We start from the raw sequence: 57,671 nt of genomic DNA, 5'->3' as shown, positions 1-57,671 counted from the left end.
AACCTTAATTCTTCCCATTCCCTATCAACTTCATGTGAGTTTTAGCACCAGAATCTATCAACATATCACCTAAACAATCATTTCTAGAGCAATAAGTAAGCACCTCATCGTACTTTTCCAATAAACCTACTCCCTTTTCATATACTTCGTAGCGTATATCCCTGTAGGTGATCAAATCGTCGCTATTCTCTTGATTTACACGTACAGTATTCCTTGAATTGATCAATTCAAAATCATCTTGTACTTGATTTCTATACGCATTACTATTCCAAATGACCCCATCTTTGGGGGGGAAAACCAAGGCAACGACCGCTTGATTTTCTATGGTTCTCACCAATGAAAAACCCCGTTGAATCAGTGTATAGGGTAGTTCAATAGTCCAATCGATTCTGTCTTTTGATTTTGTACGCAATACGAGAAAAACCTGCTCTCCCTCTTCATTAGTATAGTAGCTGCTAATACGATCGCGATAGTAAAAATGCTCCTCTTCAGAATCATTTTCACCAAAATAGGTCGTTTGGTCTACTTCATAAAGCCAGAATAAGCCCACTTCCAGAGGTTGGAAATCATACTCTAAATCAACTTGTGCCTCTTCTATTTCTCGATCACAAGAAGTAAAAAGTACAAATGCAAAAAACACAAGTATGGGTAGCCGTCTATTCATATTGCCTTTCAATGACTAAAAATACAAGTATTTTCCAAATTATATGACTAGGGTAAGTTGATACAGTTTCGAAATACTTTTTTGAAGCCGATCATCCTGATTATCTTAGCCGATTCAAAATTTGAATCATGGCTTTAAGCACTTTTGTAAAAATAAGCGGCATTACCAATCTCTCAGATGCCAGGTACTGCGCCGGGATGTACGTGGACTTGTTAGGTTTTTCCATAGAAGAGGAATCCGAAAAATTCATCACTCCTACTCAGTTTAATGAAATCACAGGGTGGGTCTCAGGGCTGGAATTTGTAGGGGAATTTTTGACTTATACAGGATATCAAGTGCAAGAGACTCTGGAGAGTTACCCAAGCATAAAATGGATTGAGCATGACAGAATTGAACCTCTGGCCGATTTGGAGGGTAAAGGGTATGGGTTGATTTATAGAATGGATCTAGAGGAAGTTCGGCACATTGAATTGGAAGTGGCAGAGAAACTCAATGAATCAGGCATCATATTCCATGCCATCTCCTCTCATGAAGTGCTGGATCAAAAGGATAAGCAAGCTATAAAACTATTGAGCGAAAATTGCAGGGTAATTTTGGGAGTAGGAATTACAGCCGCAAACGTACGAGGCCTGATTGAGGATCTGAACCTATACGGCATTTCTCTTGTCGGTGGAGAAGAGATTAAGCCTGGGTTGAAAGACTTTGATGAACTGGCGGATATATTGGAGGCATTGGAAGTAGAAGATTAGACTAAGAAAATATGGGAAAACAGATTCCCTTACGTTTTCTGAAATACTAATTTTGACCAGGTGACATTTTCTTTGCCCCTAAGTAAACTTGGCTGGTTATCCATTCTCAAGCATAAGTCTAGACCACATGACTTAGCATTCTTAATTGTAGAAAAACTATCTGTAGGAAAAACCCACGTGCCAACTCCTGGAGGCCCATTGCGAAGGCTGAGGGCAAAAACACCTTTGGTTTTTAAAAGTTGTGATACTCTCATTATAGCTGTTTTTTGATCGCTGCTGTCAAGATGATGAAAGACTCCCGATGCCAAAATAAAATCAAAATGATTACACATGGTAAGCAATGCTAGATTTGGTAATGAATCGTCGATCCACTTTATCTCCGGCATGTCAAACAATCGTTTTCCCTCCTCAAGGTACTCTTTAGTTGGCTCCACAGCGACTACAGAATGCCCCATTTTTGACAATTCCCAAGCATCTCTGCCTATTCCTGCCCCTATATCCAATAGTTGAGATAGCTTCTTCTTGGGTATAAATTCTATAAAGTCCCGATGCAGATCCCAAAAGTCAATTGATAATGTAGCCTCAATAAATTTTTGAGTGGCATTAGCATATCCTCGAATCCCATTTACCCATTGGTTTTCCAAACTCATGAGGTCTAATTCCCATCAAACAGATCAGATGATTCATAGGGACTGTTTTCTCCAGTGAAAAATGATCCATCTATAAATCTGTGGCTTATTCCAATATCCCGCAGTTCCATCATATCATGGTCATCCAAATTGATATTTCCGGCAGTCAAATTTTCTATAATCCGTTCCTTGTTAACTGATTTTGGAATAACGGCAATTTCCCTGAGAATAGACCAAGCGATAAGAATCTGGCCTGTTCCTACTTTATGTTTGTCAGCGATCTCTTTCACCACCGGATCCACCAACAATTTGGGGTCATTTTTATGCCTATCCGCTCTGGAATCAGGAGAACCCAAAGGTGAATAGGCAGTCATCAAAATTCCATGCTCTTCACAAAAACTCACCAACCCTTCTTGCGGTAGATAGGGCTGCATTTCTACTTGATTCATTTCCGGCAATTGCCCTCCCACTTTCAGCAACTCCTTTAATTTATTCTGATTGAAGTTGGATACCCCAATATGCTTGACTAGTCCTTTTTCTTTTAATTCTTGCATAGCTTTCCAAGTTTCTGAGAGCGACACTTCATCGTAAGTATAGTAGTCGTCTCTGCTTTTGGGAAAGCCAACTCCCGCTTTGAAAGCAATGGGCCAATGTATCAAATATAAATCCACATAATCCAGCTTCAGGTCAGCCAATGATTTCTCTAAAGCCGGAAGTACCTGCTCCTTTTTATGGGAATTGTTCCAGAGTTTGGAAGTCACAAAAAGCTCATCCCGCTTCACCAATCCTTCTCCAATTGCTTTGGCTATTCCTTCTCCTACTTCATTTTCGTTCTGGTACACTGCTGCACAATCGATGTGCCTATACCCTGCCTCAATTGCCCAATATACAGCCTGGCTCACTTCTCCGGGTTTACTTTTCCATGTCCCCAGTCCAATGATGGGAAGTTTATCACCGTTTTTAAAACTTAAGTAATTCATAGTTTTTAATATTTGAAATTATGGTAAGAGCCTCCTTAAAAATAACTATCCTAAAATTTAATTATGCCGGTTTTCCAAATATTTCTTAAACCTATTCATTACCCAAAGGTGGATTTTTGCCTGGGTATTTACATAGATAAGCCATGGTAGCCTTGGCACAAACTCATGGATGGCGGTAATAATATACCGGTTGTCCAGCACCCCCCGAAATTCTAGCCAACCATGATCAATTTTTTTTACCAGCCAGCCCCCGGATATGTAGAATAACTGCCTGTTCTCCTCACTTCGGTCCGGTATCAACGTCAATTGAAGCATAGGTTTTTTGCTCCAAAGCAGGTAAAAAACTATTTCACCGCTATCCAACATTTCGCCATTGATCCAAAACTTGAAAAAGAACGGAAGCCAAATATTATAACGCTGGGCGACCCAAGTCGCAGAATCACCCTGTGGATTTGCCATTCGTTGAATACTTCTAACCGTATTCTTTACTTTATCCAAGGAATAGAAACTTGGCATCTTTGGCTGAATGTCTGAATCCAATGCTACTCTGACGGATTCTTCATAGGTCAGGTAATCAATGTGCTTTTCCCGAAACTTTAGTTCCTCAGATACTGTCAAGGTATGCTTTAGACTTTCCACCAGAGGTGAAACCAATTGAGGGGGAGATTCACCAAAAAAGCCCACCCAGAGCTTTGAAAGCCCTAGGGAAAATACAGGAACTGAAAACACCAATCGCTTTTTCCCCAATTGTTTGGCTGTCAACTCAAGCATATTTCTGTAGGAAATCACTTCTGGACTACCTATTTCAATTGCCTGTCCATAGACGTTCTCATTTCCCACACAGGTGTCAATAATATCGAGCGTATCCCTAAGTGATATCGGCTGAGTCAAAGACTCCGTCCATTGAGGACACATCAGCACGGGTAGATTTCTCACCAAATTCTTAATCATATCAAAAGAAGAACCTCCGGGACCAACAATGATAGATGCCCGGATGGCTGTAAGTTGCGCTGATCTGACACCCAGCGTATCCTCTACTTCCAGCCGGCTCTTTAGATGTCTGGAAAGACTATCGCTGATTTCTTTTGGGAGCAATCCACCCAAATAAATAATCTGTTTCACCTTATTTATGTGTGCTGCCCGACTGAAATTATCCGCAAGCAGTAAGTCCGTATCTTCAAAACTACCCTGGTTCAAACGGGTGGAAGCATTCATCGAATGGACTAAGTAGATTGCGACATCTACATCCTTAAGCACTTCTATTGTACTGGAAACAGAATACAATTCTACCTGCTTCCACGTTACTTCAGGATAGGGATTGTCCTTTACTTTTTTGCGACTCAGTGCTATGATGTTATACTTATGCCGGAAGTGATAGATAAACCATCGCCCCACATATCCCCCTGCACCGGCAATTGCTACAGTAGGTTTGGAAACAGGAATAGGCTGATCAGTTAATCCCATAAATTAAGAATTTAACTAACCAACCTATTTTTTGGTATTCCTGTTTATAATTCCCCTATTTTTCTTTTGCTTTTTTCAACGCTTCGGTAGTCGTGTAATACTTCACGATCATATTAGGTATTTCCCAAGCCGGCATATTCTTATTGGTAAAATACTCCAAATACTTCTCGGTAACCTGAGCAAAATGGGCTTCGTGCCCATTATGGTATTTTTCAGGAATAAGAATCTTATATTTTCCATCAGCTGTTTTTTCCAAATCAAGCCCCGGAAAACGCTCCTGTAAGCCATTCTTTACCATAGAAATCAACGCTTCATCCTGACCGTCCAGCAGCTCAACATATAGCGTAGCCACATAATTTTCATCCTGTCCCTGCTGAATAATTAAATTAGCCTTGGTACCACGCATCATGCTATAATGTGTATCAGCAGTGCCTTCGGGTGCCTGAAAATTCCATATCACGCTTACTTTGGAATGCACGCCCTTCAGGGTGTAGTTCATTTCTCCGTTGCTGTCAACACTCAGCTTATTGTCAGATACATTCTTCAACAAGAAGCCAGGAAATTCCGTTTTGCCGGTCACTAATCTAAATTGAGCTGAATCCAACACGGTAGGCCAAAGTTTTGCTGTCAGCATTTTTACGTCGGTGGTATCCAAGGTTTCATTTGGAAAAGCTTCCCATTGAACTAAATCCACCAAATGGGTGGTCACATCCACGATACCGGTACCTTCGATGTCTGTGTCGAAAAACCAATCCGGTCGGATCAGAGGATTTCCCGATACATATTTGAAGAAATGATGCACTGACTCCTTGGTGATCGCAGGATTTTCAAGTGTGCCTTTTTCCAATTTGCCGAAAACTGCCGGTACCATGGAGAGCTCTTTTTGCAAAATTGTGCTGATTTCAAACCGCTCTGTCATGATGTCATAAAGCAGAAGATCCTTTTGGCCTGCTTCATCAAAAACCTTTACAAGCTTATCAAACCCACTTTTATCAATCACCAAAGGCTTGTCAGCATATACATTGATCCCATTAGCTATGGCTGCAGAGATGTAATCAATCTTACGGTCGTTTTTCCCAGCTACCATCATTACGTTACCCGGTGTGGTCGCGATCATTTTCTCCAAATAATCTTCCCCTGTACTCACCTGTAGATTCCAGGCAGTAGGTTCTTCCTCGCGGTTGTTATATCCTGCCAGGCGGCCCATATAGTCTTTCAGTTCAGCACCTTCCGGAGCAAATACATATACCGTGGAATCCACCTGAGGATACATGGATTTATGGATGAGCCCGGCATGAAAATGTCCGGGATCTAAGGACATTATTGTAATCTCAGCGTTCGATTCAGGAAGTTCACTCACATGTTCTTTATTTTCGCAGGAGAGTAATATCCCTGCCGCAATGGCTACAAGAGCTGTATTTTTCAAAATATTCTTTAATTAGGCTTTAACATAATTAGTACCATAAGGTGCTCGCTGTGGTCTTTCCAACATGGTGTTGGCTTCCGGATCGTTAATGAATTGCTCAGCTTTGGCATCCCATTCCAGCTTTCTTCCCAGCTTCATGGAAATATGTGTCACTAAACAAACAGAGCAAGATCGATGGCCGATTTCAACCGGAGAAAGCAATTCATTATTTCCTTGAATAGCTCCCAGCCAGTTGCCATGGTGTTCATCACTTTTGATCAATTGAATTTCATCAGGGCCGATCACCGATTGCAAGATCTTAGGATCTGAAGCATCCAGAGCTTTGGCACTATTGCTTTGGTCCACCGGATCAGATGCAGAAGCCACGTAACTACCACGGGATACCCAAATCCATCCTTCCGTACCTTCATAGCGTATTCCATTCGGATAGCCACCACTCGTGTACATAGTGATTCCATTGTCATATTCAGCTTTTGCCATGAAATCTCCATGTACATCCCAAAGTCCTGACTGAGGAAACTCAGCTACTGCCTGAATATATCGGGGACCCGTCAACTCAGTATCCATGCCCCAGGCCGCAGAATCGTAGTGGTGCTGTCCCCAGCCCGTGATCATTCCTGCACCAAACTGCTCCAGTCTCAACCAACCCGGCCTATCATAGCCTCTCGCCGGATGGACCCCTATCTCAGTATATGGAACCTCTGGGGTAGATCCGAGCCACATATCATAATTTAAATTTGCAGGAACAGGCATTGGAGCAGCTTCAGGGCCGGCAGGATCACCCGGTAAGCCGACCCTTACGGTGTGAAGCTTGCCTATCCTGCCATTTCTTACCAGTTCAGCTGCAATTCTAAATTGCTCGCTGGATCTCTGCTGTGTACCGAGTTGAAGTACAGTCCCTGATTTTTTCACCGCATCCACTAACTGTCTTCCCTCCCGAATTGTCAAAGAGGTTGGCTTTTGTACGTAGACATGTTTTCCTGCCAATGAAGCTTCCATCGCTGGCTGGGAATGCCAGTGATCAGGGGTGCTGATTACGATCGCATCTATATCCTTATTCTGAAGCATCTCCTTATAATCCCCGTATTGGATTACGTCCAGATAGGTTTTCCCCATTTTCTTGGTATAGTAATCCTCAACCAGTTTTTTGCCATCCGCCATTCGATTGCTATCCAAATCAGACACTGCAATTACACGTGCTATATCATGACGCATTACCCCCGGTAAATCATGATCCCTCGCTATTCTCCCACAGCCTATTTGCCCTATATTTATTTTATTGCTCGGTGCATTTTTCCCAAAAACCGAGGCAGGCACAATCGTAGGAAAGCCAATCGCCGCACTTGCCAAAGCACTATTTTTGATAAATTCTCTTCTTTTCATATTCATAATGGGTTATCTAACTTTGGGTTTCCATTTATTAATTATTCAACCGTTAAGTCCTCTATTCAAACGGAGACTGTTTACTTAGCTACTCATTTCACAAACGCCTTCCAATAGCCTTCTGCTTCTTCAGCTGTCATCTTACCGTCAAAAACAATCATTCGGTATTTCAGCGTATAGCGCTGATTGGGCAGAATTTCCCAAGAATCATGTCGGATCGGTGTGAACTCCACAAAGACATTCCCTATTCGATTGTAATTATTCTCAGGCCAGACACGTAGAGGTTCAGGGTGGGACTTGTTGGTATTATGGCTTAAAAACAGAATTCCACTTTCTCCCGAGACATCCTCAGTTTCTCCCTGTACAAGAACCCATTTTGCATTTGTGCTGTCTGCGGTCTTTCTGGCATCTCCTTCAGAGGTTAGAATGGTACTGTTGTCAGAACCCCATTTCTCGGTGGCCCGAAAGCCAATTCCACCTCCATAGCGGTAATCATCAAGAAGAATTCCGCCGGGAATAGTCGTTTCAATTGTAGTGGTATAATCCACCATGTAACGGCCTTTGTCCGCAGGCTTCACCTTGATGCGAAGATCCTCGGCTATGGCAATACGCTCAGCTTCTGGAGCTTTGAGGTCCAGATGATTCTGTCTCACATTGAGCTCAGCTGCTCCACCTGCCTCTTTTTTGGACAGCACATGTGAAAAATCCACTCTTCCTTTTTGATCTCCCAGATTCCAAAAATCCACCTCCCTACCACTGATGGTAGCACGGGTCCAAGGTCCCCATACCCCATAGTGGTGATAATGGTCCTTTGGCTGAATTCTGGTAAGAACTTGACCCGATGGGGACTTTAGGGGATGAATAAATCCGGATTTTGCAAAATCTTTTTTTATGCCTTCCGGCACGTCAGCTACAGCCGTTTGGTAAGTGAGAACAGGCTGATTATCAATCACGAAATCAATTCCGCTCTCGGTCTCCTTCAATGCTACTTTTTGCGCATTAGCCACTACCATTAAACATTGAGTAACAGCCAGTACGCAGAAAATTCTTTTGAATATCATATAAAATTCAGGTTATTGGGATAGAGTTTTAAAGATATAGAATTCTAAATTATCAACTAAACTGTTTATCCAATTACCTCATGAAGAAGATTATTATCTACGGAATCGTTTTCCTAACCGGTGTCAATTTCGCTCTTGCACAAAACCCAAAAGAGATTCCGTTGGATCAGGACTGGAAAGACAAAATCACCGATTTAGCCCCAGAAAAGGCAAGATTTCCTTTTAAAAGTAAAAAGAAGGTGCTCGTGTTTTCTTTGCACACCGGATTTGTGCACTGGGTAAATCCCCATACTGAAGCCATGTTTGAAATCTTGGGAGAAAAAAGCGGCGCATTTGAGGTGACTTCCAGCAGTGACATTGAAATGATTGAAAAAGACCGGCTAAAAGAATTTGATCTGCTGATCCTCAACAACACCAACTCGAAGCCTGAGTATAGAAATCTGTTTGTAGACAAACTCAGTGAGGATTCAAATTTGGATAGTGTGGAAGTCTGGAAAAAAGCTGAGACACTCGAGCAAAATATCATTAATCATGTGAAAAAAGGAGGTGGATTATTTGTGATCCACGGCGGAAATACCACGCTCAATAACTCCATGGATTTTTCTAAATTAATCGGTGGATCCTTTGATTACCATCCCAAGCAACAGGCGATCAATGTTCGCTTGGTTGATCCCAATCATCCTTTGGTCAAGGCCTTCCCGTCAGGAGGCTTTACTCACATCGATGAACCTTACTTTTACAAAGGAGCATATAGCTCTCTGGATTTCAAACCCTTACTATATTTCAACAATGCTGAGATTGAAGGTCAGCGAAAAGAAACTGAGCAATTGGAAGGCGTAACCTATGTGGCTTGGATTAGAAAAGAAGGTAAAGGTCATGTGCTTTATTGTTCCCCTTCGCATAATGGGCAAAGTTTTGAAAACCCTGGCCTATTGCAGTTCTATTTGGACGGAATGCAGTATCTGGTCGGAGATGTAGAAGTGGATGAAACACCTATTGGAAAGTAAACAGTGATCAATTTTCAATAAGCGGTGGGAAGCTTGTAATAATTTCAAACTTCCCACCGCTTATTTTTTTAATTTTATGCTAAAAAGACTTTTTGCAATCAAAAATCTGTTTTAATCTGCGTAGTTATCAGCGTAAATCTGCGGGAAACAAGAAAATCCAAAATCCCTAAGCTTTCCTCACAAATTCACTTTTCAGTGCCATAGAGCCAAAACCATCGATCTTGCAGTCGATATTATGATCTCCTTCTACCAGTCTGATGCTTTTCACTTTAGTCCCTGCCTTGATTGGTTTGGGAGCTCCTTTCACAGGAAGATCTTTCACAATTGTCACGGAATCACCATCAGCCAATACAGTTCCGTTGGCATCTTTGACGACTAATGTTTCTAGTACTTCTTCCTGAATTTCATCCAGTTTCCATTCATAACTGCACTCTGGACACACCAATTTATCATCCAATTCATAGCCATAAGGCGAGTTACATGCGGGGCAAGGAGGTATATTTTCCATGGCGCAAAGGTAATGCAAATATTCGTAGCCATAGAAAAGGTCAGTTGCAATTTGCCCTACAAAGGCAAAAATCTACTACTCTGTATGGGATTTTCAATGAACAGTCATATAGCTACGAACCACAGCTTCAGCAGCAAGTCTTCCCGAGGCCATAGCGGCGTTTATTGATCCGTTCAGAAGGTAATCTCCCGCCAAGAATACATGATCTGTCATTTTGCACTCAGTAAAAGTTATTCTATCTTTTACATCCTCTACTTGGGGAAGTGCATAAGGTATCAAGTATAATTTTAGAAATTTAAAATACTCCGCTTTGATTTGTGATATTGACTCTAACTCTTTTTGTACAGCTCTTATTAATGCTTTTTCAGGCAAATCTGTATCTAGGATGGAAACGGACAGCAGTGCCTTTTCATTTTGGGAATATGCTTCGGAGACATCTGTCATAAACACCAAATTATTGATTAGATGGTTATTTCCGGGTATCAAACCCAGCATGGGACGGGCTATAAATGATTTGTAAAGAGAAAAATAAAGGGTTATTACTGATTGTGACTTGACAAATTGTCCTTTCAACTGCTTCATAAATTTATCAGGTTGCGTGGCGATAATGATCTTGTCTGCTTGGATACTTTCACCATTTTCTAAGTGAATCTCAGTTCCTTGCACATTAATTACTTTGCTATTGAATAATATTTTTGTGGTAGCCAACTGATTTCTAAGCATGTTGGGAATCTCAATTATACCTTTTGCAGGTACAGCCCCCATTCCTTCAGAAAACATTTTGAAGACGAATTCAAACATTCTGGAAGAAGTTTTCAGGTCTTTCTCCAAAAAGATCCCTCGAAAAAACGGTATGAAAAAATTAGTGATTATCTGCTCAGTGAAACCATAATCCCTCAAATACCTGTGTGTGGGAACAGAAAGCTCATTGAAAATCTCATCTATTGTTTTTTTCTTTAGCCTTTGGGTCAGGTTAAACATCTTGACTTTATCATAAAAACTTCCCACATGCGAAAAAGCCATATTGACTATTTTAAGTGGATTACGGAGAGGATCCGAAACAATGAAAGTTTTCTTTCTTCCAAAAATCACTGCTCCAGGCTCGAAATATTTAAGATTCAAAGCAGAAAAATCCAAGTATTTCTTTGCTTCAGGATAAGCAGTTAAAATTACCTGAAAGCCGTGATCCAGCAAAAAACCATCCAATTCATCAGTTTTCATTCGACCGCCTATTCCTTCACTACCTTCCAAAATTACGGGGGAATAGCCGGATTTCTCGAGCTCTAATGCCGCGACCAAACCGGCGACACCTGCTCCTATAATCACTGTTTTATGATCTCTCATGAGTTTAGTTTTTTTATAAAAATCATTCTGTACACTTATATGTGAATGGAATTTAACTTAGAGTAGTGAAAATTGTTTTCACCGAAAACACCGGCAATTGCAACACTTTCCCGGAACAACATAAGCTATTATATTAGTTTTATAAACTGACCTAATCTTCATCAGAACTAGGTTACAAATTTCCCTCTACCCAAGGAATTCCTAATAAAAAGTACTTGTTTAACACCTTTTCCATTGCTACTGAATCTTCTTCCAATAATTCCAAAATAAGTGATGCAATGGTTCTTTTCCCTTTTTTCACCGCACAGGATACCCAACGCCTTGATAGAAATACATTTGCTTTAGTATTGATTTTATATGGACTTGCCAAGAGGCATTTTGTAGCACCGCTCTGATACCAGGCTAAGGCAATATTTTCAGGAAAATCTCTGTCCAAGGTAGAGCAGGTAAACCAAAGCGTAGAATTAAGTGGGTAACGGCATTTGTTAGAAAGCAAATCCACTGTGTCCAGCTGACTGTACCCCCGCAATTTATCCCCTTCCCCATGTCCCCAATAAAGCCAATTGCCCTCCATTAGGGAGATTGCGTGTAAAATGTCAGGTTTAAAATAATCCCCCGGATGATATGGCTGTCCTATTTGATGTTCGTAAAGTGCCAGCATTTCGGTATAGTCCGGTTGATATTGGCATGTCAAATGTGTTTTATTGGATGTGTTTTTATCCATTGAGAGGTCTTCTAGTGCTTGCGCCACGCACTGCCAGCAGTCAGCAAAAAACACTGAACATATCCAGTTACCACCAGTTTTTTTTTGAATTATAGATGGCCAAAAATCAATTTTATCTCCACAGGCGAAACTCGCCGGAAGCACAATCATAGCAGATTCCGCTTGATTTAGAATCATTTTCTCTTCCACAAAAGGAAGGTAGGACCTTGGGTCAGGCCCAAAAGATTCACACAGCGGAATAATAAAATAGCGGGATTGAGGTGTATTCAATCCCGCTAAAAAATCAGAAGCTTCCCCATACCAGCAAGTAGGCAAAATAATAGCTCTCTTCATCTAAAAAAATCAGTTATTCACAAATATCAAGTTGCTTTCCAGCCGTAAGTCTTTCAAACTAAAAGGACTTATTACAAATCTCCCTTTATAAACCTGTTTGGCAAAAGGGCGAAGAAGATCTACAGGAATTTTGGTACGCTGACCATCAAACTCAGCTTTCCAATATTCCTCCACCAGTACCGCTTGCTGTTCCCGCTCCAAACTGAGTAGTCTTCCGTTTGCTCTCTGCAGATCAGCTTCGGAAAGATTGTAGGCTTTGCCGAAAAACTGAGAATGCAAGGCCTCTATCATGTAAACTCCTCCGGAAGTGACAGCCTGCCACACATGGGCCAGTTCATGTATCAAGGTATCCATTCGCAAAGTAGAACCTGATTTGTAGTTGATTACATACATCGTGGTAAACGGACGATTTTTATTCATCCACATGATCAGGTCAGCCGCAAGGCTTGCGTCAGTCAATTTCACTCGGTCAAGATCAATGGAAACACCAAATACTTTTTCAGCTTCGGCCCGTTCAGCAGCTGTAAGGCCACGGTGGGAACCAAATACATCCATCAGGATAGCAAACACCAGCGCAGCAATAGATGCTCCAAGCTTAGTTGCTTCTATCATCAGGGAAACTGCCGATTTACCTATTTGAATCAATCCTTTGATCAACCCTTCTCTAAAGGCAACTCTCACATTCGTTACTATTTCTTTCAGAACCTCTCTCCAGTGATTCAGTGTGCCGATCAATGCCGTGATAAGTGTACGGATTACAGAAATTGATTTTTGCGCTATGGTTTCCAGTATATCTTTTATTACAGTCCATATTATGCGTAATGCCTGCATTAATTTCCTAGCCAAAGCAGCGGTAAATCTAGCAATATCGTTAAGAATTGATGCCAGGGAAATTGCCAAATCCTTAATGGCTCCTAAAATCACCGCCAGCTGCTGAATTGTTCTATTTACCACAGCGTTTAGCATATTGTAGATAGAATTTCCCAAATCTTTCAAGGCGGATATCACTACCCTTGCTATTAGTCTGGATTGGTTGATTACGGCCTGCATTATTTCGTGCAAGGTTCTTCCGATTTTTTTCAATTCCTGAACCAATCTTTTTGCAAAATCAAAAGCAAAACGATCTAATCTTGATATAAAATCAATCACTCTTTTTCCTACACTGATCAGAGCTTTCACAATGGCATTCAGTCTGGAAGCTGCCATTTTAGCTACTTCTATCAAAAGAGAAGTAAATGAACCCAAAAGACTTTCCAATTTTCTCAAAACAGTTTTCAAAACACTTTCCGCCTGAGCTATTGCCCAATTGAGAACTTCCAATCCCTTTTTCCCAGCTTCGATTACAGCCTGTACAAACTTGTTTATTGCTGCCGTTCCTTTTTTTACCGCTTCAGACAGCACTTGTGCCACAGATTTCCCTGCAGCCAATATAGCTTCCACGAAGTCCGAGATTTTATCCTGAGTCCAAGTCGCTACTTTTGTGATAGCCTCTGCAAGGTTCTTTCCAGCAGCTTTAATTGCATCCGCCACTGTATTTATCGCTCCGACGACTGTGTCGACTACAGTGCCTACCGCATCTTTGACCCATCCCCACAGTCCGTCTGTTTCATCAGGAACTACTCCTGTTTTAAGAATTTTGCCAGCGGCACTTAGCCATTCTGCTACATCCTTGATGTCTCCCCCTTCACCAAAGTAATCTGCCATCATGTCGCCGGCCTCGCTTCTTTTCATTCGGGCAATTTGATGGACTAAAAGTGGCGCCTGTCTATTCTTCAAAAAACTCTTCACCACTGTTTTTCTAGAAGCTGGCTTTGCTTTGGCGGACCAAGTTGCAAGTTCAAATGCTTCTTCAAAATCGCCTGTTTGACTGCGAAGAAGTATGGTCTTGGATGTTAGATCCAATTCTTTGATACTTGTATCTTCACTGTTTTTCAAGACTTGATGGATGCTTTTCCGATCCACTTTAAAAAGCTGCATGCTTTCAAATTTTGTTTTCAAGCTTTTGCTTGACTGAATTTTTTTCAATTGTGTTTCATTGAGATTTCCCATGAGGACAAAAGTTTAAGTAGTAAAAATTGATTTCAAGAAAGACTAAAAGTACTGGGACTACAGCAATTTATCAGGGCAATAATTACTAGAAAAAAATCTAAAAAAACGGATAAGCAATAATCAAGAACATTGGAATGAAATAGTATCTCTTATTTGGAACCACTGACATCAACCCTAATCCCAGGGGGATATTTTTTTCATTACTAATTTTTGATTACAGCTAGGTTATTCTAACTTAAATAAACTCCAAAAAATCCAAATCGATTTGATTTACGTATGAATTACAACATAATATTCTGCAAGCATATGAAAATCTACATCAATACACTACTGTTTTTACTCTTGTCATTCACTACCGCATGTTCACAGGAAAACTCCACGGATCCACCAGAAGCTACAGGGAATTTGAGAGTGGCGGAAGCTTTTCCCAATCTTTCATTTACGAGACCCGTTGATCTTCAGCATTCGGGAGACAATTCGGATAGACTATTTGTCGTGGAGCAGAGAGGCGTTATTTCAGTTGTTCAAAATGATCCAAGTACTACAGAAAAAACTGAATTTCTAGCTATTGAGAGCAAAGTGGATGATAGTGGAAATGAGGAAGGCTTATTAGGACTTGCATTTCACCCTAACTATGAGAGCAACGGGTATTTCTATGTGAACTATACAGCCGCAAATCCGGATAGGACGGTGATCTCACGTTTTAGTGTTTCTTCCTCTAATCCAAATCAGGCAGATGCTGACAGCGAACTTGTCCTATTACAGTTCGATCAACCCTATTCCAATCATAATGGAGGGCAAGTTTCATTTGGACCGGACGGATACCTCTACATTGCCGTAGGAGATGGGGGAAGCGGTGGAGACCCGCAAGAAAATGGACAAAATCGAAGTACTTTGTTGGGAAGTATTCTTAGAATAGATGTAGACCAGCAGAATGAAGCAGTGAGCTATTCCATTCCTGACGATAACCCATTTGTCGGCAATACAGAAGGCTTCCGTGAGGAAATTTATGCTTACGGCCTACGTAACCCCTGGAGATTTAGCTTCGACTCTTCCAATGGTCAACTATGGACAGGAGATGTAGGACAAAACAAGTACGAGGAGATAGATATAATCGTAAAAGGGGGTAATTACGGTTGGAATGCCATGGAAGGTTTTCATTGTTTCAACTCGTCAGATTGTGATGAAGAAGCACTGGAAATGCCGGTTTGGGAATATGACAGGTCACAGGGAGATGTATCCGTAACAGGAGGTTTTGTATACCATGGGGAAGAATTACCGGAATTGGAAGGATTGTATGTTTATGCAGACTTTGCCTCAGGCAGAATCTGGAGCTTGGATAGTAATGATCCCGAAAACCCCATAAATACAGAACTACTAAAAGCTCCATTTCCAATTTCATCGTTTGGAATTGACCAAAATCAGGAATTGTATATCTGCGGTTTTGATGATAAGATTTATAAGCTAAGTAATGAATAACTCACCACTCAATCCATAATTACAGGAACTAAATCATTTTATAGCAATCTGCCACATTGCTCTCAGTGCTACAAAATCCAATAGTGACACCAAACACCCTCAAACAGTCAAAATACTAAAAGCCAAAATCTGTCAAATCTAAGCTAATCTCCAATGGATTCACTATCTCAATCAGGGTAAACAATATTGTACTTCCTGCACATTATGAGGACTTACTTCCATCACGGTCAAACTGATCTTACGAAAAGTTGGCCCAATCCCATCTTAAATGCCTCAGACTACTCAGTAAAAATCAAGGGATCGAGGTCACTGGATTTGAGTGGCTTTACCATATAGGAAACCACATTCACATTACTTTTCGCTCTCATTTTGTCAGAAGGATCCAAAGAAGATGTCACAATATGAATCTGTAAATTCGTTTCTTTTTCCTCTGAAGAGATTGCGTCCAAAAAGGCCCATCCATCCATAATTGGCATATTCAAGTCTAGGAAAATCAGATAGCAATAAGTCGGGTGATTTCTTATATGTTCTAAAGCCTGGAGTCCATTAGTAAACAATTTCACGGAAATGCCGGGAAAATTATGCTGAACTACTTTAGTATGTATAAAATTAACTATGGGATCATCATCAATTAATAATATTTGCTTTATCATCTTCTTTGATAGCTTCTGTTTTGTGAATAATATCATGAATCACACTGTCCAATTCCTCTGCTGAAGCAGAAATCATATCAAAGATTTCCTCATGTGATTTACCTCCGTAATTATGCTCTTTGGCAAGGTATATCAAACCCATTATTTTGGAAAGTGGAGCTCTGATCACATGCGATTGCAACCATGCAATTTCACGAAGCTTGTTATTTTGTTGCTTGATTTTTTCCAACTGCTGTCTAGATACTGTCACATCTAAAGCTGAACCTACAGATCTCAAAGGATCGCCCTTTTCATCTCTCAATATATAACATCGATCCACAAAATAAGCAATGGAACCATTCTCAGCCAACACCTTGTATTCCTTAGACCAAGAGTTTTTGTGTCTATTTTTGAGGGCAGCCTGAAGTGAGTTCCAGACTGCCTCTAAATCGTCCGTATGAATTTTCCTAAACCAAGAATTCCCTTCTTCAAATGACTCGCTAGCCTCATAGTTGATCAGTTTTTCATAACCGCTACTGCGACTTATCATCTGGTTTTGATGATCTATTTCCCAAATCATTTCGTTGCTTGCCTGAATAGCTAAACGAAACCTCTCATTGCTCAGTGCCAGCTGCAATTCATATTCTTTACGCTCTGTAATATCCTGGATAGTCCCTTCTATTCTGAAAGGAATTTGCTTCTCATCAGTTAAAATTCTTATTTCCTGATGTACCCATTTGATTTTATTCGAAGCCGTCAAAATCCTATGCTCAAAACTTTGGACCGTACCCGGTTCAATCTTGTCATTGGGGTTGGATTCGATTAGGTGCCTATCATCGGGATGAAAGGTTTTTGCCACATTGGCCATAGAAGGCACAAAGTTCTCAGGAGTGTAGCCATGTATTGCATAGGTCTCTTCACTCCATTCAGAAATATCTGAGTCAAAATCCCGAAGCCAATAACCCAGTTTTGCGATTTTATGGGCACTTTTAAGTTTTTCATAGGCTGTGCTCAGTTCTATTTCTGCTATTTTTTGACCTGTGACATCCTTAGCCACTGCAATAATAATTTTCGATTCAGGTATAACTTTCCCTTTCCATACCAACCATTTTACTTCTCCTGTTTTTGTTAAAAACCTAGTCTCAAATGAATTAGAATTATCTCCTGAAATGAAAGAATTTAATCGCTCTTCAGATTTGGCTTTGTCATCTTTATGAATAAACTGAAACACAGGCTTACTACTCAACTCTAACCTACTGAACCCCAATAGTTCTTCAAAAGAATTATTGAATTTTTTCAAATAACCATCAAACCCCAAAAGACAGTGTAGATCGGGCGAAATATTATAAAAATTGCGAAAATGCTCCTCTGTAACTTTTTGTTTGACTGCAGATCCTATTTGTGATCCAACCTCGGTAAGCAGTTTAATCTGACCGGAAAGATCTTGTTTCTCAAAAGATGAGAAGCAGATTATAGCCCCCAAAAATTCGTCATTGTAAAAAAGAGGAATCCCTATAGCTGTCTTTAAATTAACCTTTTCAGTTCCTCTCAATCGATTAAAACAATCACTTTCGGCAAGATTATCAATAACAAATGGTTGTTGAATATTCCAAATATGGCCCGGAAGCCCTTGGTTCTTCTCAAAACTATCCACAGTTAAGAAATTTAGATAAAAGTCCCTAAAAACTTCATTTTGGTATGATTTAGAAATTAAATCAATCCTAGATTTATCTTCCGAGACTAACCATATCTCTCCTATGTTTATTTTGGAGAGCATGACCAATTTTTTCAACGCCTTGGTTAAGGAAAATGCCAGAGAACTTGGCTGACTAATAATTCTCGTCAAAGAAGATAATAACCTCTCTCCCTTCATTTTTTCCACTTCTGCCGTTACATCTTTAGTATTGGCTACTATTCCATCTATAGCGGGATCTGAACTATGATTGCTAAGATTGGTCTGAATCCATCGCCAGTTGTGTTGCGAATCAAGAAAGCGATAGGGCTCAATTACTATTTCATTTTGTGAAGTCAATTGCTCCAAGCATTTTCTTATCCGAGGTGCATCATCAACATTGATAAAATCAAAGGCGCTTTTTCCAATAAATTCCTCCGGAGGAATTCCAAGGACTTTTGTTGAGGTAGGTGCTACGTATTTATAATAACCCTGAGCGTCCACAATAGCTATCAGATCAGATCCATTTTGTACGAGTGACCTGAATTTAGCCTCACTGTTCACAAGGTCTTGATGTTTTTGGGCTTTCTTAATTACATGACCAAGATATGAGGTTAGAGTTTTTAGTAGCTGCAGTTTATCTTCTTGCCATTTTCTTTCTTTTACACAATCATCAACTCTGATGAAACCTGAAAATTCGGTATTGACCATCACTGGGACTGCAAGAATGGTTCTGGTATCCTGTTTTTGCAAAAAACGCTTGACTAGAGAAGGTGCTAAATCCGAAACAATGGCTTCGAAATGCTCTCCATCAATTAAGGATTGAGTATATAGGGATAGTATTGGAAATGGGATATTTTGAAAGTCCAAGTTATCTACTTGAGTCTCTCCCATGTTCTTCACCCATTTTAGTCTTTGGGAAGTAGCTTGCTCCAATGCATTATTTTGATAGAAATAAATCCTTTCCACATTCAAAAACTTTCCTAAAAGTTGAAAACATTGTATCAACGCCTCTGTCCAATTCTCAGCCTTTAGAATAATGTCGTTTAATTCCCTTGTAGTTTTAAGTTGACGCTTTAATCTTTTGACACTTACTTCCTGCTGATATCTCTCAGTGAAGTCTATAGCGGTCACTAGTACCGCTTGTTTACCTTCAAAAATCACAGGGTTATTTTTTATTTGTACATAAATGATACTTCCATCTTTTTTCTGATGACAGAATAGACTTTGATTAAAACCATCAGTCATGGGAAGCACTACGTCAGTCATTCTCTCAAATTCCGGAATATCAACCTGGGCACTGATGTCATTGATCATCATTGAAAGGAACTCTTCCCTAGAGTATCCATAATGATGCATAGCCTCCCGGTTTACTGCCAGAAACCCATAGTTTTCCCGGTCATAGACCCACATAGGAAAAGGAGCCAGATCAAAAATGCCGTTACTAGAGCTAAGGTGTTCTTCAGAAATATAGACGCTGGTCATTATCCGATGATTTTCATTCGATTATTTGGGTATTAATTAAGTTAAGCATTTCATCATTCTCATTACAATTGATTTGAAAAAGCAGGCGAATCTTTTTTTATCCCTAACTATTACATAAATCACCGTAAAATGATGTTTTCAAGCCGAAGAAAATCTCTGGAAAGTTTAACTACGAACTATTGTAAGAATCATGAAGTTTCAACTCTTATTTCCTGTCCTTATATCAAATACAACTCAGACCTAATCTAAGATTGGATAACTGATGCATAAACTCCAAGAAATTCTATTTTTTTGCTGCCTCCCATGTAGTTTTGAGCTTGCTTTAAATTAATCTTTTTTTCGCATTGGTAAACCTTGGGGTCGAATAAAATATAATCCAGCCTTTTAATTAACCTGAAAATTTAAGACCTTCATACTAAAATGAAAAGTTTAAAGTTTTTCATACAAATTGATTTTTAGAACATAAATTCATTCATTATCTCTTAAAATTTGCATGAAACAAGCTGCTAAATTACTGCTTATACTATTTACAACAATGTTTTTTTCCTGTTCTGACAAAGAGGATGATGAACACTATATCTCAGAATTCCAAGGAACTTGGTCAGGGGAGTATACCGGAGACAGCGACAATGGAACATGGATACTAGAGGTTCATCCCAGCGGAGAAATAAGCGGAATTATATCTTCAGAGTTTCTCAATTCTGAATTTGAAGTCCTGGGAGAGGTGAAAAAAGATGGTAATGTAAGCGTTGCTTCAGGTTCAGTATCAACCGGAGCGGTTTTTACAGGGGATATGTCTGAAAATATTGCGAATGGGGAATGGACCTTTTCTTTGTACAACTTAAGCGGAGAATGGACAGGGGTCAAGAATTAATAGTTGTTTTCTAATAATGGATCTAAATCGTTTCTCCCAAAGCCCAATGCTAACATAAGCTCTAAATTTTGAATGCATCCTGTCCATTTGACATTGCATATAGCCCCATTTGACTTTCTTTCAACTGACTGATCAAAGTAAAAGTGAAAACTGGGAGCAATTCCAGAATTTTCTATGGCAAAGCTTCGACAACATCTAGCTTTCGAATATATTACTTGATTTCCTGTGTTTATAATTTGATTTTTATAGGCCATAACCCGTCCCGGATTCGATTCGGGAGAATCTCGCAGGATTATAATCATCCCCTCCCGAAGCAAGTTCGGAACAAATTGTGTGTCTCTTGTGTCATGCCTGCCTGTCTCAGGCTGACTCTATTTCATCATAGCTTACTTCCGATACCATAACGTACTTATTAAAAGGATTCCGAAAAAAGGCTTCTTTTTAAATCAGCATGCGAAGTCACTTAAATTTAATCTTATCAGCAAAGGCACAAATCTGATTTAATATTTAACAAATCGCTTTAATTTATACACATACACTTTTCCAACAATCCTTATCAGATATGTACCTGCACTATAATCTTTTACATCCAAGGCAATTGATTCTGCAGATGTGTTTGTTTCAATCACCTTTTGTATAGCTCCATTCATATCGTAAATCGTGATTTCAATATCTTCATTTTGGTACATTTTCTCAAAATAGATATTCAATATATCTGAGGTAGGAACAGGCCCTATTTCATAGGTATATGCCACTTCTCCTGATGTATTTATGGAATTATTCGGAGGGTTCGAATTGATATTCACAATTTTCACAGAAACCCAATCAGAAGATTGGGCAACACCATTCAGATAAGCAATGACTGCAATTATATTTTCACCGACAGGCATGACGTTTGCCGGCAACTCAAATGTTAACTCTTCGGATTTTGCAACTCTATTTTCATTAATCAATACTTGAAGACTATCAAACTCTAGGTCTTTTGCTTCAATTTCTACCTTAATAACCTCAGAAGAGGTAAAACGTTGCCCCATAGTTGGGCTTACTAATTTCAATTCATTAACATCAGATGCTATAGTTTTGTTAACAGTAATATTAACTCTTGAAGATTCAGCTGATTCCCCACTATGATCAAACACCTTGGTTTTTAGAATATGTACTCCAATAGGAGCATTCTTCCAAATTACTTGGTATGGCTTCTGAGTTATGAGCGCAACCATCTCATCTCCGTAGTAAAATTCCACCCAGGCTATTTCATCCTCAGGATCGGAAGCTTCGGCAGAGAACACGATATCCTGACCCTCAATAAAAGTCTGGTTATTAAACGGTGCCGTAATCGAAACCGAAGGAGCTTGATTCTCTGCAGGAGCAGGCACTACAGCCACTGTAATCCGTGAAGACTCGGCAGTCAACCCGCCTTTATCAAAGACCTTGGCCATCAATTCATGTGAGCCAAACGGAGCATTGTTCCAGACCAGTTCGTAAGGCGATGAAGAAACCTCTCCGATCAGTTCTTCTCCGGAATAAAACTCGACTTTTGAAATTTCATCTTCAGGATCGGAGGCATCCGCTTTGATCACCACTTCCTCGCCTTCTGTATAGCTTTGGTTGTTGGATGGAGCCGTGATCGAAACCGACGGAGCTCGATTCTCTACCGGAGCAGCTTCTACAGTCACTGTAATCCGTGAAGACTCGGCAGTCAACCCGCCTTTATCAAAGACCTTCGTTTTCAATTCATGCGATCCTAAAGGCGCATTCTTCCAGATCACTTGGTAGGGAGCCTTGGGCACCAGAGCGATCATCTCATCGCCATAGTAAAATTCAACCCAGGCTATTTCGTTCTCAGGATCGGAAGCTTCGGCAGAGAACACGATATCCTGACCCTCAATAAAAGTCTGGTTATCAAACGGTGCCGTAATCGAAACCGATGGAGCTTGATTTTCTATTGGTTCAGGCACTACAGCCACTGTAATCCGTGAAGACTCGGCAGTCAACCCACCCTCATCAAATACCTTGGCCATCAACTCATAAGAACCAAGTGGAGCATTGTTCCAGACCAATTCATATGGAGCAGCAGAAACCTCTCCGATCAGCTCTTCTCCAGAATAAAACTCAACTTTTGAAATCTCGCCTTCAGGATCCGAGGCATCGGCTTTGATCACCACTTCCTCGCCTTCCGTATAGCTTTGGTTGTTGGCTGGAGAAACTAGTGAAACCGATGGGACTTGGTTTTCAACTGGGGTGGATTCCACTGTCACTGTAACCTTTTCCGACTCGGCAGTCAAGCCGCCTTTATCAACTACTTTGGCCATTACTTCATGTGAGCCAAGCGGAGCATTGTTCCAGACAAGTTCGTAAGGCGATGAAGAAACTTCTACGATCAGTTCATTACCATAGTAGAACTCAACTTTGGCGATCTCGCCTTCAGGATCCGAGGCATCGGCTTTGATCACAACTTCCTCGCCTTCCGTATAGCTTTGGTTGTTGGATGGAGCCGTGATCGAGATAGAAGGCGCTTGATTCTCCACAGGAGCTGCTTCCACTGTCACTGTAATCCTTGACGACTCGGCAGTCAACCCGCCCTCATCGAATACCTTGGTCTTCAATTCATGCGATCCTACAGGCGCATTGTTCCAGATCACTTGGTAGGGAACCTTGGACACCAGACCGATCATCTCATCGCCATAGTAAAATTCAACCCAGGCTATTTCATCCTCAGGATCGGAAGCTTCGGCAGAGAACACGATATCCTGACCCTCAATAAAAGTCTGGTTATCAAACGGTGCCGTAATCGAAACCGAAGGAGCTTGATTCTCTGCAGGAGCAGGCACTACAGCCACTGTAATCCGTGAAGACTCGGCAGTCAACCCACCCTCATCGAATACCTTGGTCTTCAATTCATGCGATCCTAAAGGCGCATTCTTCCAGATCACTTGGTAGGGAGCCTTGGGCACCAGACCGATCATCTGCTCGCCATAGTAAAACTCCACCCAGGCTATTTCATCCTCAGGATCGGAAGCTTCGGCAGAGAACACGATATCCTGACCCTCAATAAAAGTCTGGTTATCAAACGGTGCCGTAATCGAAACCGATGGAGCTTGATTTTCTATTGGTTCAGGCACTACAGCCACTGTAATCCGTGAAGACTCGGCAGTCAACCCGCCTTTATCAAAGACCTTTGTTTTCAATTCATGCGATCCTACCGGAGCATTCTTCCAGATCACTTGGTAGGGAGCCTTGGGCACCAGACCGATCATCTGCTCGCCATAGTAAAACTCCACCCAGGCTATTTCATCCTCAGGATCGGAAGCTTCGGCAGAGAACACGATATCCTGACCCTCAATAAAAGTCTGGTTATCAAACGGTGCCGTAATCGAAACCGATGGAGCTTGATTTTCTATTGGTTCAGGCACTACAGCCACTGTAATCCGTGAAGACTCGGCAGTCAACCCGCCTTTATCAAAGACCTTTGTTTTCAATTCATGCGATCCTACCGGAGCATTCTTCCAGATCACTTGGTAGGGAACCTTGGACACCAGACCGATCATCTCATCGCCATAGTAAAATTCAACCCAGGCTATTTCATCCTCAGGATCGGAAGCTTCGGCAGAGAACACGATATCCTGACCCTCAATAAAAGTCTGGTTATCAAACGGTGCCGTAATCGAAACCGATGGAGCTTGATTTTCTATTGGTTCAGGCACTACAGCCACTGTAATCCGTGAAGACTCGGCAGTCAACCCGCCTTTATCAAAGACCTTTGTTTTCAATTCATGCGATCCTACCGGAGCATTCTTCCAGATCACTTGGTAGGGAGCCTTGGGCACCAGACCGATCATCTGCTCGCCATAGTAAAACTCCACCCAGGCTATTTCATCCTCAGGATCGGAAGCTTCGGCAGAGAACACGATATCCTGACCCTCAATAAAAGTCTGGTTATCAAACGGTGCCGTAATCGAAACCGATGGAGCTTGATTTTCTACCGGTGCACGCACTACCGCCACTGTAATCCGTGAAGACTCGGCAGTCAACCCACCCTCATCAAATACCTTGGCCATCAACTCATAAGAACCAAGTGGAGCATTGTTCCAGACCAATTCATATGGAGCAGCAGAAACCTCTCCGATCAGCTCTTCTCCGGAATAAAACTCAACTTTTGAAATCTCGCCTTCAGGATCCGAGGCATCGGCTTTGATCACCACTTCCTCGCCTTCCGTATAGCTTTGGTTGTTGGCTGGAGAAACTAGTGAAACCGATGGGACTTGGTTTTCAACTGGGGTGGCTTCCACTGTCACTGTAACCTTTTCCGACTCGGCAGTCAACCCGCCCTCATCAACTACTTTGGCCATCAACGCATAAGAACCAAGTGGAGCATTGTTCCAAACCAGTTCGTAAGGCGATGAAGAAACTTCTCCGATCAGCTCTTCTCCATAATAAAACTCAACCTTTGAAATTTCATCTTCAGGATCCGAGGCATCGGCTTTGATCACCACTTCCTCGCCTTCCGTATAGCTTTGGTTGTTGGATGGAGCCGTGATCGAGATAGAAGGAGCCTGGTTCTCCAAAGGAGCTGCTTCTACTATAACCGTTACCTTGGACGATTCGGCAGTCAACCCGCCTTCATCGAAGACCGTGGCCATTACTTCATGTGAGCCAAGCGGAGCATTGTTCCATACCAATTCATATGGAGCAGCAGAAACCTCTCCGATCAGCTCTTCTCCGGAATAAAACTCAACTTTTGAAATTTCATCTTCAGGATCGGAGGCATCCGCTTTGATCACAACTTCCTCGCCTTCCGTATAGCTTTGGTTTTTGGATGGAGCCGTGATCGAGATAGAAGGAGCTTGATTTCCTGCTCCAGGTCTATCCAAAAGTTCTATTACCTCAATTAAAACCTTTTCCGATTCGGCAGTCAACCCACCCTCATCAACTACTTTGGCCATCAGTTCATGTGAACCAATTGGGGCATTGTTCCAAACCAATTCATATGGAGCAGCAGAAACCTCTCCGATCAGCTCTTCTCCATAATAAAACTCAACCTTTGAAATTTCATCTTCAGGATCGGAGGCATCCGCTTTGATCACCACTTCCTCGCCTTCTGTATAGCTTTGGTTGTTGGCCGGAGCGGTGATCGAGATAGAAGGGGTTTGATTCTCCACAGGAGCTGCTTCCACTGTCAGCGTAACCTTGGACGATTCGGCAGTCAATCCATCTTCATCGAAGACCTTGGCCATTACTTCATGTGAGCCAAGCGGAGCATTGTTCCAGACCAGTTCGTAAGGCGATGAAGAAACTTCTCCGATCAGTTCCTCTCCGGAATAGAACTCGACTTTGGAGATCGCTCCTTCCGGATCGGAAGCATTGGCTTTGATCACCACTTCCTCGCCTTCTGTATAGCTTTGGTTGTTGGATGGAGCCGTGATCGAAACCGACGGAGCTCGATTCTCTACCGGAGCAGCTTCTACAGCCACTGTAATCCGTGAAGACTCGGCAGTCAATCCATCTTCATCGAAGACCTTGGCCATCAATTCATGTGAGCCAAGCGGAGCATTGTTCCATACCAATTCATATGGAGCAGCAGAAACCTCTCCGATCAGCTCTTCTCCGGAATAAAACTCAACCTTTGAAATTTCATCTTCAGGATCGGAGGCATCCGCTTTGATCACAACTTCCTCGCCTTCCGTATAGCTTTGGTTGTTGGATGGAGCCGTGATCGAAATAGAAGGAGCTTGATTCTCCACAGGAGCTGCTTCCACTGTCACTGTAATCCTTGACGACTCGGCAGTCAATCCATCTTCATCAAAGACCTTGGCCATTACTTCATGTGAGCCAAGCGGAGCATTGTTCCAGATCACTTGGTAGGGAGCCTTGGACACCAGACCGATCATCTGCTCGCCATAGTAAAATTCAACCCAGGCTATTTCGTTCTCAGGATCGGAAGCTTCGGCAGAGAACACGATATCCTGACCCTCAATAAAAGTCTGGTTATTAAACGGTGCCGTAATCGAAACCGATGGAGCTTGATTTTCTACCGGTGCACGCACTACCGCCACTGTAATCCGTGAAGACTCGGCAGTCAACCCACCCTCATCAAATACCCTGACCATCAACTCATAAGAACCAAGTGGAGCATTGTTCCAGACCAATTCATATGGAGCAGCAGAAACCTCTCCGATCAGCTCTTCTCCGGAATAAAACTCAACTTTTGAAATTCCATCTTCAGGGTCAGAAGCATTGGCTTTGATCACCACTTCCTCGCCTTCCGTATAGCTTTGGTTGTTGGATGGAGCCGTGATCGAGATAGAAGGCGCTTGATTCTCCACAGGAGCTGCTTCCACTGTCACTGTAACCTTGGACGACTCGGCAGTCAACCCGCCCTCATCGAAGACCTTGGCCATCAATTCATGTGAGCCAAGCGGAGCATTGTTCCAGACCAGTTCGTAAGGCGATGAAGAAACTTCTCCGATCAGTTCATTACCATAGTAGAACTCAACTTTGGCGATCTCGCCTTCAGGATCGGAGGCATCGGCTTTGATCACCACTTCCTCACCTTCTGTATAGCTTTGGTTGTTGGATGGAGCCGTGATCGAGATAGAAGGGGCTTGGTTCTCCAAAGGAGCTGCTTCTACTATAACCGTTACCTTGGACGACTCGGCAGTCAATCCATCTTCATCGAAGACCTTGGCCATCAATTCATGTGAGCCAAGCGGAGCATTGTTCCAGACCAGTTCGTAAGGCGATGAAGAAACTTCTCCGATCAGTTCCTCTCCGGAATAGAACTCGACTTTGGAGATCGCTCCTTCCGGATCGGAAGCATTGGCTTTGATCACCACTTCCTCGCCTTCTGTATAGCTTTGGTTGTTGGATGGAGCCGTGATCGAAACCGACGGAGCTCGATTCTCTACCGGAGCAGCTTCTACAGCCACTGTAATCCGTGAAGACTCGGCAGTCAATCCATCTTCATCGAAGACCTTGGCCATCAATTCATGTGAGCCAAGCGGAGCATTGTTCCATACCAATTCATATGGAGCAGCAGAAACCTCTCCGATCAGCTCTTCTCCATAATAAAACTCAACCTTTGAAATTTCATCTTCAGGATCGGAGGCATCCGCTTTGATCACAACTTCCTCGCCTTCCGTATAGCTTTGGTTGTTGGATGGAGCCGTGATCGAAATAGAAGGAGCTTGATTCTCCACAGGAGCTGCTTCCACTGTCACTGTAATCCTTGACGACTCGGCAGTCAATCCATCTTCATCAAAGACCTTGGCCATTACTTCATGTGAGCCAAGCGGAGCATTGTTCCATACCAATTCATATGGAGCAGCAGAAACCTCTCCGATCAGCTCTTCTCCGGAATAAAACTCAACTTTTGAAATTCCATCTTCAGGGTCAGAAGCATTGGCTTTGATCACCACTTCCTCGCCTTCCGTATAGCTTTGGTTGTTGGATGGAGCCGTGATCGAAATAGAAGGAGCTTGATTCTCCACAGGAGCTGCTTCTACTATAACCGTTACCTTGGACGACTCGGCAGTCAATCCATCTTCATCGAAGACCTTGGCCATCAATTCATGTGAGCCAAGCGGAGCATTGTTCCATACCAATTCATATGGAGCAGCAGAAACCTCTCCGATCAGCTCTTCTCCGGAATAAAACTCAACTTTTGAAATTCCATCTTCAGGGTCAGAAGCATTGGCTTTGATCACCACTTCCTCGCCTTCCGTATAGCTTTGGTTGTTGGATGGAGCCGTGATCGAGATAGAAGGCGCTTGATTCTCCACAGGAGCTGCTTCCACTGTCACTGTAATCCTTGACGACTCGGCAGTCAACCCGCCCTCATCGAAGACCTTGGCCATCAATTCATGTGAGCCAAGCGGAGCATTGTTCCAGACCAGTTCGTAAGGCGATGAAGAAACTTCTCCGATCAGTTCATTACCATAGTAGAACTCAACTTTGGCGATCTCGCCTGCCGGGTCGGAGGCATCTGCTTTTATCAATATCTCTTCGCCTTCTATGAACACTTGTTTATCAGCAGGTTCCAAAATCGAAACTGTAGGAGGAAGATTAATTTCCTCCGGCTCTATTTCAGTCTTAGCCAACAACACGGAACCGTATGCAGGAATACTTACTGATCCCTTAAATACTTCACCCTTTCCATTTTTATAAGTACCTGAAAGCGGGTATGAAACAGCATTATTTGAAAAGTTATATTGAAAAAAAACATAATCTTCAATTCTAACTGCTTCAGTCTCTACCTTCGAAATTTTAAGGTTATCTATAAGTAAACCTTGAACAGCTTGGGGAAATCTAAAAACAACACTTTCTCCAGTAGCATTAATCTGAGCTTTCAAAAGGAGTTTAACTTTCCTTACCTCACTAGAAGTAACAAAATTATAAATGTTCCCTTCCTGATTTTGATTAAAAGTCTTCTCTAGCAGAAGTTCAACAGCTTGATTTGCAGAAGTGCTTTTTGTATCAAATTCTATCAAAATTTCATCCCCAGCTGTAACAGATCCAATCTGAATAAATGCAGATCCGTTAGCGGATTGACCTGCATCGATTTTCCAAACACTACCATCAATTCCGGTCGACAGTTCAGAGGTTACATTATAGGTTCCGGCTATAATATTCAAATTTGAGCTAAAGTCGCTTTCCTTAATGATAGTTGAGCTTTTAACTATAAATTTTTCATGGTTAAATTCAGGTTTTGAGGAGTTTTGCTCAAAGCCATATTTTGAAGTCCAGTTCGGTAGATTGCTTTTTGTTCCCAAAGGCCTATCTTCAGGGCTTTGACTTCTGAACATAAGCTCAGCACCAAAAGGATCTAAAAAATAATTGTTATTTGAGATTCCTATGTCCTTGATGTCATTTTTTATAGATGCCACAGCATAAGGTATTTCATTGTCATATACGCTGGAAAATTGATTTCCTTCGATATGCAAACTTCTCACTACATCACCGGTAACATCATGGGTTACATTTAACTGGACAGGTATTTTATGGAAAGTATTATTATAAATATCTATACCTCTATTGTTATGAATATATAGGCCTTTACCACTAACATCCGACACTGTATTGTCAAAAATTTTAATCCCCATGGAATTATCATCTATATAAATACCTTCTGCCAGCCTATAATTCACATTGGACCCTCCCACAGCCCCTATTCCCCGCAAAACTATATTACCAACTATCTCTCTCCCTATATTATTACTAGTGGTCAGACCATCCGAATTAGTATAAATCCCTCCTCCATCTTGTTTGTGAAGGCAATAGGTATCTACAAGATTGTTCTTGATAACTGTATAATTTCCACCAAAATGAATTCCGTTAAAGCCTGTATTATAAATCTTATTTCTGCTTACTCTAGAATTATTTGCATTTGACGAAATGTATATCCCAACCCCTTTAAGATCACTACTATTAGCCATTCCCTGAAAAGGCATAGTATGATCGATGGTATTGTCTTCTATTACAGCCCTCTCCGTTCCAAACGGAAAAAACAATCCACCACTCAGTGAGTAGTTTATCTCATTATTTTTTATCGATACATCTGGAGATGTATGCGCATAGATTCCGTTTTGCCCTGCGAACATCAGCTGACAATTAACGATCTGTACATTTCCGGAATTTTCTACATTCAGAATGTTCACATTGGCTCCCTTTAAGCTCAGGTTACTAAAAGACAAGTTCTGTACATATTTGCTAACTTTAATTAAATACGTTCTAGTAGCTACCTGCACATCTATGCTATTAGGATCCTGTCCTCCAAAAAAGCCATACAGCTTTTTATCGTTCTTCGAATATGCCCATTCTCCATATTGATCGAGTGTATTGATATGGTTTTGAACAAAATATCCAAAGCCCCCCTGTGGACTGTAACCAGAATTAGGGTTTGCTAAGAAACTTATTGTGCTACCTGAATTATAAGAAATTTCATGCCTATCTATGATCCAGTTATTTTTCCTGATCACGATCTCCCCCCCAACATAATTACCGGGCATATTTTCACCTTGAATACTTAAATTGTTGTTGACCCCGGAAATCGTCAAATATCCATCGTTGGCCGCATCTCCATTAGGATATCTACCGAACTCCTTTAGTTGACCATTGAGCGATAAAATCTGAACCTGCCCTTCATCTATATTTGGTAGACTTGCTTCATAGATCCCTCCACCTCTGGAAACCCAGCTTGAAACCTGCAACATCGAGGTAATAATAGGTTTATCTCCTACACCATAGGACGAATAGGTAATAGGATTACCAGAACTGCCCCCTTTAGTTATTAGAATTGATCCATAAAAGGTATCTCCGCTTTTAAAAAGTACCCTATCACCGGGCTGGAGCTGGTTCGCTATCGAATTAAGTTTATCTATACTTTTCCATGGAGTAGAAGAATTTTGGGCTTCTCCTGCTGATCGGGTATCGTCACCCGATGAACTAGAAAAGTAGTAATCAGTCGCCCATGAAGATGCCTTAAAACCAACTAAAAACATAAAAACAAGGAGCCATTTACTCAAAAGATTTAGCTTTCCATCGCGCCTGTTCTTAGACTGGCTTTGTACGGATGTTTTCATGAATAGGTTAAGAATTGAAGAAGTATTAATTGAACCATTCCCAATTTTCCAGCCAGTTGACATTAGAAATCTCCTCAGGCATGTTTCAAAGAAATAATTTTTTTTCAATAAAACATGCTCTTAATAATTAAATAGAAATCACTTAGAAAAATCTATATAAAAACTTTTTCATTAGTTAAAATCAACTAAACATCAAAAATTTGACCTTCACTACTTGCGTCAACACTAAAAAAATCTGACATGAACAATTATCAATCAACTCATACGTACATGGTCAAAAAAATAAAAATGAATTTATCATCAAATAAATAGAATTTTAAACATATAATTATGTATTTCATAAAACACATCGTAATAAATCCTAAAGATTCTCCAGGCTAGATTCAAACCTGAACTTCACCTATTGGTCAGATTATTATTGACCTGCTTTAATAGTTACATATATCTTACACTCAAGAACCTTCAGGACAAATAAAATATTGAGTGGATTAATTTCAATAAAAAACATATCTTTAAAACCCTATAAATCAATTACTAATAAAAAAAACAATGAACCCTCAGACATCATTCCTACCTCCATAAGAGAAAAATGACGGTGTCAAAAAAAAAATCAAAAAAACTAAGGAAATTATATTCAAACCATTATATCTTAAAAACTTGGTTAATTACTTAAATGATTAAGTAAATCAAGGCTTCTCCACATCCAAGCTCCCCATTTAAAAAAGTACCCCGGATAGGATCGTAATCAATCACACCCAATTCCCTAAGCTTTAACTCTCATCTGTCATCAATCCTGCGATGATTATCATTCTTCACAGTTCAAGGGGGCGTTTACCTTTCGAAGAATTACGAAAAGTAGAGTCTAACTCTCATCGAACGTAAAGCTATAACTTATTCGTTCGTTTGAAAAAATCAATAGTAAATCTCAATGCGCTTCTTATAACAATCGATTCCTTCTCCTTTTTCAAACAGGATAAAATTACCCTCACTTTTCACCCGGCGGCTAGAATAATTCTAGTTCTCAGAAGCCAAGGGAATAAAGACCACATCCATAGTCGAATTCCCTCTTTCTATCTATAAATAATTAATCTAATTCTAAGAAACCTATGTTGTTGAATGTATAAGAACAACAAAATTTACTTTAAAAATTCGATAATTTCCCCCGAAATGGAAGCAAGAACCCTACACAATCCGAAATATTTAGGTTGTAAATGGACTACGATCATGCAATATTAGTTGAAGTGAATCCGGCATATAAACTGAACATTTCACATTAAATCAATCCTTATTAACTCACTATTATGTCAATAGGCAGTATCAAATGAAATGGGTAGAGTCACATCATATTCAGTTCAACTATTTCATTAAGTTTTCTCTCCTTTTGTCTGCTCATGCTAAAGCTATTTTTTATTATAATACAGTACATAATCTTTATTTATACTCCTCCTTTCATATTTACGGATTTTTAGAAAAATTTAACCTGTAGATGCTTCCCTCACTTTGTGGAAAGATTACTTAAAAATGTAACGGTCAAAAATCAAAAACCTCCCACATGCATTTCCTAAATAATAGTATTTACGCCAATGAACCGTTAAAGTTTCAGTATTGGGTTCAATACCGAAATTGACATGATCTTTACACCGGATCAAAGGAAAAACATGACGTTTCTCCCTTCATCAGAATTTCAGCCCCCCCACTCATTCACCTTCTTTTACAAGGAGTATTGACCTGTAGGGTGCGATGGATACAGATCCACTATAAACACGCCCCTTCCCATCTTTGTAAGATCCTTTTAATGGGAAAGAAACTGATTTATCAGAATAATTATATTTAAAGAAAAGTTGGTCTGACTCCTCTTTCGTGGTTACCTTTGAAATCTTTAAATTGTCAATAAAAAGTGAACCAACTTCAGTTGGAATACGCAATACTAAGCTTTCATTCCCTTCGCTCACGAGCGCATCCAAAAAAACTTTAACTCTTTTCCTTCCTAAAGAAGAGCTAAAATAAGAAATTGCCTGCTGTTGATTATGGTCAAACGATCTCTCCAGAAAAAGCTCTACTCCCAGATTTTCACTAGTACTTTTAACCTCCATAACCACCAATATTTTATCTCCTTCCGTTATGGTGCCAATTGGCACATAGCAAAGAGTCGATTCCTGAGAATCAGGATAGATACTCCAGCTTCCCCGATCCAAACCGGAATCAATCCATTTAGACTGCCCTTTATACGTCCCGGTCACCAAGCTAATATCCCTACTAAAATTGCTTTCCTTCAACACTACTTCCTTGATTATACTTACCCTGTTTAGGTTAAAGTTCAGCAGCGTAGAAGACTCATCATACCCGAATGCATCTTTCCAATTAGAAAAATTCCTCAGTACACTATGCGAATGATCGGGATCCTTGGATTCAAAAACAAATTCAGTTGTGTAAGGATCCAAAAAGTAATTATCCAGACTAACCCCAATTTGGTCAATGTCCTTTTTAATAGAAGATATAGAATAGATAATCTCCCTTTCTCCGGTGCTGGAAAGAAAATTATGCCCGACTTTAATCCCCCTAACCGGCTTACCTAAGCTATCATGGACAATTTTTAACTGTACCTGACAGTCATACACGAGATTATCTACGATCTCTATATCACTTGCATTATGCAGAAAAATTCCTTTCCCGTTGATATGTGCCACCGTATTTTGTGTTACCAAAACTCCCCGGGTGTTATCGTCCAAATAAATCCCCTCTGCTAGGTCTGCATCAGAATCAGTCCCTCCTTTCGCACCCAATCCATCTAAAACAACATTGCCAATGATTACCCGTCCCTTGTTGTTTTGCCTCGTCATTCCATCCGAATTCATGTAAATCCCCGCTCCATCCTGTTTGAAAAGACAATAATCCTTTACAAAATTATTTTTAACCACAGACCCATTGCCTCCAAAGTGAATCCCATTATAACCTGTATGGATCACCCTGTTCTTCTCAATCAACGAGCTGTCGGCATCACTTGAAATATAAATCCCAATTCCATTTAAGTCACTGTTCTTTCCCATTCCCTGAAAGGGCATCGTATGTTCAATAAAATTATCAGCAATCACTGCTCTTGGTGAACTATGCCAAAGAAATATTGAACTGCTTAGCGCATTCCGTATCGTATTATTCTTAAGGGTTAAATTGGGTGTGCCAAAGCTGAAAACAGCATTTTCACCGGCAAATTCCAAGAGACAGTTTTCTATAGAGACTGTTGAAGATTTTTCTATATTGATCAGATTTTTATTACTTCCCCTGAAATGCATGTTTCTGAAAGACAGGTTCCTTCCTATAAAACCCACAACCAACAAGTAATCACTTGTAGCGACTTCTACCTTTACTTCAGAAGGATTTATCTCCCCCAGATAGACCGAAAGTTTCTTGTTTTTATCTGAGAAAGCCCATTCTCCGAATTGATCAAGGGCAGCTAGATGATTTTGGATAAAATAGCCATAGCCACTTAACGGCTTATAGCCCGATGTACCCCGATTGGTAAAATCAATAATGCCGGAATTTGTGCTTTTAATACGATAACTATCAATAATCCAGTTGTTTTTGCGGATTACCACTTCCCCCCCGGCAGGATTAAAAGGAAGCTCACTTCCACCTATACTAAAATCATTATTGACCGACTGAATGGTTAGATATCCGTCATTTCCATCGTCAGCATTAGGATATCTTCCCATGGCTCTAACCTGATCATCGATCAGTACTACCTTGAGCTGAGAAACTTCGCTATCCAAAGTTTGATACTGGTATACTCCATGACCAACATGTTCTGCATTGGCCAACTCCACCAGTGAAGTAATGACAGGCAAATCACCTGATCCGTATGCATCGAAAATAATTGGATTCTCAGCAGCTCCACCTTTAATAGGCCGAATCGTCCCGTGAAACACATCTCCTCTTTTAAAGAACACCCTATCACCGGGCTTTAAAGAATAAGCCAAGTCATTAAATTTTTCTATACTTTTCCAAGGAGTAGCTGAAAATTGTGCCTCAGCTAATGAAAAGCTATCGCTCCCCATGGAAGAAGAAAAATAATAATCTGTCGCAAAACTGTTCGATACTGAGCTTAGCAAAAGATACAAACAAAAATAACAGTTCAAGCAGCTTAATTTGGCAGGAAGTCTCATCGTCGTATTGGATCATTTCAAAAGCATGAATATAGCACAATTAATAAATTTTAAATAATATATTTTGCTTTTTAAATAATATTTTATGTGCTTTGTTCCAATATTTAATTAAAATTAAAGCCAGCGAAGGTTTGATTTTTAAGAAAGCAACGAAAACAAAGAATTGCAAGAATGGACAACTACCTTCTTTCACGAATGTCCTCATAAATCCACCTCACAAATTATGAAGATACTTTTCATTCTGCATTATCCGCCTCCGACCCACGGAGCCTCTATGATTGGAGAATATATTAGAACAAGTACCAGTATAAATTCGACTTTTGAAGCCAAATACCTAAACTTAAGCACCTCTTATTCTGTACATGAAGTAGGTAAAGGCGGATTGATCAAATGGTGGAGATACCTAGGTATTCTTTATAAGACCTTGACGAAAAGCCTAAATTTCCGACCTGATCTCATTTACATTACCCTGAGCACCACCGCACCTGGATTTTACAAGGATGCTTTGATTGCTATCATTTGCAAAACGCTTAGATTTCCAGTAGTCTTCCACCTTCACAACAAAGGTGTGGAAAAGAACAGCCATAAGCCACTAGAGCGCCTGTTGTACCCTTGGGTTTTCAAAAACTCGAATGTAATTTTATTGTCAGCTTACCTCTATCCTGACATTGCGAAATTTGTTCCTATACACCGCGTAAGCTACTGCAGCAACGGAATTACTTGCATCGACAGATCAATAGTTTCTTTGCCCAGATCTACAACAGGCAGATTGAAGCTCCTCTTTTTGTCCAACTTACATAGATCCAAGGGTATCATAGATCTGCTGCAGGCCTGTAAGATACTAAAAGACAAAGGTATATATTTTCATTGTACAGTCGCAGGTGCAGAAGGAGACGTGACTGCAGAAGATTTACAGTCATACATTGATCAAAACAACCTTGTGAAAGAGATAACTTATATAGGAAAGGTTACCGGAAATAGTAAAGTGCAAGCTTTCGAAGAAGCTGATCTATTTATCCATCCCACGCTAGAAGACTGCTTTCCTCTAGTATTGCTAGAGGCTATGCAGTTTAAGTTACCGACAATTTCTACCATCGAAGGGGCAATTCCCGAAATTATCGAAGATCAGTCCACTGGCTTGTTAATTGAAAAAGGTAGCCCTCATGCGATTGCAGATGCAATTATCCAAATTGGCCAAAATAAGGATAAGAGAATGCATCTTGGAGAAAATGCGTACAATAGATTTCTCGAAAACTACACCTTACCTATTTTTGAGAAAAGGCTTGCCAGTATACTTACCAACCTACTCAAATCCAACAGATCCCAATCTAAATCAGGAAAACGGCAATAGCAGTTAATAATACTTTTGTTTTTTAGACTCAATGATCTAAATCTATAGTCGTAATGGTTCAGTATGATGGTTAACTATAAAACCTAATTTAGGGCATGCTGAAAAACGCCCGTAAAAGATCAAAAGCTACCATTTTGAATGATTAGCCCATTTTTTGACGCGAACGGTTTTTCAGCAAGTGCAAAGGTATTGATCACAATAGGTCTTTATCCCTGCATCAGAAAATCCCAGAATCGGGATTTTCAAGCTAGTCTCAGCCATACCATCTTCTACGTTGGACTCATTCGAGGTATACCAACCCATATATCTTCACTCGGCCGCCTTGAAGCTGGCATATCTGAGACTTTTTCAGCAAGCTCTATTAAGACTGTAGACATCCATCAATATCTGCTACTAGGCTTTGGGTTATCTGTTTGGCATCAAACACTTTTCCTGATTTAAGTGCATTTGAGGCGAAGTGATCGTAATTCTTTAATACTTCTTCAATAGCAGCAGCAAAGTCTTTAAATTCAAATTCCTTTTCCACCAAAATCCCATTTTCCCCTGATTTAAGAAACGAAGGAATATCGCCTACCCCCGTAGATACGGATGGCACTCCTACTGAAAAAGCTTCAGCAATCACCATAGGAAACCCTTCGTAGCCAGATGCCATTAATAAGATCTTGCATTTGGAAATTTGATCTATTAAAGTAGGGTTGTCAAGATTTCCCAAAAACTGAACATGTTTACCTAATCCCAATTCTTGGACCTTCTCTTGTAAAAATCCTAATTGAGACCCCTTTCCTGCAATTTTTAGGTCATTTTCAGCACGGATTTCCGATGGTAATAAAGCATAAGACTCTAATAATAACTCTACCCTTTTGCCCTTTTCCAATCTTCCTGCAAAAATAAACCCAGACCTTTTCTCATAATCTTTAGTGGTAACAGTGTGAGTGATGGGATTTAAGATTTTCTTTCTACCTACCTCCTCTTTACCTACTGTATAGCAAATCAAACTATTTTCAGAAATCACTCTGGTAATGTGGTCAAAAAAAGAAAGAAAATACTTGCCATACCAAAATCTTGACATAGATACAGGATTATCATTTCCATGAAAAACATGTATAAAAGGAATCTTACATATTGAACTCGCATAGGCGGCCTCCGGGGTATGAGAAATAATCATATCAAATTTCCTGAGTTTGAAAAAATTAGATATAACATACAGGAAGTACATTAGCCGATGAGGGACAATAGTTATATCATCAAAATAATCCGGCAAAGAAAAATATTTGAGTTCGTAATGATCTGCCAAGTAAACATCAAGATTTTTCACAAAAGGACCTACACCCCCATAGGATGTTCTGGTAGAATTAGTGAGAAGAACCGCTATTTTAGTCATTTTTTTTAAGTGTTAGATAATCGTTAGCTTGTTTAGTAATTTATTACTTTCAGTTACATTGTTAAAACTCTGGATCGCTACGGACCTACCTTTATTCCCTATATGGTTTATCTTATCAGGATTAGTCACCAGAAAAGTAATAGCCTTCACCAAAGATGAAAGGGATTCGGGTTCTACAATTACAGCATCTCGCAAATTTGTGAGATATTGGGAGACATCCCCTACATTTGAAACAATTACTGCCCTCCCTGTAGCTAAATATTCCGCCAATTTGGAAGGAAAACCTGCATTAGCTGCCCCAGAATTATCTCTAATCACACAAAAAATATCACAGGAGTTGAGTAAATCCTGATACTCATTAGAAGGCACAAACCCTTTGTAGGTAATTCTATCAGTAAATTTAGAGGATTTTACCAGTCCCATAAATTCATTGAAATCCCTTGGATTCTCACCTTTTCCTGTCAAAATCAGTTTAAGATTGTGGTGTTCTTCACAAACTTCTTCAAATGCCTTAAGTAAAAGATCTAGCCCATCTTTCTTACCAAATGAACCTCCATAAAATAATGTAGTCGCTTCCTTTTTAGAAAATGAACTTTTTTTGAATGCCGAGATATTCATAGTTACAGGGATAGATAAAACCTTATCCCTTGAAGTATAAGATAGTAGCAAATTCTCCAGGTGGGAGGAAATCACAATATTCAAATCAATTAAAAACTGAAAGTTCTTTAAAATATATGCTCCGCTTCTCACTCTGAATTTATTTGCCATACTACCAAAACTATAAGCATGCAGATTGTTCTCTACTATATCCAAAACAACTTTATACCCTATAATTTTTGCATACATCAAAGGAACTATTGTCTTGATATCTGGAGTTTCATAGAGATAAAAAATGTTCTTTTTATTCCTATCATACTTTTTTCTAATAAATTTTATAGACCTATAAAGGTATGACGCAATCGACAAAGGTTTACTGAAACTTAAACTAATTTTTAGTTCATCACTTCTTCCTGTATCCTCTATCTCATCTGCTTGTAGTGCAAAATAAAGATTGCTTAAAGAAACAGAAGAATTTACACTTAATGGATACAGTAAATTCCTCACTCTCACTGACCCAGCCATACCCTCTCTTAAAGGAATGCCGAAAACCAAAATATGCATAAGTTTATAATTTAATTGAAAGCTAACGATTCTGTTTCGTCCAGATAACTTACGAGCGTTCTGAATTCTTGGGTAAACTGCTTTGTGACTACCTCCTGAGAATGTCTTTGCTTTGCAAAACTCATGGCATTTTGAGAAACTTCAATTTGGGAAATCCTATTGGATACAATTTCACTTAATCTGGAAGCAATAAACTTGGTATCATCGTTATTAATTGTAAATGCCCAATTAAATTCCTTGCCATATTGGAATATAGCAGTCTCCTCAGGTGCCAGAATAATAATAGGAGTACCTGTAATCATGTATTCAGGAGCTTTTGTAGGCATGGAATACTTTAGAAATTTTAGAGCTTTATCCGAAAAATCACAAGGCAATAGCAAAAAGTCCATGCTTTGAAATAGCTGCGGCAATTTCTCATATGGGATTAGCTTTTTGTGTATTGTGTATTCAAAATCTTGAGTCCAAGCCAGCTCTTCCGCAGTTTGGATGTAAAATTTAATTTTGGTATCACTAGTTTCATTGAAAAACTCAACTGCAGATGCAAATGCCTTTAGCGAAGTAGCTATTCCAAAGCCTGTTCTGCCGGCATATAAAATAGAGTACTCCTTCTCAGCGTATTTCTCAACATTCACTTTAGGTTCCCAAATATCCAGATCTACAGGATTATGATATGTTTTAAATTTAGATCCATAGCGTCTCTGGTACTCAACTCCCATCAAATCACTGATACTTAGACACAAATCTGCTCTTTGTACCAATTGCTTGAACTCTCCATTAATCTTTCTACTCCAATACCTACTACCTAGCCCATTACTTCCGACAGTACTTACCCAATCATCCATTTGATGTATAATTACCGGAATCTTAATCCTCTCTGATAATTTAATTGCAAAAAGAAGTGATTCTCTGGTAGATGCCTGTATGTAGAGAACATCAGGTGAAAACTCATCTACCCATTGTAATAAATTAGGGCTGACTTCCATCTTGGAAATAACGTGCATCAACCCAGACCAATCCAACATGGGATATAGCACATTCTGGATTATCAATTCCCGCCAACTTGGCTTATAAGAGAAAGACTCACTGGATGTGGTATAGACAATTGGCAGTTTTCCCGAAGGAGAAGGTCGCTGAAAATAATTAAAAGGAAACTTGTAATGAAATTCATCTGAGCCAATAAAGTAGTAATTATCACACACATTGGGGGAAATATTCCCATTTGCATGACTAGTACATATGACAGCTAGATCATTCTTATCCCAATCACCAAAAAGATTGGTTAAGGTGACCCCACCACCCGTATTTGCATTAAATGATTGACCGAATATTAATACTTTAGGCATTTTCTTTTCTATTAGAAATGGACTGATGGGTAAATTCACTGGTAAAATACTTAACAATAAAAGAATTAGGCAACATTCTTATTGGTTTGACATAACATATTGCAGCACTTACCCAAACTGAAACATGATAAATATTAATACTATACACATTAGCAGGGTAAAGGAATATTAGCCAACACAATATCCATACCCCAAACGTCTTAACTAGGTTATTATTGGAATAAAATAATCCCAAAACAACAGCTGGAATCATAATCAAAAAAAGAAAAAATACGTTAATTATCCCTCCAACCATAATTAATTGCAAGTAATCCGTCTCAATCACTTTCCGGATGTTGTCCTTGAAGATAGCGGCATCAATACCTGTACACCTATAGCCGCCATTGTACCCCTTTCCAAACAACCAATCATCTGAAGACATATCATTATAAAAACAATCCTCTACGTAGCTTCTTGTATCTTCCAAACCACGCTCAGATATATTCTTAAAAAACGATATATTATCAAAATCAAGATCGACAGTATAAAATATAAGTAAGGACATCCCAACTAGTGAATATATAATGTAAAAAATAACGTGAAACTTATTCTTAGAAGTAAGAAAATAATTGAAACCACCGAGAAAAGAAATTACGGCTACCATAAACAGCATCCCTCTTCTAGCTCTAAAAACCGCAATGAGAAACATTAGTGCTAGTACCGTGAGTACAAGTATACGAACTCTATTACTTAATAAATTGAAATTAAATGCAAGAATCCCTATCGGTAGAGCAAAATATTTGAAATACATTTCTGCGGTCCCCAAACTTACCAAATCTTGTAGATCCGGATTAAATAACACACTATAATTCAAAGCTACAAGCACCAAATAAATTAAAGATAAAATAATCGCTGAATCAAACAATTTTTTAACTAAAAATAAGTTAAAATCAATAAACAATAGAATTGGAATCAAGAATATCATGCCACCATAATTCAAATCAAAAAGCAATTGCTTAAAATGGAAATAATCCAAATCCGAATAGTCACCACGTATCAAAATTATAACCTGCCAAATAAGGTATATCAGTCCAAAAACCCTAGGATAGGACATTTTAACATTAACTTTAACCAATCCCGTCAGAGAATAAACTAGTACCATATAGCTTAAAAGTTCAATCCCTTGATAAGCAAACGTAAAAGAAAAAGTAGTAAGAGCCATGACATAGCCAAAACTCAAACCAATCATAGCTAAGAAGAAGAGGCTTATATAATAAGCAAAAGACTTAGTGGGAAAAATGAAAACACCGGATTTTTGAATACCAATCTGTGTAGACTCTGGTTTACTGCTTAACAATTCCATCCTAATTCAATAAATTAAGGTGAGCACTAAGCACGCTTTTAGGAAGATACTCTTCTTTCAGGCTTACGTCAAGCTGATGATCTAGGCAATATCTGATCCCGTCAGCTAGATCCAGGGAATTATAAGCTTCAGCGATGTAACCACTCTTTTTATGATCAATCATTTCAGGTATCCCGCACAAATTAAATCCTACGACGGGCACTCCACAATGCATACTTTCTACAATAGTAGTGGGCTGATTGTCGAGTATACTAGGGATTACAAACACATCAGAACATCTATAGGCTAGAGAGATCCTGTCTTCATTTTCCAAATAACCTAAGTAGTGAATTTTGAAATTAATCGAAGCTTCAAACTCTTCAAGGTCACCATTTCCAAAAATGATTACCTCAACCTCATCATTTGTATAATACTGATGTAAGTATGAGAAAGCCTCCTTAAGAAACTTCCACCCTTTATAAATACTGGATATGTTCACCGCCCCAAAGCAGATAACCTTTTTGGAAATTTCAATGGACAAAAGTTGCCGGGCATCTATTCGATTACCTCGTCGAAAATGAGGGGAACTAAAGAAATTAGGAATAAAGTGTATGGACTGATTCTTTAATAATGATGATTTATGACCCAAATCCTTTAACCACAAACTGGGAGTAATAAACTGTAAGTTGTTTCCGTAGTTAGCAATCAATTCCCCTTTGACACGATGTTGGGAAGAAGCTATTTTTGAATTATTGGGAAAAATTGGGCATCTTTCGCAACTATCTTCATAAGAAACACAATCTACTGCATAGTGGCAGCCACCGGTCAGAAACCACATATCGTGCATAACAACAAAAATCTTTTTCTTTAACTGAAATAATTTAGAAAAGGATTTAAAATCAAAAAATCCCATCTGAACCCAGTGGATATAGATTGCGTCTGCCTCTTGAACTATTTTTAACTTTGAAATATCAGTACCAATTAATGGATAGGAATACAAACCATATTTGCTTTGATCATATTTATATATTCTTCTAGCAATCTTATTATTTATCGCGGCTTTAAGTCTAGACCAATTGTTTAGATAAGACACACCTGAATAGTTCTCGCCATCTCCGAATAAAGAGATTATCTGAGACTTTACAGATTCAGAATTATTGAATCCACTTTGAAGTCTCAGTGCCGACGACCCCGCAGATTTACTAGAAAACTGAATTTGAACTACCTTTAGCATTTATGGAATATAGAAAACAGAATATCAAACATTTTTCACTATACAGTTAGCAGGGTAAATTTCAGCTATGTTTAATCCTTTGATCCAAGGGTTAGGCATGTATATTACTTTATCTTGGTCAGGGTAATTTGAAAGCCATGCCGCCCACCAGCTAAATGTACTATTAGGGATAATGAACTTCGAACATAAACTCATCAGATACATGTCCAGATAACTGGAAGATCCAGTATTATGATCGATATACCTGAAGTTGGGAGCTTTAAAATTCGTCTTCACCCAATTCATATCATCAGAAAAGAAATAAAAGGTCAAGTCGCCGAATTTAGATGAAAGTTCTGAAATGGCTGCTTGATAATACGCACACCCATCAACCACAAGATGCGAATTTCGCCATTCGGGACTGGTATAGTCACCTCTACGGACATGGACCGCTACCGAATTACCATTTTTTATCTCAATACCCAGCTCGATATTCCTAATATCTTTAGGACTTCTAAATTTAAAAAGCTCCTTGTTTAAGAGATAATTCTCCTTAGGTAAATACTTAATGGATTGCCAAGTACCTATAAACCTAGAATTTGACCTTTTCAAAACATCGCCATCATAACAAAACTCCTTTTTCTCTTTAAAAGAATCCTCAAACAATTTAGAATACAAAGAAAATGAAATTGCCAATATTCTTTTTATTACAGAATAGCCCCAAAGAAAAGACCCTGCCTCTAATAGTTTCAATTTAAACCTATCCGAATAATTCAAATTAATATCAAATGCACGAGTTAGTTCAAAACCATTATGATGATTATACAAAAAGAAGTCTCTGATACTTATCCTTGTAGAAAGCCCATTAGACTTCAACATGTGAACAAATGCATATTGAAACATTTGATTACCCAAACCACCATATATATTCACTTTGTTCATTACGCTTACTTTACTTAAACCAAACACTATCAGTCTTACGCACAACCAATATCTTATACAACTGGATTGGAGCAAATAAGTATCCATAGACATTGGATATAATAGACGCTAAAATAATAGACCATACGCCCAAGTCAAAAACCAGTATGAACACCAATGACAGCACAATGAAACCTATAGAAGTAACCACAGACACATAAAACTGAACACGCAGAGCACCAATACCATTGATCACATTAACAAAAATACTGGCAAACATTCCTAGGGTAAAAAACACGAAGCACAGAAATGAAATTCTAAAATCTATTTCGACAACGTCTTTTCCTAACCACAAATCATAAAATTGATTACTAAAAAGCAACATAAGCAAACCCAAAAGCACGAAAGGTACCAGAATTAGCAAATATTTCTTTACCGCCTTGATGATCCAGTCATAATCTCCTGAGAAGTAAGCATCTGTACTACTACTCCAAAGTGGTGAAAGAAAAATCATATAAATTCCTTGAAGCATTAAAAAGTACTTAAAGGCAATATTATAAGCAGTCACATCATCGGGAGTAAAATAGCGTGCTATTAAAAACAAGGAAGAACTATATTGAATCATTGCAGCTAATTGAAGAACAAAAAACTTCAATCCTAGCCCCATCAATTGGTTTCGGTATTCTTTATGTACCAATTTAATACTTGGAACCACATCATTATATGTAGTAGAAAACAAGTACACATTAGCTATTACTAAGACAATTACAGGAAAAACACCTATACCTAAACCAAGTAATATTAATGAACCTTCAGTAAACAAGGTCAAAATCCAAATAATCACTAAGGAGGCAAACTGACCTGTTAAATCAATAAATGAAGCTACTGCAGGTTTCTGGTCAGCAATTAATATAGTCTTGACTACTTGAAAGATAAACTGTAGACAGAAATAAGTGATAATTATAGAAGTCAGCATTCTGATTTCTGAGTCCATTACAATCGGAACATTGATAATAGAACTCCAATCAACAAAACTATTGACTATCAGCAGAATGATCCAGACAGTTATGAAAAGAATTGAGATATAAAAATAAGTTGTACTAACAAATATCCTGGCAAGATTAATATCATGTTTGGCTTTTGCTTCTGCAAATTTATTTCTAAGACCTTGAGTTAACCCTACATCAAACAAAGACACCCATCCAACCATAGAAGTAAGAGTAAGCCAAATGCCATACTGGGTGGGGTTAATATAATTTATAGTAATAGGAACTATAATAAAAGATATAGCCATGCTAAATATTTTTACCAAAAAACTTCCCGCTACATTCTTTTTAGCGGCAAGAGTTCTTGCACTTCCTTTACTAAAAAACTTACTTATATAATAACTAGCTTGCATATTCACAATGATACTGAGTAGGATTAATTATAGCTATAGTGCCCATAAGCGTAAGCAACACTATTTTTGGAGCCATTTAGCACGATCATCGGGTTATTCAAGCGATTATCCTTAATTATACCACTAAAGAAGTCCAGATTCTTCTTGCTGGTGTAATCATACCTTACCATAAATATGGAATAATCGGCCAAACTGGTTAATTCAAATGCGTCAGAAACTTGACCAATCGGGGCAGTATCAATAATGATGTAATCAAAATCTTCTTTTAGTCGTTCGATGAGTATTGAATTTTTGTTCGAATACATAATCTCAGATGGGTCTTCCGCAATGTTACCTACAGGAAAAACCGTAATGCCATTAACCTCACTTCCGGCTTCTATAAGATCTTCAAGCGTAAAATCACTTTCAGAAAGATAATTGGATATTCCTTTTTCCGATTTAAGGTTCAATTCTGTTTTCAGTCCCTTTTTCCTTAAATCATATTCCAAGACAGCTACTTTCTTACCTACCATGGACAATGACTTAGCAAAATTCACGGCAAAAAAGGTTTTGCCTTCGCCGGAAATTGAAGAAGTTACCAAGATCACACTTGTTTTATCTCTCATGACCTTGTAGTTAAAATTAGAACGGATGAGTCTGAACTGTTCAGAGACAGGCGTTCTATCTTTATAATTTATCACGAACACATTATCCTTTTTGAGATATGAAACCTCCCCCAATACGTCAATTTGTGAAATGGAACCTAGATCTGATCTTTCTATTACTTTATTACTCAATATTGTCCCCCCGTATACGTAAACAAAGGGAACCGTGAAAGCAAAAAACAAACCCGCCAAATAAAGTACAGGAGGATACGGCTTTGAAGGTACATATCCGAAAGATGCATTGTCAATCACCTTGGCTTGATTAGACGGAACAGATTCAATAAACAAGGCAGTTTCCTCTCTTTTCTTGATCAAATAAAGATAATGTTCCTTTTTAATGCCCAAATCTCTGCTTATCTCCTCATACTGCCGCTCCAATTTGGGCGCTGAATACGATTTACTTTGAAACTGAGAGTTTTCATTCTCCAAATTTTGAAGTGTGATCTCAAGCTGTTTTTTCTTGATATCTATGTGACTTACAACCTTCCTCCTTGCAGAATTAAGAATAGAAATCTGTTTGATCATCAAAGGATTATCCGGCATTATTGACTTTTCATATTCAGCTATTTTTGATTTGGCATCTTGATATTCTGCCATAGATGCTGATAAGTAGGGATCAGAATTAATTAAAGAACTCAAGCCGGTTATGTCTCCGTCTATATCATTGGAAACTACACTAAGAACACTATTATAGATATCTAACTGATTTTTTAGATCGGATATTTCTCGATTATTACGCAAGTAATTCTCTTGGTAAACTTTTGAATCAGTTTCAACATTTACAACATTTTTAGAACTCTTGAAACTTTCAATATTCTGTTCCATTTCACTGAGATCAGACAGTACCGAATTGATCTGCTTAGTAATAAAAACATATGATTTCCTTGCCACTTCCTTCTTTTCTTCAGAAAGCTGTAAATTATACTGTTCCACCAGTTCATTTAGAACCAACACTCCTCTCTGAGGAACAGTTTCTAAAAGGGAAATGTATAATACACTGGAAAACTTATCTTTTGCCTCTACTTCCAGCTGACTGGCAAATATGCCCGCAAGCTCTGCAGGACTTTTGAAATGGACTATGATTGGGTTCTCAAGAGGACCATATTCTATGTTTTCGTTGTATACTAATATAAATTTAGCATATTTAGTACTTGTCAGCTTGTTCACCTCAACCTGAACTACTTCATCATCTATTTCAGCAATAAAATAAGTCTCCTTGAATTCATTTATCTTCATCACTTTCGACTCAGAAGATTTAATGGACACTACTTCTTCCATATCAATAGTAAAGGGAAGGTCTTTATAGAAAACAGGTTCTTTCCTTTTAAACTTGTTTTCAATGAAATAGTCATTGTACAAATTCAAGCTTTGAACGACCTCATTCATCAACATGCCTGATTGTATCACATCCATTTCATTATCTACAGTATTGGATGATTTGAACTCATCAATACCTTCAAAAACAGGGTTTTCTAAGAAATTTGCTCCTTTGGTAACATCCCTAAGCATAACACTGCTAGATACCGAATAGTAAGGAACGGCGTAATACACATAAATCCACACCGCACTAATTACCAGTATAAAAGATACTAAGAACAATGGCCAGAATTTAAAGATCTGAAGCAACTTATCTTTTATATCCATACTTTGTGAAGCAGAAGCGGGGCTCTCTTCGATAAGTATATTTGAAAGTTTCATAATTTAATGGAAATATTGTAAATCAGTAGACGACTTTAAAAATATTTACTTAAAAATATCATTGAAATTAAATATTAGAGCCACTACTAGAGAAGACAATATTGTTAATCCTGCTATTGTATTAGGGTTAACATTAGCTTGATTTAGCTTTCTCTTATCAGCCTCCACATAAATCACATCATTTTGTTTAAGGTAATAATATGGGGAACTTAAAATATCCTTTTTCCCGATATCAAAACGGTGGATTACTTTACCTTCAGAAGTTTCTCTAATCAACAAAACATTTTCTCTAAGCGCATAAGCAGTCATATCACCTGCCATACCCAACGCTTCAAGAACAGTAATTCGCTCTGTGGGAACCACAAACGAGGAAGGACGGTTGACTTCACCGATCACGGTAACCTTAAAATTTAGAAACCTAATGTCAATTTTTGGATCCTTAACTAAGGATGCAAGTTCATTTTTCAGAAAGAGTTTTGCCTCCTCTTGGGTTAATCCGGCCAGTTTGATATCTCCCAACGTCGGGAAATCAATATTCCCGTCTGAATCAACCAAATACCCTTCAATAATGGGGTCATGGGTCATTTGATTCCCCTCCCCACTCTCGGAAGAAACAATACCATAATTAAACAGCAAATTTGACTCAGGATTCAGTGTACTTATCTTTATATCCAGCAGATCTCCCACTACAATCTTCGGTTGCTCATAGATACCATCTTTAAGTTGATAATCTTTTTCCTGACTTATATCTTTAAAATAAGTCAAATTCCTTTTTGCGCAGGAGCTAACCAAAAGTACACTCACTAGTACAAATGGGAGGATAAATGCTCTTCTATTTATTTTATATTTTATCATTATAAATCCAATTAATTAAATCAAAACTTTCCAATCACTAACCCACATTTCAAGCTTGGCAGAAACTTGCTCAGACCACTTTTAATTCTACCTAGAATATAAGTTGATCTTTTGCTGCAAAACTCTTGAAAACTCAATTCCGTGGGGAGGCTTAAGCATATTGGCGTGCTCTCCCGGCATTGTAATACTTTCCACATTAGTTGTATATTTTATCCAACCCAATGTTTTAAAATCCTCTACAAAGAAGGTTTTCTTTTGGGCCAAAAACAACGTGAGCTCGATATCTATAGGCTCTATCTTATAATTCATCCACGCTTTCTCATTGGTTAATTCGATTTCTCTGATTCTTTTGGAGAGATCATTCTCTTGACTATTGATGCCTTTAAAATTCCTCCACTTCTCTTTTAAATAATTTTTTCTATGTCTTAAATAGTAAGGCACATCGTCCAATAAGAACTGAAATTCAAACTGTAGCTTTTTAGTAAGTTTGATTGTCTTATTTGCTGCGGAAGGCGCTTCATCCTGGAAAAATTCACCGATTGTATCAATCATACTGATGAAGCCTAGCTTTCGGTTCGCCGAAATCAATTGTTTTGCCATTTCAAAAACTATTATTCCTCCAATAGAATTTCCTATCAAATTGAAAGGAGATTTAATTCCCTTTTCATCCAGCTCCTTAATAAAGTGGCTTGCCATCTCAGGAATTGATTCAAATGGTCTGGCATTTCCTGAAATAGCGGGTGATTGAAGTCCCCAAATGGTCTGGTCCTCATCCATATTTTTAATCAATGTGTTTATCTCAATAGGATTGAGACCAACTCCATGAACAAAACACAATACTTTATCAGGAGACCCTTTTTTAATTAAGACCAAAGAGTCTGAATCTGTAGGAATGGTCTCCTTGGCTATCAACGCAGCTATGGACCTGACGGTAGGGTGCTGGAAGAGCGTAAGTAAGGATAAGGATAATTGAAATTTTTTCTCCAGTATAGAGATCAGCTTCACTCCCAGTAAGGAATGTCCCCCGACAAGGAAAAAATCATCGTCCAAACTTAGTTTATTGTTTCCCAAGAGATCCGTCCAAATGGAATAAACTGTTTTTTCAATGTGTGTTAGATGCTGTGCAGGTTTTTCTACCCTAGCCTGTTTATCTATAGGCAGTGCGGCATTAGGCTGGCGGTCGGGAAGCTGTTTTCTATCTATTTTACCGCTTGTAGTCAGCTTGAACTCGTCTACAAAACGATATTCTGTAGGCACCATGTAGTCAGGAAGCCCTATTAAAAGCCTTTCTCTCAATTTATCCGCATAAGCATCCAAATTTATAAAATCTCTTAAATTCTTCTTAATCGATACAAATCCGATTAAAGTAACAATATCACTACTCTTATCCGTATCCACCACCGCATTGGAAACCTCATCAAAACTTAAAATTCGTTGTTCGATTTCTCCCAGCTCAATCCTGTGCCCACGTATTTTGACTTGATGATCAATTCTGCCTTCACATTGTATCTCCCCATTGTCAAGCAAAAATCCCAAGTCACCCGTTTTGTATAAGTTCTTTGGACTTTGATCAAATGCATTGCTGACAAATTTTTCCTCAGTCAATTCTTTGAGTCCTAAATATCCCTGCCCCACTCCGTCTCCTCCTATCCATATCTCTCCTGAGACCCCGGGTTCGGTGATACTTCTGCCTGATTTATCCACCAAATAGACTTTTGTGCCCGGAACAGCTTTGCCAATAGTAACCTGACTATCTGAGCTGCTTACTTTTTTATAAGTAGAATAAACAGTGGTTTCGGCCGGTCCATACAGATTAAAAATTTCTTTTGAAAGAGGTGCTATATGATCTACCAACGCCTTTTTAAGCGGTTCTCCAATCGTCATAACGGTCAACGAAGGGATTTTGGTGTTCCATCCTGAATTTGCTATCAACTGCCAATGCGTAGGGGTAGCGATTGTTTTGGTGATCTTTTTCTCTTCGAATACGCTTAAAATTTGCTTGGGATCCCTACGCTGATACTTATCCAGCATATATACAGTAGCTCCAAATGCATATGGGATTAATGTCTCCAAAGTCGCTGCATCGAAAGAAACAGAAGTAATTGCTGCCACTACATCCTCGGCACAGAATTTCAGATCTACAATGACTGTGTCAATAAAATAATCGAGATTTTTACGGGAAAGACACACTGCTTTGGGATTGCCCGTTGAGCCTGATGTATAAATGATATACATAGGATTATCCAATGGTGTTTTGGTCGGATTATCAGTTGCAGGAAAACTAGCCGCCGCTTCAATTACTTCGGTAAAATGGAGTCTGATATCTACTAATTCTCTATTCTCAAAGGGAGGTTGGTCTGTGATGTAATATTTGGAATTACTGTTTTTCAACATATAGCTCACCCGCTCACCCGGCACCTCCACATCAATAGGCATGTAGGCCGCACCTGCTTTCAAAACAGCCATAATACTCACCACTATAGCATTAGACCGCTCCATGTACACACCGACAATATCTCCAGGCTGAACCCCTTTCCCTTTTAAAAGAGCAGCAAGTTGATTGGATTGACTATTGAGAGCCTTATAAGAAAGTGAGTCATCTCCGGTGACGATTGCAGTTTTGTAGGGAAATAAACTAGCTGTCTCCAAGAACTTAGCGATTACAACCGGAATAGCCGAATTTGCATCATTTTCGGATTCATTTGAAGAGACTGATTCCTTTTGGATGGCTACGATAGTTTCTTTCTCAACACCTCTACTTTCCGGAACAAAAGTGTTCTTATGCTCGGTCAAGTCAATGTTTAGATTATCAAGAAGTCCTGAAAGATCCACATCCTCAAATAATTCATCTATAATATTGAGTTTTTGGGAAGGACATTCAACCAATCGTTGAATCAGATGATCATATATCCGCGCTATTTCATTAATCGCTGACTTATCAAATAGCGACTCATTATAGGTCCACTCAAAAACACTCTTATTTAGGCTCCCGAAGATATTAAGTATGATCTCGAAGTTCGAATACGCTTTCGGGTTGGATATAAACCTATACTTCAGGGAATCAAATGAAATCCCTTGCTCTAACCCAATTTCAACGTTAAAAGTCAAAGGAAGAAGTGGAATGCGGGATGGATCCCTTTTGATATGCAGGCTTTGAATCAGTTCGCCAAAAGAAACAGTGCCGTGATCCAAAACTTCCATAAACGCTATTCTTCTTTTGGCTAAATATTCTTCAAAAGTCAGGTCAAAATCCACTTTGGCTCTGATCGGAAGCAGATGCACGCTATGTCCAATCATATTACTGCATCCCAAAAGTGGCTGTCCGGCTCTGGGCATTCCGATAACTACATCTCTGTTTTCAGTCCATTTAGAAAGCACTATTTCAAAAATAGACAGTAACAAAACATTTAAACTTACGTGTTGGGATGCCGCATATTTTTTCGCCTTCTTCATAATCCCAAAAGCAGCCTTATACTCCAGTCTTGCCGCTTTTAGCATTCTGACTTTAGGTCTTTCGAAGTCAAGAGGTAATTCAAGAAATGGAAGGGGATTAGACAAATTATTAACCCAGAAATTGCGGGTTTTTGCCATTTCAGGACTGTTGGTAAGACGAAGATTTTTCAACACATAATCTGACAACTTGTTAGGTTCGGGCAACTCCACCGTATCGGACTTACACAATTGGACGTAGGCAGAACTGAGCTCTTCGGCCAATAAACCCATAGACCAACCGTCAAAAATCAAATGGTGACCTGTGAATGTAACCATATGTTCAAGCTCATTTATCTTGATCAGGTCAAGTACATAAAGGGGACCTCTTACCAAATCAAACTCATAAAATCCGGTTTGAACACTATGCTTTTTTAAAAATTCTTCTTGTTCTTGTTCAGGCAATGCAGAAATGTCTCTCATCCGGATAGCCGGTTCCAATGACTGAAAGACTATAATCCGCCGGCCATCAGGAGTGAATACCGCACGCATTCCTTCATGTCTGGAAACAATAATCTGAAAAGCTTCTTTAAGGATATCCACCTTCAAATCGCCATACATTCTAAATGAATTCGATTCATTGTATGCCATGCTGGCTTCTTTTCCTCCTAAATAACATTGTAACCAGATTTCCATCTGTGAAGGAGTGCTGGGAAATACCTTAGAAATCACAGCTTCATCTCTCATTCCTTGTGAACCCACTTTTAAATTGTCTTGTATACTTTTCATAAAAAAATGCTTATAAAACACATAGCTATATTCTCTTTATAATTCAGCGGCAACCCAAACAGGAAAACCTTTTACATCCAATGAAATCTTTGCTCCAATAAATGGCGGATTCTCCAAACTCATCCAATCATCTGATGCTGCAAACAAATCTCCTGAAGCGATTTCATTTTCAACCAATAGTGCCAACACTTCATCTACCATAGTTAGGGTAAACAGCACATCCTGTTCTGAATGAGCATCTGTTACATAGCAAGGGTAATTTTCCCAAATATGAATTCCCCTCTCTCTCAACATAGTAAAAATCAGCTCAGAATACGGGAATTCTTCTTTAAGCTTAATTTTCCACAAAGAACTGAAATTCACCGCATAGTATTTCACGTTATATTTTTCGAAAACAGAATTTAATCCAGCCACCATTTTTTCTGCCAGACCGGTCAATCTTTTCTGAAAGCTATCTCCCTTTTCTACCAAGAAATCCAAAACTGCATTTGCAGTCGCAAGTGTCAGTGGGTGCCTTACAAAAGTTCCTGCAAAGTAAGTAACTCCCACTTCAGGCATGGAGTCATCCCCATAGCTCCAATATCCTCCATCCAAAGCATCCATCCATTTAGCCTTACCTGCGATTACCCCAATCGAAAATCCCCCCCCCAGCACTTTGCCGTAGGTAGTAAGGTCAGCCTTGATGGAGTATAAGCCTTGAAATCCACCGATGTGACTTCTAAAACCGGTAATAACCTCATCGAAAATAAGGCAGATCTCACGCTTCTCGGTTAACGTTCTTAGCTCTTGTAGAAATTCCAACGGCACAAATTCAGGCCTTCTACTCTGAACAGGCTCTACAAGTACGGCGGCTATCTCATCAGATCGCTCCGCTATAATCTCTAAACTCTCACGTGTGCCGTATTCCAGCACCAGAGTTTCTTGGACATTTTCCTTCAAAATCCCCGCTGCTGCCGGATAGCTATTTCCTGATTTGGTTTTTCGTATGATCACCTCATCGCTTATCCCATGATAGCTGTTCTCGAAGGTTACAATCAAATTTCTTTGTGAAATTGTTCTTGCAATTCTAATTGCACCCAATATAGCCTCTGAACCGGTGTTGCATAATCCAACACGATCATTGTTGGTGAGCCGACTGATCTTCTCAGAGACAATTCCCGCCAGAGCAGTTTGGGGACCAATCTCTATTCCTTTGTTTATCTGCTCGATTACGGCTTGATTGATAAAGTCTGCCTGATAACCGAACATATTGGATCCAAAGCCATTCAACCAGTCCAAGTAAGTATTGCCATCCAAATCTGTCAATTCCGAACCTTTTGAATAGTTGGTCACAATCGGGTAAGTAAGTTCTTTTGTAAAGGGTTTGAAACCACTTACCACCCTTGGATCGGCCGTATATATCCTGTTTGCTTGGACGTGCTCCTTACTTTTTTGTGTTTTTGAATTATAAGATTTAATAAACTCACGTATAAACCTTTCTGCCTTTTCGGATATCCCAGCAGATTGTTTTTCTATCCTAGCCACTGCGCCGAAAGGCTTCACAAGCTCTTCCAGCTCAGTTTTGTCAAGGGGACTTTCAAAAGATTTGTCTGATATTATTTCTTTTTTAGAAGCTTCCCTCACTCCATTTGGCTTATGAAGTTTCTCGAAAGAATTTCTTTTAGCCTGTGCTAGCTCAGAATTAGCAAGAAGGTATACCAACAATGCGCTCGGATTATTCAATTCACCGTTTAACTGTCGGAAAGAAACGTCTACCTTAAATTCTTTCTTGATCGAAAAAGCTAACTGAGTCAGACTTAACGAGTCCAGGCCGATTTCAAAATAGGTAAGTGAAAATGCTTCAATTGCTATTTTCTCACCGCAGACGTTCTCCAGCATCTGCGCCAATTTGGTCCCAAAAGTCACTTTGACCGCATCGTCATCTGCTAACTCTCCAGTATTCTCTTCTTCAATCTGTTCGGTGATTTCTCCACTAGTTGAGTATCTTTCTGTATGAGTATTTGCGGCTTTTACATCAACCCAGCATCGCTTTTTGTCAAATGCATAAGTCGGTAAAATCAATTTCTTCTGAAATTTCTTTGGATAGATTTCCTTCCAGTCCAGCTCCAATCCACTACTGATCAATGTATGTAATTGTCCCTGGAAATAAGCCCACTCCGATATTCCGGATGCTCTATTTAAGCTAATCACAACAGAAAAATCCTTCGCTTCGGCATGTTGCATCAATAAAGTACTTAAACCATTGCCAGGCCCCACTTCCAGATAGACAGCTTCGGGTAAGTCATTCAAAAGGTTTTTAACAGCCTTATTAAAAAGAACTGGAAGGCGCATGTGCTGTGCCCAATATTCAGTAGAAGTGGCTTCAGCATCTTTCATCCATTCGCCGGTCACGGTTGACATGACCGGGATTTTCGGATTACTTAATTTCACACTTGCCAGCAGCTCTTGAAATTGCTCTATGACAGGATCCATCATTGCTGAATGAAATGCATGGCTTGTCCGCAATATTTTGGCAGGCACTTCTTTTTTATCCAAAGCCACTGCTAGTGATTCTATTAGGTCTGAAGGCCCCGAAGCGACACAAAGATTAGGGGCATTATCAGCTGCCAGCGTAACGTCTTCAGGAAGCATCGGAAGAATACTGTCAGCTGAAGATCTGATTGAAAGCATGGACCCCGGACTTAGTTGGCTGATAAGCTCCCCACGTTTTGCCACTACCTTCACAGCATCTTCCAGACTCCACACACCGGCAATACACGCGGCTACAAATTCGCCAATGCTATGCCCTACCAATGCCGAAGGACTGATGTGTTTGCTCTCCCATAATTTTGCAAGTGAATATGAAATCGCAAAAACAACCGGCTGAGTATAGCGTGTATCTGCCAATTTGCGCTCTTCAGGATCCGAAACTTCAGTTGGGAAAAGCAAATCATAGATCGAAATACCGGTATATTTTGAAACTAAGTCACTACACTGCGCTAATGTGGATCTAAATACAGGTTCTCTTTCATATAACTCTTTCCCCATAGCCACATACTGAGACCCCTGACCGGGAAACATGAAAACAGGAAATTTGTAGTCCCCCTTACGCTTTATTATTGGCTTATTTCCGTCTATTACTTCATCCAATCCCGAAAGTAATTCCTGAGTAGTTTTAAAAGTGACTGAAGAACCCAGCTTATACCTAGCATTATTGTTATTTACATTATACCCAAACTGACCCAGACTGATCGCAGGAAATCGGAGAACATATTCTTTAAGGCGGGCGGCATAGCCTTTTAAACTATTTTCTGTTTTTGCAGACAAATAAATTGTCTGATCAATTTCAGAGCTTGGACTTCTTAGTTCTGAAGTTGGAATAAATTCCTCCAAGATAATATGGCAATTGGTGCCTCCGATGCCAAATGAACTCACACCGGCTTTTCTGACTTTCTCAGAATCCCATGAAGTAGTTTTTTGTTGGATATAAAATGGAGATTTATCAAAATTAATAGCCGGATTGGGCGCAGAATAGCCTATTGATGCAGGAAGGGTTTTTTCTTGAAGTGCACAAACTGTTTTGATCAAGCCTACAATTCCAGCAGCTGCATTTAGATGACCTACATTCCCCTTCACAGACCCCAGCGCACAATATTGATTTTCTACCTCAGAACCAAAAGCCAATTTTAATCCCTCAATCTCAATAGGGTCGCCTATTGGAGTTGCGGTGCCATGTGCTTCCACGTATCCTATTTCTGAGGGATTTATACCACCATCTTCCAGTGCCATTCGAATGGCTCCGGCTTGACCCTCCACGCTGGGTGCCGAAAAACTACCCTTATCAGCTCCGTCATTATTTATACCGACCCCTTTGATTATGGCCAAAACCGGATCCCCATCTATAATCGCCTGTTCGTAATCTTTTAGAAGCACTGCTCCTCCACCATCACTAAACATAGTTCCAGAAGCCTCTGCGTCAAATGGTCTACAGTGACCATCCTTACACATAATAGACCCTTCTTCATACAAATGCCCACTATGGACAGGATACGCTACTGAGCTTGCTCCCGCAATAGCAGCTATGCATTCGCCGGTTCTAATACTTTTCACCGCATTGGCAACAGCCACAAGAGCGGTAGAGCATGCCGTGTTGACACTGACAGCAGGACCTTTTAAATCCAATAAAAAAGCTACCCTTGAGGCTAGGTAATCTTTCTCATTCAGAGAATTGATCTGAATAGTTCCCAATGAATCTATTAGCGGTTGATCAAAAACCAGATTTCTGGAGAAATAATAATTGGTACTGCATCCCGCAAAAACCCCAACACTAAAATCAGGCTTGTTTGCAATATATCCCACTGAATCCAATACCTCAAAGGCAACTTCAAGGAAAAGTCTATGCTGTGGATCCATTACGGAAGCAAGCTTTCGGTTGAAGCCAAAAAACTCATAATCAAAATCTTTGATATCATCAATGACACCCCTTGCTCTAACGTAGTCTTTGTTTTGTCTAGCTTTTAGTTGTTCAGACGGATCTAATTCTTCAATATCAAAATAGCGGATGGTTTCTTTTCCATTTTTGACCATTTCCCAAAATTCATTGGTATTCCCCGCTCCCGGAAACCTGCTTGCCGTGGCAATGATTGCAACATCTCTATTGCTTTGATCCTTGTTGGTTTTTCTAAGGACATGCTCTTTTGCTCCTTCTTTCTCTCCAAGTAAAAAAGCAGCCTGCGCCTTAAGTTTTGGATACTGGTAAATCTTAGATACGCCAAATTCTTTCCCAAAAGCTCTATTGATTGCAATAGCCATTCTTTGAGCCAAAAAGGACGACCCACCCACTTCGAAGAAATGATCGTCCCTCCCTACTTGATCCAACTTTAGTATCTCTTCCCAGATTTTAGCCAATTCAGCTTCTGTAGTAGTTCTTGGCTTTTTATAGCTGTCTTTAAATGGATTGACTGTCACAGCTTTTTCTGACAGAGCC

At 39.5% G+C, this 57,671-nt stretch carries 32 protein-coding genes (2 of these 32 only partly in view); 5 read left to right on the top strand and 27 right to left on the bottom strand.

Annotated elements, in window-relative coordinates:
- Together ID165_RS06495 and ID165_RS06490 are read right to left on the bottom strand one after the other, a co-directional pair.
- A protein-coding gene (locus ID165_RS06495; RefSeq protein WP_192349555.1) for a S8 family serine peptidase crosses the window boundary here: on the bottom strand, window positions 1–18 show its beginning. Its footprint begins 1,647 nt before the window's first position; 18 of the gene's 1,665 nt are visible here — the first part of the coding sequence; its start codon is at window positions 16–18; the stop codon falls past the left edge of the window.
- The gene (locus tag ID165_RS06490) at window positions 5–664 is read right to left on the bottom strand and encodes a hypothetical protein (protein WP_192349554.1); all 660 of its coding nucleotides are present in this window, start codon (window positions 662–664) and stop codon (window positions 5–7) included. The genes ID165_RS06495 and ID165_RS06490 overlap by 14 nt, the downstream gene beginning before the upstream one ends.
- A gap of 128 nt (window positions 665–792) precedes the next feature.
- On the opposite strand from ID165_RS06490, the gene ID165_RS06485 reads away from it, so the two are divergent.
- On the top strand, window positions 793–1,413 hold the full coding sequence (locus ID165_RS06485; RefSeq protein ID WP_192349553.1) for a phosphoribosylanthranilate isomerase: 621 nt from the start codon (window positions 793–795) through the stop codon (window positions 1,411–1,413).
- A 29-nt stretch (window positions 1,414–1,442) separates the two neighbouring features.
- On the opposite strand, the gene ID165_RS06480 is transcribed toward ID165_RS06485, so the two are convergent.
- The 6 genes from ID165_RS06480 to ID165_RS06455 form a co-directional block, all read right to left on the bottom strand.
- Window positions 1,443–2,063, bottom strand: a complete 621-nt coding sequence (locus ID165_RS06480) for a bifunctional 2-polyprenyl-6-hydroxyphenol methylase/3-demethylubiquinol 3-O-methyltransferase UbiG (protein WP_192349552.1) — start codon at window positions 2,061–2,063, stop codon at window positions 1,443–1,445.
- 5 nt (window positions 2,064–2,068) lie between these two features.
- A complete protein-coding gene (locus tag ID165_RS06475; RefSeq protein WP_192349551.1) occupies window positions 2,069–3,022 on the bottom strand; it encodes an aldo/keto reductase in 954 nt (317 codons plus the stop codon).
- 57 nt (window positions 3,023–3,079) lie between these two features.
- Window positions 3,080–4,486 carry an epimerase gene (locus ID165_RS06470; protein WP_192349550.1) on the bottom strand — a complete coding sequence of 469 codons (1,407 nt, stop codon included), beginning with the start codon at window positions 4,484–4,486 and terminating at the stop codon, window positions 3,080–3,082.
- Between the two features lie 55 nt (window positions 4,487–4,541).
- Window positions 4,542–5,912 carry a putative oxidoreductase C-terminal domain-containing protein gene (locus tag ID165_RS06465; RefSeq protein ID WP_225587010.1) on the bottom strand — a complete coding sequence of 457 codons (1,371 nt, stop codon included), beginning with the start codon at window positions 5,910–5,912 and terminating at the stop codon, window positions 4,542–4,544.
- 12 nt (window positions 5,913–5,924) lie between these two features.
- On the bottom strand, window positions 5,925–7,295 hold the full coding sequence (locus tag ID165_RS06460; RefSeq protein ID WP_192349549.1) for a Gfo/Idh/MocA family protein: 1,371 nt from the start codon (window positions 7,293–7,295) through the stop codon (window positions 5,925–5,927).
- A gap of 92 nt (window positions 7,296–7,387) precedes the next feature.
- Entirely contained in the window at window positions 7,388–8,356 is a 969-nt protein-coding gene (locus ID165_RS06455; RefSeq protein ID WP_192349548.1) for a PmoA family protein, read from the bottom strand.
- Window positions 8,357–8,436: 80 nt separating this feature from the next.
- On the opposite strand from ID165_RS06455, the gene ID165_RS06450 reads away from it, so the two are divergent.
- Window positions 8,437–9,363, top strand: coding sequence for a ThuA domain-containing protein (locus ID165_RS06450; protein ID WP_192349547.1), 927 nt, complete (start codon window positions 8,437–8,439; stop codon window positions 9,361–9,363).
- Window positions 9,364–9,529: 166 nt separating this feature from the next.
- On the opposite strand, the gene ID165_RS06445 is transcribed toward ID165_RS06450, so the two are convergent.
- The 4 genes from ID165_RS06445 to ID165_RS06430 form a co-directional block, all read right to left on the bottom strand.
- Window positions 9,530–9,871 (bottom strand): zinc ribbon domain-containing protein YjdM, encoded by a 342-nt coding sequence (locus tag ID165_RS06445; protein WP_192349546.1) that lies wholly within the window; start codon window positions 9,869–9,871, stop codon window positions 9,530–9,532.
- A 93-nt stretch (window positions 9,872–9,964) separates the two neighbouring features.
- Window positions 9,965–11,215: an NAD(P)/FAD-dependent oxidoreductase gene (locus tag ID165_RS06440; RefSeq protein ID WP_192349545.1), complete on the bottom strand. Its 1,251-nt coding sequence runs from the start codon at window positions 11,213–11,215 to the stop codon at window positions 9,965–9,967.
- A 172-nt stretch (window positions 11,216–11,387) separates the two neighbouring features.
- The gene (locus ID165_RS06435; protein ID WP_192349544.1) at window positions 11,388–12,272 is read right to left on the bottom strand and encodes a hypothetical protein; all 885 of its coding nucleotides are present in this window, start codon (window positions 12,270–12,272) and stop codon (window positions 11,388–11,390) included.
- 9 nt (window positions 12,273–12,281) lie between these two features.
- Window positions 12,282–14,321 (bottom strand): hypothetical protein, encoded by a 2,040-nt coding sequence (locus tag ID165_RS06430; RefSeq protein ID WP_192349543.1) that lies wholly within the window; start codon window positions 14,319–14,321, stop codon window positions 12,282–12,284.
- Between the two features lie 276 nt (window positions 14,322–14,597).
- On the opposite strand from ID165_RS06430, the gene ID165_RS06425 reads away from it, so the two are divergent.
- Window positions 14,598–15,800 carry a sorbosone dehydrogenase family protein gene (locus tag ID165_RS06425; protein ID WP_225587009.1) on the top strand — a complete coding sequence of 401 codons (1,203 nt, stop codon included), beginning with the start codon at window positions 14,598–14,600 and terminating at the stop codon, window positions 15,798–15,800.
- A gap of 278 nt (window positions 15,801–16,078) precedes the next feature.
- On the opposite strand, the gene ID165_RS06420 is transcribed toward ID165_RS06425, so the two are convergent.
- Both ID165_RS06420 and ID165_RS06415 read right to left on the bottom strand, forming a co-directional pair.
- A complete protein-coding gene (locus tag ID165_RS06420) occupies window positions 16,079–16,453 on the bottom strand; it encodes a response regulator (RefSeq protein ID WP_192349542.1) in 375 nt (124 codons plus the stop codon).
- Window positions 16,428–19,589, bottom strand: coding sequence for a PAS domain S-box protein (locus ID165_RS06415; RefSeq protein ID WP_192349541.1), 3,162 nt, complete (start codon window positions 19,587–19,589; stop codon window positions 16,428–16,430). The genes ID165_RS06420 and ID165_RS06415 overlap by 26 nt, the downstream gene beginning before the upstream one ends.
- Before the next feature lie 493 nt (window positions 19,590–20,082).
- On the opposite strand from ID165_RS06415, the gene ID165_RS06410 reads away from it, so the two are divergent.
- On the top strand, window positions 20,083–20,463 hold the full coding sequence (locus ID165_RS06410; RefSeq protein ID WP_192349540.1) for a hypothetical protein: 381 nt from the start codon (window positions 20,083–20,085) through the stop codon (window positions 20,461–20,463).
- 500 nt (window positions 20,464–20,963) lie between these two features.
- Here ID165_RS06410 and ID165_RS06405 read toward each other — a convergent pair whose 3' ends face one another.
- Window positions 20,964–31,040 carry an Ig-like domain-containing protein gene (locus ID165_RS06405; RefSeq protein ID WP_192349539.1) on the bottom strand — a complete coding sequence of 3,359 codons (10,077 nt, stop codon included), beginning with the start codon at window positions 31,038–31,040 and terminating at the stop codon, window positions 20,964–20,966.
- Window positions 31,041–32,737: 1,697 nt separating this feature from the next.
- On the bottom strand, window positions 32,738–35,146 hold the full coding sequence (locus ID165_RS06400; RefSeq protein WP_192349538.1) for a nitrous oxide reductase family maturation protein NosD: 2,409 nt from the start codon (window positions 35,144–35,146) through the stop codon (window positions 32,738–32,740).
- 277 nt (window positions 35,147–35,423) lie between these two features.
- Between ID165_RS06400 and ID165_RS06395 the strand changes: the two genes are divergently transcribed.
- Window positions 35,424–36,551, top strand: a complete 1,128-nt coding sequence (locus ID165_RS06395) for a glycosyltransferase family 4 protein (RefSeq protein WP_192349537.1) — start codon at window positions 35,424–35,426, stop codon at window positions 36,549–36,551.
- Window positions 36,552–36,912: 361 nt separating this feature from the next.
- Here ID165_RS06395 and ID165_RS06390 read toward each other — a convergent pair whose 3' ends face one another.
- From ID165_RS06390 to ID165_RS06340, 11 genes are all read right to left on the bottom strand, one after another.
- Window positions 36,913–37,932, bottom strand: a complete 1,020-nt coding sequence (locus ID165_RS06390; RefSeq protein WP_192349536.1) for a glycosyltransferase family 4 protein — start codon at window positions 37,930–37,932, stop codon at window positions 36,913–36,915.
- Window positions 37,933–37,944: 12 nt separating this feature from the next.
- A complete protein-coding gene (locus ID165_RS06385) occupies window positions 37,945–39,093 on the bottom strand; it encodes a glycosyltransferase (RefSeq protein ID WP_192349535.1) in 1,149 nt (382 codons plus the stop codon).
- Between the two features lie 11 nt (window positions 39,094–39,104).
- Window positions 39,105–40,436 (bottom strand): group 1 glycosyl transferase, encoded by a 1,332-nt coding sequence (locus ID165_RS06380; protein ID WP_192349534.1) that lies wholly within the window; start codon window positions 40,434–40,436, stop codon window positions 39,105–39,107.
- Complete coding sequence (locus ID165_RS06375) at window positions 40,429–41,778, bottom strand: hypothetical protein (protein ID WP_192349533.1); 1,350 nt, start codon at window positions 41,776–41,778, stop codon at window positions 40,429–40,431. The genes ID165_RS06380 and ID165_RS06375 overlap by 8 nt, the downstream gene beginning before the upstream one ends.
- 1 nt (window position 41,779) lies before the next feature.
- Window positions 41,780–42,991 (bottom strand): glycosyltransferase, encoded by a 1,212-nt coding sequence (locus ID165_RS06370; protein ID WP_192349532.1) that lies wholly within the window; start codon window positions 42,989–42,991, stop codon window positions 41,780–41,782.
- Window positions 42,992–43,015: 24 nt separating this feature from the next.
- Window positions 43,016–43,912, bottom strand: coding sequence for an alpha-1,2-fucosyltransferase (locus ID165_RS06365; protein WP_192349531.1), 897 nt, complete (start codon window positions 43,910–43,912; stop codon window positions 43,016–43,018).
- A gap of 10 nt (window positions 43,913–43,922) precedes the next feature.
- Window positions 43,923–45,290, bottom strand: coding sequence for a lipopolysaccharide biosynthesis protein (locus tag ID165_RS06360; protein ID WP_192349530.1), 1,368 nt, complete (start codon window positions 45,288–45,290; stop codon window positions 43,923–43,925).
- Between the two features lie 23 nt (window positions 45,291–45,313).
- A complete protein-coding gene (locus ID165_RS06355; protein WP_192349529.1) occupies window positions 45,314–47,632 on the bottom strand; it encodes a tyrosine-protein kinase family protein in 2,319 nt (772 codons plus the stop codon).
- Between the two features lie 45 nt (window positions 47,633–47,677).
- Entirely contained in the window at window positions 47,678–48,487 is an 810-nt protein-coding gene (locus ID165_RS26890; protein ID WP_192349528.1) for a polysaccharide biosynthesis/export family protein, read from the bottom strand.
- 87 nt (window positions 48,488–48,574) lie between these two features.
- Window positions 48,575–52,705, bottom strand: a complete 4,131-nt coding sequence (locus tag ID165_RS06345; RefSeq protein ID WP_192349527.1) for a non-ribosomal peptide synthetase — start codon at window positions 52,703–52,705, stop codon at window positions 48,575–48,577.
- Window positions 52,706–52,741: 36 nt separating this feature from the next.
- Window positions 52,742–57,671 carry the 3' portion of a polyketide synthase gene (locus ID165_RS06340; protein WP_192349526.1) on the bottom strand. Its footprint extends 1,490 nt past the window's final position, so the window shows 4,930 of its 6,420 coding nt (coding positions 1,491–6,420); its start codon lies beyond the right edge, outside the window — the gene reads right to left on this strand; the stop codon is at window positions 52,742–52,744.

The organism is Algoriphagus sp. Y33, from assembly GCF_014838715.1.
In the GTDB taxonomy this organism is placed as follows: domain Bacteria; phylum Bacteroidota; class Bacteroidia; order Cytophagales; family Cyclobacteriaceae; genus Algoriphagus.
The sequence above is the reverse complement of the archived record's forward strand: the minus strand, read 5'-3'. Positions and strand labels throughout refer to the sequence as shown.

Bases quoted from the DNA above. Each gene is read 5' to 3' on its own strand.
- ID165_RS06490 (WP_192349554.1), bottom strand. From the start codon at position 664: ATGAATAGACGGCTACCCATACTTGTGTTTTTTGCATTTGTACTTTTT.
- ID165_RS06485 (WP_192349553.1), top strand. From the start codon at position 793: ATGGCTTTAAGCACTTTTGTAAAAATAAGCGGCATTACCAATCTCTCA.
- ID165_RS06480 (WP_192349552.1), bottom strand. From the start codon at position 2,063: ATGAGTTTGGAAAACCAATGGGTAAATGGGATTCGAGGATATGCTAAT.
- ID165_RS06475 (WP_192349551.1), bottom strand. From the start codon at position 3,022: ATGAATTACTTAAGTTTTAAAAACGGTGATAAACTTCCCATCATTGGA.
- ID165_RS06470 (WP_192349550.1), bottom strand. From the start codon at position 4,486: ATGGGATTAACTGATCAGCCTATTCCTGTTTCCAAACCTACTGTAGCA.
- ID165_RS06460 (WP_192349549.1), bottom strand. From the start codon at position 7,295: ATGAAAAGAAGAGAATTTATCAAAAATAGTGCTTTGGCAAGTGCGGCG.
- ID165_RS06455 (WP_192349548.1), bottom strand. From the start codon at position 8,356: ATGATATTCAAAAGAATTTTCTGCGTACTGGCTGTTACTCAATGTTTA.
- ID165_RS06450 (WP_192349547.1), top strand. From the start codon at position 8,437: ATGAAGAAGATTATTATCTACGGAATCGTTTTCCTAACCGGTGTCAAT.
- ID165_RS06445 (WP_192349546.1), bottom strand. From the start codon at position 9,871: ATGGAAAATATACCTCCTTGCCCCGCATGTAACTCGCCTTATGGCTAT.
- ID165_RS06440 (WP_192349545.1), bottom strand. From the start codon at position 11,215: ATGAGAGATCATAAAACAGTGATTATAGGAGCAGGTGTCGCCGGTTTG.
- ID165_RS06435 (WP_192349544.1), bottom strand. From the start codon at position 12,272: ATGAAGAGAGCTATTATTTTGCCTACTTGCTGGTATGGGGAAGCTTCT.
- ID165_RS06430 (WP_192349543.1), bottom strand. From the start codon at position 14,321: ATGGGAAATCTCAATGAAACACAATTGAAAAAAATTCAGTCAAGCAAA.
- ID165_RS06425 (WP_225587009.1), top strand. From the start codon at position 14,598: ATGAATTACAACATAATATTCTGCAAGCATATGAAAATCTACATCAAT.
- ID165_RS06420 (WP_192349542.1), bottom strand. From the start codon at position 16,453: ATGATAAAGCAAATATTATTAATTGATGATGATCCCATAGTTAATTTT.
- ID165_RS06415 (WP_192349541.1), bottom strand. From the start codon at position 19,589: ATGACCAGCGTCTATATTTCTGAAGAACACCTTAGCTCTAGTAACGGC.
- ID165_RS06410 (WP_192349540.1), top strand. From the start codon at position 20,083: ATGAAACAAGCTGCTAAATTACTGCTTATACTATTTACAACAATGTTT.
- ID165_RS06405 (WP_192349539.1), bottom strand. From the start codon at position 31,040: ATGAAAACATCCGTACAAAGCCAGTCTAAGAACAGGCGCGATGGAAAG.
- ID165_RS06395 (WP_192349537.1), top strand. From the start codon at position 35,424: ATGAAGATACTTTTCATTCTGCATTATCCGCCTCCGACCCACGGAGCC.
- ID165_RS06390 (WP_192349536.1), bottom strand. From the start codon at position 37,932: ATGACTAAAATAGCGGTTCTTCTCACTAATTCTACCAGAACATCCTAT.
- ID165_RS06385 (WP_192349535.1), bottom strand. From the start codon at position 39,093: ATGCATATTTTGGTTTTCGGCATTCCTTTAAGAGAGGGTATGGCTGGG.
- ID165_RS06380 (WP_192349534.1), bottom strand. From the start codon at position 40,436: ATGCCTAAAGTATTAATATTCGGTCAATCATTTAATGCAAATACGGGT.
- ID165_RS06375 (WP_192349533.1), bottom strand. From the start codon at position 41,778: ATGGAATTGTTAAGCAGTAAACCAGAGTCTACACAGATTGGTATTCAA.
- ID165_RS06370 (WP_192349532.1), bottom strand. From the start codon at position 42,991: ATGCTAAAGGTAGTTCAAATTCAGTTTTCTAGTAAATCTGCGGGGTCG.
- ID165_RS06365 (WP_192349531.1), bottom strand. From the start codon at position 43,912: ATGAACAAAGTGAATATATATGGTGGTTTGGGTAATCAAATGTTTCAA.
- ID165_RS06360 (WP_192349530.1), bottom strand. From the start codon at position 45,290: ATGCAAGCTAGTTATTATATAAGTAAGTTTTTTAGTAAAGGAAGTGCA.
- ID165_RS06355 (WP_192349529.1), bottom strand. From the start codon at position 47,632: ATGAAACTTTCAAATATACTTATCGAAGAGAGCCCCGCTTCTGCTTCA.
- ID165_RS26890 (WP_192349528.1), bottom strand. From the start codon at position 48,487: ATGATAAAATATAAAATAAATAGAAGAGCATTTATCCTCCCATTTGTA.
- ID165_RS06345 (WP_192349527.1), bottom strand. From the start codon at position 52,705: ATGAAAAGTATACAAGACAATTTAAAAGTGGGTTCACAAGGAATGAGA.